This is a genomic window from Ignavibacteriales bacterium, assembly GCA_016214905.1.
Classification (GTDB): Bacteria; Bacteroidota; Ignavibacteria; order UBA10030; family SZUA-254; genus PNNN01.
This window is the reverse complement of sequence record JACRMQ010000004.1, coordinates 1-57,671: the sequence shown is the minus strand read 5'-3', so window position 1 is coordinate 57,671 and position 57,671 is coordinate 1. Positions and strand designations below refer to the sequence as shown.

Here is a 57,671-nt window from a genome sequence, read left to right as displayed (position 1 = left end):
CATTAACCAATAATATGTTACAAAGGTAACAACGGTCCCGAATGTTGAAAGATACAGAATCGAACCAACGCCCGACCCATCGAACTTTAAACTCGAGATATCTTCAAAAATAATTGCAAGCGGAATCATTATCAGCAAACCGAATAGCATCCCGCCTAAACTTAAAGCTGTCGGACTCATTGGATGATTTATCCTTTTCAATATCACCAATGAGGTTCCTTGCAAAACTGTACTTAGGAGTATTGCCGACATACCTAATACATTTGCCGAACCCAAGTGGAGATCTGTCCAAAATATGATTATGATTCCAGAGAATCCTAATACAATACCAATCGATTTCAAAACGTTTAATCTCTCCGTTGGCAGATAAAGGTGAGAGCCGAAAGCGACAACAAATGGATAAGCACCAAATAATACAGATGCTAAACCGGATGCAATATATTGTTCTCCCCAATAAACCAATGCGAAAGGAAAACTGAATGAAAGCACTGCAAGATTTATGTATTGTATAACCGAACTTCTGTCAAAATATAACTTCTCTCCTCTCATCTTCATCATGATCGCCAAGATGCCGGCGGCAATCATGAAGCGGAATGAAATCCCGTAAAGCGGTGTAATGCTTGTTAGCCCCACTTTTATTACTAACCAGGTGGAGCCCCAGATAATTGAAATCAGGATGAAACCAGCTATGATCAAAGATTTTTCTGTCTTCAACATATATGCTTAATCGCTACTCCGGCGATAGAATAATTGATCATTCATAACCCAGACGTTTTAGCCATTTATGCTGTTCGCGCCATTTCTCCCGTACTTTAACATATAATTGCAGATAAACCGGACGCTCCAAAAACAATTCAATATCTTTGCGGGCTTCCTCTCCAATTTTTTTAAGAGCCAGTCCCTTTTTCCCAATGATTATTCCTTTCTGTTGCTCTTTCTCGACATAAATTTCGGCATGAATTACATCCTTGCGTCCATCTTGTTCTTTGAATTCTACTATATCCACAGAAGTTGAGTAAGGGATTTCTTCCTCGTACTGTTCGAATATTTTTTCCCTAATTATTTCTGCAACAAAAAACTTTTCCGGCTGTTCGCTGATAACTTCTGCGGGATAAAATGCCGGATGTTCCGGCAATTTAGACGATAATGCATTAAGCATGTCGGGGATTCCGGTATTAGTCAGAGCAGAGATTAAGAATATTTCTTCAAAACCATACATTTCCTTCGCGTGTTTGATCCGCCGGTCAAGAATTGTTTGGTCTAACAAATCGATTTTGTTCAGAACCGGTATAATCGGCGTTCCGGTTTTTTTCAAGAGATTATACGCTAATGTTTGTTGCATCTTATCGCTTCTCTCATCCATAGATGCATCCAGCATGAATATGATTGCATCGGAATCTCCGATAACTGAAATCGTTTGCTTCATCATTACCTCATGCAACAGGTAAGCCGGCTTCATCACGCCCGGTGTATCGACAAATATTATCTGGAATTCATCGGTCGTCATGATTCCCAATATCTTATGTCGTGTGGTTTGCGGTTTGCGGGTTACCGCGGCAATTTTTCTGCCGACGAGCTGATTAATGAGGGTTGATTTACCGACATTCGGTGCACCGATTATTGCAACGTAACCGCAGTGAAATATTTTTTTCTGAATTTCTTCCATGTTTATTTTATTTTCGGATGTTTATGATGATAATCGGTTGCATCTTGATATTGTTTTGCCAGTGTTAAAATTGTCCCTTCATCGAATAACTTTCCGATGAATGTTATGCTTGTTGGCATACCTGATTTTGAGAAACCATTTGGAACTACAACACACGGATGACCCGTGAGATTCGTTAATAAAAGATTATCTCCTTCGAACGGCGGAGCAACGTAGCAATCCACTTCTTCAAATATTTTTTCCATCTCCTGAATCAGAACAAATCTATGACGATTTGCCTGTATATATTCAACTGCAGGAATGAAGCGCGACACTCTGAACACATTGGGCCAAGCATCCTTAATTTGACGAACAAGTAGATCATCCTGACCGTTTCGTGTTAAATCATCAAATGCGGCTCCGGCTTCCGCGTTTAAGATGAATGCAAGCTCATTCACAGGATATTTAGGCAAACTTACCGGAATCAGATTTACACCTAATGAACGAAGAGTTTCCAGTGTCTGAATATAAATATTCTTGTTCTCCTTGATACTGTCGAATTCAGTCTTCAGATATCCTATCTTCAAATCACTCAACCTGGCATTGGCGTCATATGAGAATGGATAATCGTAAACGCTCTGGTCAATTCCATCAGCACCGTAAATTGAATTGAAAACGATTGCGCAATCTTCAGCGGTGCGACAAATGGGACCAATTTTATCCATCGACCAACTCAATGCCATTGCACCGTGTCTGCTTACCCGCCCGAATGTGGGACGCAAACCGCTAACGCCACATACCGTAGATGGTGATACGATTGAACCCCATGTTTCTGTTCCAATTGAAAATGCAACCAAACCTGCTGATGTTGCGGAGGCAGAACCTGCAGATGATCCGCTGGATCCAACCATTGTGTTCCAAGGATTTCGCGTCTTACCGCCAAACCAAACATCACCCCATGCAAGTTCACCCATGGTTAACTTTGCCACAAGAACCGCGCCCGCTTCTTCTAACTTACTGATTACAGTTGCATCTTCATCAATCATTTGATTTTTATATGGCACAGATCCCCAAGTTGTTCTTATTCCTTTTGTTGCCAACAAATCTTTTGCACCATAAGGAATTCCGTGTAAATGACCTCTGTATTTTCCGATTGCAATTTCTCTATCTGCGCGGCGCGCTTGCTCAAGGGCTAAACTCTCTGTTAATGTAATGACACATTCAAGTTTTGGACTGTACTTTTTAAGTCGGCTGATATATAACTTTGTTAAATCCTCCGACGAGATTTTTTTTGATTTGATTAATTTAGCCAATTGAGCAACCGAGTAAAAAGCCAATTCATTCTCATCGTTCGGTAATTCCACGCGTCCTAACTTCCCCAACTTGAACGATTTCTTTTTCATATCAAATTGAAAACCTACCGGTACCGGATTGAAACCGATAGCTGGTGGGAGATCATTCGGTAAAGAGAGTTGGCGCAAGCTTTCATAACTTTTGAGTTGGTCGTTTAAGCCATCGAGCATCGAATCGCGCTTGGCATCTGAGAATGATAGACCGATAATCTTTTCTGCCGATGCAACAATCTCTTTTGCTATTGGATTAGAAGATTGAGATTGAAGGAATGCACCGGCAAAGAATGCAATCGCTCCGACAATGGCAACTACAATGAAATAATATTTTCTTTTCATCTTCAAACCCCCTTCCAATATTTAATTCTATACGGTTTCATTAGAAATATAAGGAGATACCAAGTTTTACAGAAGATGGACTAAAAATAAAATATTTTCTTTTAGTCTCGCGAATACCACCATAGACTGTTGATTTATTTTCTTCCCATTTATATTCAATCGATGCCCCAGTCTCAACATGACCACTTATCCAACGAGTGATAAATATTTCTGCGCCTACTGCACCACTCATGCCAAATGCAACTGAATAATATTTTGTCCAGCTAACATTACTGCTATATTCGCGTTTCGACCATTGGTAATTTATCTGGGGGCCAACACCAAGATATACTTTAACATCAGAATATTCTGTTAAATAGTGTAAATATTGTGTGCGGATATTCAAACTATACCAATGATCATCCGCTGTTTTCGTTGGGAGAGTTGTATCACTCAAATAATTATCTTCATCAGATGTTGAGATGCTGGTTCCAATCGAAAGCCCCAACCTTATCGCAGATTCATTCGTAAGATGTTTTTTAATTGAAATTCCCGTTCCTTGGAAATCGGATAGGCGAATATTATTAATCAATCCATCAATTTGAAACTGCAACGCCCACATCCCTTTATATAACGAATGTTTCCTTGCGGTTGTATCTTCCTGCGCAAATATTTGAGAAGATAAAATAATAATGGCTGTGATTACGCTTGTTAATCGCGTCATTTGAAACCTCCAAAAATATAATGAATGAAATATTTTTTAATTGTTATTTTATTTTCCATGACATTGTTTGTACTTTTTGCCACTGCCGCAAGGACAAGGATCATTTCTTCCTACTTTATCGCCAACGTGAATTGGCTGTGGCTTGCCTGCGCGCGATTCGGGAGCCCCTTTTTGTTCACCTGTTGTAGAATCTCCGCTCGGCGCCTGACTTGCCTGCAATCCCATACCCAGAGACGATTCGTGTGTCATCGTCATATTTTGTGGTCTGCTAATTTTAGGTTGACGTAATATAGGTGCTTCCTGCGTCTGTTGAGGGAATAATTTAAAAACTAAGTTCATCGTTTCGTTGCGAACTAAATCGAGCAATTCTACGAACATCCTGAACGCTTCGGTTTTGTATTCGATGATCGGATCTTTCTGTCCGTAAGCACGAAGGTGAATTCCCTCTTTCAAATCATCCATCTCGCGTAAATGATCTTTCCATCTTTCGTCGATAACCTGAAGAGCAACCATTTTTTCAAGCATCGACATATTCTCTGCCCCGATGCGCTCTTCTTTCCGTTTATAAAAATCGAGAGATGCTTTGTATGCCGCTACTTTCAAACCCTCTTTGCCGAGTTTATCCCACTGTTCCGGTGTAACAGCGAAATCTACCAAGAGATTAGTTCTCATTGTCTCACGAAATTCATCAACATCTCCCTGCTCGTAATGTTTTTCGATGGTAGTGTCAAGAAAATCATCAAGCATTTCGAAAATATCTTCTCTGAGACGTTCGCCGAATAACGCATGCCGTCTACGCGAATAAATTACCTCACGCTGCTGATTCATCACGTTATCATACTCAAGTAATCGTTTACGAATAGCGTAATTGTTTTCTTCAACCTTTTTCTGCGCTCGTTGAACAGAACGGCTAATCATCGGATGTTGTATAACATCTCCCTCTTTCAATCCCAACCGCTCCATAATACCGGCAATTCTATCGCTTCCGAATAAACGCATAAGATCATCTTCGAGTGACAGATAAAATTTTGATGAACCTGGATCGCCTTGACGACCGGCACGACCGCGCAACTGCCGATCGATACGGCGTGCTTCGTGCCTCTCGGTTCCGATGATATGCAAACCGCCTGCATCGGCAACACCGGGACCAAGTTTAATATCGGTTCCGCGTCCAGCCATATTTGTTGCGATTGTAACGCCGCCGGGTAAGCCGGCATGCGCAACAATTTCCGCTTCGCGCTGATGATGTTTTGCATTCAACACATTATGCGGAACACCTTGACGCTTGAGCATCCTGCTCAATGTTTCAGAAACTTCAACGGATGTTGTACCCACTAAAACCGGACGGTTAGCTTTACGAAGCGCTTCTATCTCTGTTATTACCGCATTAAATTTCTCACGCTTCGTTTTATAAATTACATCTTCCATGTCGTCCCGTATCATATCCTGATTTGTAGGCACGACAGTTACATCAAGTTTATAAATATCGAAAAACTCAGGCGCTTCTGTTTCTGCAGTTCCGGTCATGCCGGCAAGTTTTTTGTAGAGACGAAAATAATTTTGTAATGTGATTGTAGCGAGTGTCTGCATATCTCGTTCGATACGAACCCCTTCCTTCGCTTCAATCGCTTGATGTAAACCATCCGAAAATCTTCTGCCCGCCAACATACGACCTGTGAATTCATCGACGATCATAACTTTACCGTCATCCGTCACCACATATTCATCATCCTTTTCATACAGCGAATATGCCCGTAACAACTGTGTAACGGTATGAATTCGATCGCTCCGCTCTGCATACTGAAGGTTTAATTCGTCTTTCTTAAGTTGTTTTTCTTCGGTAGGCATGTTCAAATTATTTTCGAGTAAAGCAATCTCGGTACCGATGTCCGGTAGTATGAAGAAATCTTTATCATTTGTTGAACCGGCAAGCAGTTCCCGACCTTTCTCTGTGAGATTGATCGTATGATTCCGTTCATCGATTGCATAATAAAGTTCATCATCGATTTCGTGCATTCGTCGTGATTGATCGCGCAAGTATTCCATTTCGGTTTGCTGCATCAATTTCTTATTTGCCGGCTCTGATAGTACTTTTGCAAGTCGTTTATGTTTGGGTAATCCTCGGAATGCACGAAGTATTTGAACGCCTGCTTCTTCTGTTTTTCCATCAGTGATAAACTGCTCTGCCTCTGCAACAATTTTCGTGATAAAATTCCGCTGAGCATTTACAAGTCGCTCGACTCTCGGTTTCATTTCAGAAAATTTATGATCTTCGGTGGCTACAGGTCCGCTGATGATTAGAGGTGTTCGAGCTTCATCTATAAGAACCGAGTCAACTTCGTCGACTATAGCATAATAAAATTCACGATGAACAAGTTCATCACGTGATATCACCATGTTGTCACGGAGATAATCAAATCCAAATTCGTTATTTGTCCCGTAAGTTATATCACAACCATATTGTTTTTTTCTTTGAGACGGATCCATTTGAGCTTGAATACACCCGACAGTCAAACCGAGAAATTCAAAAACTCTTCCCATCCATAAACTGTCGCGCAACGCGAGATAATCATTAACAGTGACGAGGTGAACACCGCGACCGGGTAACGCATTCAAATAAAGTGGCATAGTGGCTACCAATGTTTTACCTTCGCCCGTTGCCATTTCCGAAATTTTACCTTCGTGCAGCACAACTCCGCCGATTAACTGGACATCGAACGGAACCATCTCCCATAAAATCTTATGCCCCATTATTTCCCACGATTGCCCTACCAACCGTCTGCACGTTTCTTTAACTACCGCGAACGCTTCTGGCAAGATTTCTGTTAATACTTGCTGAATCATACCATCGCGATCTTTTTGAAGATTTTCTATTTCTGTATAGATAGCTTCACGATTTTCGAGAGATAATTCTTGGTTTGATTTCAGAGATTCTTTCTTTGAAAGAATTTCTTCCTCGTATTCTTTTATCGCTTCAGAGATTCTGGAGCGGAAGTCAGTAGTTTTTCCGCACAATTCTTCATCGCTCAATTTTTGATATTCTTCAAAATACTCGTTAATTTGTTTAACGATTGGTAAAATTCTATTTACATCTTTTTCTGATTTACCTGGGAATATTTTTGATAGGAACTTTAACATTCTTTAGCCACTAATATTAATAATTGGTATGAAATCTAACCATTTTCCGCTATTAAAACAAACTTCAAAGTTCGTGGTTCTCGTGGTGATCTTATCAGCAAAATTTATTTTTGCAGGTCAGGGAAATATGCAGGACTCATTGCGAAGCAAAATTGATAATATCATTAACGACAAATCTTTGAATGTTTGCTCAATAGGAATTGAGGTAGTTGATCTCAACAGAGAAAAAGTTCTTTTCTCATTAAACGGAGATAAGCTGTTTCATCCCGCCTCAAACCAGAAATTGCTTACAACTGCCGCCGCAATTGAGCTTCTTCCTTCCAAATTTCAATTTAAAACAATTATTTCTACCGATGGTACTATCAATTCAGGCTTAATTGATGGGAATTTAATAATAAAAGGATTTGGCGATCCTCTCTTCAGCAATGCAGACCTTGATTCTATCGTTGTAAAAATTCAACAACTTGGTATTCACAGAATCAATGGCAGTATCATACTTGATGTAAGTTATTTTGATTCTATAAAATGGGGACGCGGTTGGATGTGGGACGATGAACCCGACCCTACTGCTCCTGTTATATCACCGATCAGTATAGATCAAAATGCAGTTCAAATAACAATCACGACAAACATGTTCCTGAACAAACAACCGACGATTGGCTTCTTCCCTCACTCAAACTATTTCTCGGTTATCAATCGTGCCTATACTTCTAACGATACATCATTACCGTATCATACAGTTAGTCGAATACGTGGAACGGATACGATTTTGATTAGCGGAAGGATATCTCCGGATGATTCTCCTCAAGAGTTTTATCTCAGTATTGCTGATCCTCAAAAATATTTCCTTCATCTTCTCAAAGAGAGATTCATAACAGCAAGGATTGAAGTGCTCAGCAATACAATCGAATTACAACCCAATAAATCACACCAATTATTTATTCTATCACATGACATCGATTCGGTTCTTCAGCAAGCGAACAAGAAGAGTGATAATCTTTGCGCCGAGAATCTTTTAAAAACTATTTCAATGGAATTGCTTCATAAACCAGGTTCAACGGCAGAGGGTATAAATCTTCTGAAAGGTATTTTATATAAATCGGATATCGATACATCACTTATATTTCTCGCTGATGGTTCAGGTGCTTCTTGGTATAATGCCATTTCACCAAAATCGATAGTTAAATTATTGAGTTCAGAGTTTAAAAAAACAAGCTTCAAAAGATTTTTTGAATCCTTAGCGATTGCAGGTGTTGATGGAACATTGAAGAATCGATTTAAAGGCACTCTTGCTTATAATAACGTTCATGCTAAAACCGGAACTCTAACAGGCAACAATTGCATCTCGGGTTATCTGCGAACCGAGGACGACGAGATGCTGGCATTCAGTATACTGATCAATCACTGTCCTGTTGAGCAACAAGTGATGCGCAATATTGAAGATAGGATAATTGAATTGCTTTGCGGGATGCGTCTAAAATAAAAAAGTCCGCTCAGCACCACCGAACGGACCTTCACCTAATCCACAGAATGATTTAATCATTCGGAGTGATTACTATATCCCCCCCAGAAGTTTCCAGACTTATTTGATTTCCTCCGCCATTAATTTTCGCTTTCATTCTACCGTCTTTAATTTTTCCCGAGAATTCAAGATCGCAGCTAACATCGCCACCTGAAGCTTCGGCAATCACATCTGCCGAAATTGTTTTTGGAATTTTGACCTTTACATTTCCACCGGATGTTGAAAGGTCGATGCCTTTATTGTCGGCTAAAGATACATCAATATTTCCACCGGATGTTGATGCATGAATTTTCCCGTCGGATTCAGAAACAACTATATTGCCGCCTGATGTTTCAAAATATATCGGCCCAGTTACTTTATCGGCATACATGTTACCACCCGATGTTTCCACGTGATACGAACCAACACAATTTGTTAATTTAACATTACCCCCTGAAGTCGACATTTTCAGATCACTGTCGATATCCATCAATTCAATATTTCCGCCAGAAGTTTCACCATCTATTTTTCCCTTAACATTTTCAATTTCTATGTTTCCGCCTGCTGTGTTCAGATTTAGATTAAAATCTTTAGGCACTTTTATATCGAACAACACATCTGTCCATCCGGAATTAAATAGGTGAAAATGAGACTGTTCAACACGTCCCAGGACTTTGATATCGGCACCTTCTTGAACTGACTCCACGCTGAATCTTTTAATAAATCTATCGGAACCACGTGCTACAACTGTAATGGATACTTTGTTATCGTTGCCACTGGTGATAGTAATATTTCCGATATCTGAATCGACTATCAGATTACCGCCCGCTTGGACATCATACGACTGGTCGTACTTTTTATCACCATCAGAATCATAACTGTAAACCGTTCCTCCCGGTTTGTTCTTTATCGATAGGGCAATCATTGTTGCTCCGAAAATGACAGCAAGGAGTAGCAAGATTGAAAGCCGTGTACTGACGCTAAGAGGTTTCATATTATTATCCTTCGTTACGATTTAAATATTTGTTGTATTATTGAACGAGAATGTTGCATAAAAGTTTCACTCCGCCATTGCGAATGGTTACAGTTTTTAGTAGATTGACGAATAAACTTATACTAGACCACAACATGAAAATATTTAGTTCAATATTCTTAATCATATTTGCTATCAGCGGTTGCGGCTCAGACCGCAATAATTCGTCAAAAAGTCCACAGCCGAAACCCATTCCAAGTGAACAGATAGCGGTACCAAAGTTCGATGGGAAAAAAGCATTTAATTTTCTGAAAGAACAAACCGACTTTGGTCCACGCGTTCCCGGGAGCGTTTCCCATTCAAAATGTTTAAACTATTTGAACATTCAGATGGCAAAATTCGCGGACAAGGTTAATCGGCAGGAATTTTCGCATAAGGGATATGACGGAAATATTTTGAAACTTACTAATATTTTTTCTTCATTTAATGTTAAAGCAAACACAAGAATTTTACTGCTTGCACACTGGGATTCGCGACCAAGATCTGATCAGGATCCGGATATACGCAAACGATCGTTACCGGTCTTGGGGGCAAATGATGGTGCCAGCGGAGTTGCAGTGCTGATGGAAATTGCGCGACAGCTAAAATTGAAACAACCCGCTATAGGTATCGATATTTTATTTACGGATGGAGAAGATTACGGTAAGGAAGCCGATACAAAAAACTACTTACTTGGCGCACAATATTTTGCTAATAATTTACCCGCAGACTATAAACCTGTTTTCGGTATTCTTCTCGATATGGTTGGTGATGCTCAACTTGAACTTTTAAAAGAACGTTATTCTATCGGTTACGCGCCGAACATTGTCGATTTAATTTGGAATACTGCGCATGACCTTGGCATAACACAGTTTCGCGACGATGTTCAGAATTGGGTGACAGATGATCATCTTCCACTCAATAACGCAGGCATCCCAACAATCGATATCATAGATTTTAACTATCCGGATGAATCAAACAGATACTGGCATACCACCCAAGATACACCCGATAAGTGCAGTGCCGAAAGCTTGGAAGCCGTAGGTCAGGTTTTATTAAATGTCATCTACACTTATCGGAAATAAAATGAAGGCATATCTTAGAATTTCAATTAGCGCAACTGAAGCTCAACAAGAAATGCTTCTTCCGACCATGATCGAACTTGGGTGTCAAGGATTTGAACAAACTGAGACCTCTTTAATTTGTTATATCAACCACGAACAAATAGATAATGAACTCGATCGCTTTAAGGAAGAACTTCAAAATTTGATCAGGCATATATCGGCAAATGCGGTCATCGATATGAAAACAATCAATGAAGTTAATTGGAACGCGGAATGGGAAAAGACGATCCAATCGATTGAAATCGGGAAACGATTCGTTGTTAAACCCTCATGGTCTGAATACAGTAATACAAAAAACCGAATTATACTGCATATCGATCCGAAAATGTCGTTCGGAACGGGATATCATGAAACAACGAGACTATCATTACAATTGCTTGAATTATTTTTAATGAAGAATGACGATGTTCTTGACGTGGGGACAGGTACCGGTATTTTGGCAATCGCCGCGATTAAATTAGGCGCGCGCTCTTCGGTTGGTATCGATAATGATGATTGGTCTATTGAGAACGCACAAGAAAATATTCAGCTAAATGATGTCACATCTCGGATTCAGATAAATAAAAAAGAGCTCCCAGAATTCGATGATGAAGCATTCGATATGATTACTGCAAATCTCACGTTGAACACAAACATCGAGATGATGAAAGATTTTTATAGGTTATTGAAACACAAAGGGATGATTGTACTCTCAGGATTACTCGTAATAGACCAACCGAAGATGGAAGAACAATTAACAAAGCATTCGTTCGAAATCAAGGAACGACTTTTCGAGAATGAATGGATTGCCATCGCAGCTCAAAAGAAGTAATGCGAATTGCCGCGGTTGATATAGGAACTAATACAATACTTCTTCTTATTGCCGATGTTGATAACGCCGGGAATATACACCTACTGAATCATCAACAGCGATTCCCAAGATTGGGAAGGAAAGTCGAAGGATCGCAGATCATTGATCCCGGGATATTCGATGATGTTGCTTCGATAATTAATGATTATAAATCCATTTCTCGCAATTTGCAGGTAGACGTGTTCATCGTATCTGCTACAAGTGCCGTTCGTGACGCAGAGAATCAAAAAATATTTTTAGATTTCATTAATTTAAAATGCGGATGCGAGATCAAAGTATTATCGGGTGATGAAGAAGCTGAATTAACATTTCTTGGCGCTATGAGCGGATTCGACTTTCCACCAGAAAATAGTATTGTGCTTGATATCGGCGGTGGAAGCACTGAAATTACTCAATATATTTCAGGAAAATTGAAAGGAGAAAGTTTTCAGATTGGAGCAGTTCGTTTAAGCCAAAATTATTTTTTGCATTCTCCGCCATTAAACTCAGAAATTGAAAACGCAAAAGAATATATTCATAAACATCTTTCGTCCATAAAATATCCACCATCGGATATGAAAATAATCATAGGAGTAGCTGGTACCGCAACAACCTTAGCTTGCCTCGATCAAGGACTAAAATATTTTCTGATTGAACGAGTAAAAGGATATCATTTATCAGCAATCGATATCAAACGATGGGCACTCAAACTTCTTTCGATGGAATCGAGTGAAATTTTTCAACTCTCGGATGCAACAATAGGAAGGGAAGATATTATTGGAGCAGGCGCGTTGATCTTAGATGAAATAATGAAAAAGTTCGGATTTCAAGAAATCGTTGTTAGTGAACGTGGTTTACGGTACGGGATGGTACTTAATGAGTGGAAAATAAAAACCGGATTTGAAGGAAATAGAATTATTTAATTTTCCTTCCAATTCTATCAACAATTTCACTCAACCTATTAAGAAATTCCTCAATATCTTCTTCCTGAGTGCTTCTTCCGATGGAAATGCGTAGAGATGCGCGGGCGGTTGATTCATCTCTACCCATCGCAAGTAAAACATGAGAAGGTTTGAAAGCACCCGATCCGCATGCCGATCCGCTGGTTAATGCTATGCCCGCAAGATCAAAATTATATAATAATGCCTCGCCATCAATTTCGATTTTTGAAGAATCAAAAGATATATTTAGAATATGTGGAACAGCATTATCCTTTCTGCTGTTAAAAATTATTTCAGGAAATCTTTCACGAAGCAAAATTTCACATTTATTACGTGACGATGAAATAACTTGTGAAGAGCGTAATTGCTCTGCATCGAATAATTTAACAGCTTCAGCAAAACCGACGGCTAATGGAACGCTCTCCGTTCCTGCGCGTCTGCCTCTCTCCTGTCCGCCACCATGTATTAAATTTGCGATGGAAATACCGCGTCGTAAATATATTGCTCCGATTCCTTTTGGTCCATATAATTTATGTGCAGAAATAGATAGCGAGTCGACACCCAACCGATTAACATCTACCGGTATTTTTCCAAACGATTGAACTGCATCGGTGTGAAGATATATTTTGTTAGCTTTTGCGATTTGGGAGATTTCCTCGATACGATTTATGATTCCGGTTTCGTTGTTGACGTGCATAATAGAAATTAAACCGGTTTTATCAGTAATTTCATTTCGCACATTTTCGGGAGCAATAAAACCATCCTTATCAACCGGTAAGTATGTTACATGAAATCCCTGATTGTTTAAATATGAACATGATTCAAGGACGGCAGAGTGTTCAACAGACGAGGTTATAATATGGTTTTTCCCCTGTTTCATCATATCGGTTGCCAAACCTTTAATTGTGGAATTGTCGGCTTCAGTTCCGCCACTTACAAAAGTTATTTCAGACGGGTGAGCATTGATTGCTGAAGCAATCACCTCTCTGCTTTCATCAAGCACCGCGCGGGCTTCCCTGCCATAAGAATGTATTGACGATGGATTTCCGAATTTCGTATTCCAATACTCGTTCATTGCGTCAACGACACGAGGATCACAAGGAGTTGTGGCGGCAAAATCTAAATATATCTTCGACATGATTGGAATATAGCGGATTCAACTGAATCGGCAAAATATGCTGTTCAGTATTAAATGGGAGGTAATATTTTTCTTATTTCTATTCTTGTTGTTCCGGGTGCTGTGGTTCCGGACGTAATCCTTTAATAGCATCTCTCACTTTGCGTCCGAAATCTCTTTCGAACATAATAAATTTAGCGAACTGGATTGGTGTTATCAACTGCCTTACTTCTTCCTGAAATCGCTGACGCTCTTCAAATATTTCCCGATCGATCGTGCGTACCTTTTCAGTACCCTTCGCAATTTCAGTGTTGCCCTCTTTCTTTTGAATCAGATCTGCCAGATCATCAATCGTTTTATTTCTGCGTTCCATAAATTCTCGAATTTTATCTTCGTGAATCTTATGTTTTGCAAAGAACCTGACCGATTCTTCCTCGTTTAAATTCAGGAATTCTATCAAGCGCATCTTTCGATATTTTTCTAACTGCTCGGGTCGACCGCCATCGCGCGGTTCACTCTTCCGGTGTCTCTGCGCATTCGATTCCGTACTAGATAACAATGCGATACCAACAATAAGAATAATTGCATATTTTTTCATCTTGAACTCCATAAACTTAAGAATATTTTTCTTTTTACTATTTTTGAAGTGCTGCTACAATTGCTGCGTCGTTATCTTTGCTAATTAAATCAAGGATATCTTTGTCACCGAAATAAGAAGAGGCGATGCTCTTACTATCCTGGACAATAATCTCCGCTAAAATTTCCGAATCAGCCGATTGCTCGTTATCGAAGCCATCAATACTCAAAGGATTAAATCCCTCCAATGCCGTTTGTATGGCATAATATTCACTTAGTTCGGATAATGGAATCGAATTCAGATTAAAGCGCCCAGTATATTGGTTTTCTGAATCTGGATTATTCATAACTGTCAAAACGATGATAAATATACTCATGGTAGCGGCAACCGGCATAATAAAGCGTAGAATCTTTTCATAAGTTGAACGATTTTGCTTTCGCTCTAAACGATTATGAATATTTGGTATTATGTTAATCCAGTAAAACGAATCGGGCTCCCACGATTTTTCTTTATTGATCGAATCAACCATCGCTTGCACCTGAATCGATTCTACTTGGCAAGAGGAACAGGTGTGAATATGTGCTGAGATATCCGCAGTCTCTTTTTCGCTCGTTTTGCCTCGAAAATATTCCGGGAGTAAAATCATAACTTCCTGGCATTTCATGAGTTTAATTCCTTTCTCATCATTCCCGATATTTTTTTTACAGCTTGGAAGTAATTTGCTTTGGTACCGCCAACAGATTTGTTCAATATTTTCGCCATCTCTTCAAACGGGGTCTCATCATGATATCGCATAGTGAAGACCGCGCGTTGTTTTGGGGGAAGATTTTCAATCGCTCGTTCAAGCGCTGTTTGGTATTCTTGCCGAATCACTTTATCGTCGGCAGAATCAGATGCCTGGTATTTATCTTCAAAATATTCTTCGTACGGTATAAACTGTAAAAATCTTTTTTTCCTCAAGAGATTCAAAGAATCGTTAACAGTTATCCTGTAAAGCCAGGTAAACAGATTCGAGTCACCTCTGAAGTTTTTTAATCCTTCGTACATTTTCAAAAATACATTTTGAACAACATCATCGGCATCCTCATGTGAAACGACGATCCGCCTTGCTGTCCAGTAAATCCTTTCCTGATATCTCTTCACCAGCTGATTAAAACTTTGGTTGTTTCCTTGTACTATCTCTTCGATCAACTGTTGATCTGATTTTTGATCCATCCGTGAATTTATAAATTCTATTATTTAGATGATTCTCTTTGCCTAAGGTTTAGTCGTACCCAATAATAATTAATATTCGAATAAAATAGCAAGATTAGAACGATTTTAGGTAGCTGGTAAGTTTAAACCACGTATCTCTCAAATCTTCTGAAACAATTTTCGTATCTGAAAGTATCGGCATGAAATTGGTGTCGCCATGCCAACGTGGGACGAGATGAAAATGGATATGCTTTTCTATACCGGCACCGGCTGACCTGCCAGAATTTAATCCGTAATTGAAGCCATCCGGTTTCATTATATATTGAAGAGCTTTTATCAATAATTTTGTGATATTCATTATTTCCAAAGTTTCTTCATCTGAAAGATCGGTTATACTTGGGATATGCCGATTAGGGACAATCATCAGGTGACCGCTATTGTATGGATATAAATTCATGATTGCAAAGCTATGAGTTCCCCGATAAACAATCAGTCGCTGTTCATCATTGTTCGCTTGTCTTGCAGAACATAAAACGCATTCAACAGTTTCATCCGACTTAGACGAAAATGATTCGATGTACTTCGAGCGCCAAGGAGAAAATAGTCGTTCCATAAATCAGCTTTCTAAATTTATCTTTCTAAATGCGAGAAGCAATCCGTTGGTTGGATTGCTTCTCTTGATGAATTCATTTTATTTTAAATTATTATGCTTCTTCTTCAACCTTATGTTTATCATGTTCCGCAATTATTTTTTCGGCTACTTCACGCGGCATCTCTTCATAATGATCGAATTTTTGTTTGTGCATGCCGCGTCCCTGCGTCATCGACCTGAGCGTCGTCGAATATCTATGTAATTCTTTTAGTGGGAGAAGTGCTTTTATGATTTGGTGCGAGCCATCTGAATCCATTCCTAATATTTTTCCCCGCCTGCTCGAGATATCGCCCATAACATCACCCATATATTCTTCCGGAACAGTTACCTCAATTTCATAAATCGGTTCTAGGAGAATCGGCTTCGCTTCTTTGAATCCTTTTTTGAAACCCATTCTTCCTGCGATTTTAAATGAATGCTCATCAGAATCCACATCGTGGTAAGAGCCGTAGAATAATGTCGCCTTAACATCAACGACTTTGCATCCCGCAATAACGCCGTTTACCATTGCTTCAATAATTCCTTTTTCAACTGCTGGTACAAATCTTCCGGGAACGACACCACCAACAATGGCATCCACGAATTCAAATCCGCCACCACGGGGCAACGGTTCAATCTTTAACAAGACATGGCCATACTGTCCCCTGCCGCCGGTTTGCTTTTTGTGTTTGTATTCGACCTCATTTGCTTTTCCACGGATGGTTTCACGGTAGGGAATTTTAGGTTCTGCTAAATCAACATCAACACCATATTTCGCTTTTAAACGATTTATCATAATTTGGAGATGAAGTTCACCTTGTCCGCTGATAACTGTTTGGTGAAGTTCAGGATCAACTGTCATAATAAATGTTGAATCTTCTTCGTGTAAACTATGCAAACCATTAGCGATTTTATCTTCGTCGCCCTTTGATTTAGGAGCGATTGCCATCGTTATTACAGGATCAGGGAAAGTAATTGGAGGCATTTCGACAGAAAAAGATTTCAAACTTAGTGTATCGTTAGTGTGAGTATCTTTTAACTTCACAACAGCTCCGATATCGCCTGCAAATATTTTACTTATTTCTTTTCTTTCTCTACCATTCATCAAGAATAATTGAGCCAACCTTTCGGGTTTGTTTGTATGATGGTTTTGAAGATCCAAACCCGGAGTTACTGTTCCGGAATAAACTCTGAAATAAGATAATTCACCGACATGCGGTTCTGAAACAGTTTTAAATACGAACATAACCGGCTGACCATTCGCATCGCATTTCAGTGAAACCTTCTTATCGTCACCGCCGGCTAATTTGCCTTCCGGTTGAGTCATCTCGGCAGGATTTGGACAATAATCTGAAATGAAATCAAGAATTGAAGCTATACCAATCGTGTGCGCTCCAGCAGCGCATAATAAGGGGAATATTTTTCGAGATTTGATTCCCAAGCGTAACCCTTTTTTAATCTCCTCTTCATTCAAAGTTCCATTGTTGAAATATGTGTCGAGCAATTTTTCATCCGCTTCGGCAACTTTTTCAATTAATTCCTCCCGCATCTTTTCTGCTTTCGGTTTGAGATCGGCAGGTATTTCGGTTTCGGTATATTTTCCCTTTCCATCGCGAGTATATTTCAACATCTTCATCAGTAGAATATCGACTATCGCTTCGAACGCCAATCCCTGTGTAACCGGGAATTGAATCGGAATCAAATCATGTGAAAACTGTTCTTTTGCCTTTGAAATAACATTTTCGTAATTCGCGTTTTCATTATCAAGCTTGTTTAAGATGAATATCGAACTGTTGTTCAACTCTTTTGTATATTTCCATACTACTTCGGTACCAACTTCCCCGCCTTCAACCGCTTTTAAAAATACTATTGCCGTATCCGATACGCGCAGCGCGCTTCTCACCTCACCTGTAAAATCTGTATACCCCGGTGTATCAATTAAATTAATTTTACATCCTTTCCATTCACAGAATAGAAGGGATGAATTGATTGAAATCTGACGTTCTATTTCATCGGCACGGTAATCGGATATAGAGTTTCCTTCTTCAACTTTACCGAGGCGATTTGTATGACCTGCAGTGTACAAACAAGCTTCGGCAAAGGACGTTTTTCCGGAACCACCGTGCCCGACTAAGGCGATGTTGCGAATTGACTCTGACGTATATTCTTTCATAATAAAAAATTACTCCTTGACGAAAACGACAATACTCCCAGCCCATCGGAACAATCTCTCGCTGCTATGGGCAGAGGATACCGTCTTTCGATGTTATATGAACTATGACTTATTATCTTTTTAATGCGGCTGCGCAGTTATGCCCGTAAGCGGGTTATGAATGCGCGAATACCGGTAACGACTGCGGCAAGCGTTCCAACCGTCTCCATGACAGGTTCTTCGATACGCTCTTGCACTCTTCTTTCGAGATTTACAATATTATCTGCAATTTCTTTGATTGAATTAATTGAACTCTTAACGAGCACAACCTGTTCATCAATATTTTCTGTAACATTTTTTATTTTCTCTGTGATAATCTCGATGTTATTTAAAACGGGAATTGCTTTTGCAGCTACCGTTTTAGTTTCACTCTCTATTATCTGGAGGATACTTTTTACGCGTATAAATACCGTGATGAGATAAACGCACAATACTGTAAGAGCTCCGAGTGCAATAATCTCCATTAAAACGAGCAATGTATCCATTATCGGTTTCCCTACTAATTATTCAATTTCTGTTAAATATCTTTTTCTTTTTCATTTCTATATGCGTCAACACCCGCTTTAAACGCCGCTTTGATCTTGCCGCTTTCGCCACCCGCTCTCTCACGTATTTCTGATAACATCTTGTCGGCATCTCCCATAAGATGTTCCGCTTTTTCACGAACATCGGAAACTACTTGTTCTGACCGACTCTTCCCAACATTCATAAAGTCTTGAGATTTTGATTTTGCGGATTTAAGATATTCCGACGCATCTTCCGCGATGTCGGTAGCTTTCTTTTTGATTTCAGATCGTAATTCTTTGCCACTTTTCGGAGCATATAGTAAAGCAGTTATAGCTCCTACAACGCCACCAATCAAGAATCCTAACAATAATCCTTTTGCCATACCGCTTTTTTCATTTGTCATCTCTCATCCTTTCAAAAATGTTCTGATTCAACGATTTTGTCTCGTAAAGATTAAATTACCAATAATGCACATCAAAATCAAGTATTTGGAGGTTAACTATCTCTATACTTTCCGCATTTTACAAGCGATTTGCATTTGTAATACAGATGTTTTATTATGTTATTCATTTTAAAAATATATCATCTAAAACTGAATGTTCAAATCATCAGAAGGAAGCACCGCACGGTTATTACAGCTATGTGTTGCTTATTTTATTTTTTATGTAATCACAGGTATCACCGTTAAATATTTTACCGGTGATGGTTTCGGTGGTATGGAGGAAACCGAATTTTTAGTTTTCAGCACTATTGGCGGCAACGCTATTTGTCTGATTGTTGTACTGACATTAAGATGGTATAAAATAAAAACGAACAGATCGGTGAAATTGGGTTCATTCAATTTGCCGTACGAATTACTCTATATTATACCGTCTGGCGTTTGCACTGCCATCATTATTCCGACAACAACATTGATGTATACACTGCCAATTTCTGTTATGGTGGCAATGGTCATAATGCGTTCAAGTGTAATTGTTATCAGTCGAGTGGTAGACGCAATCCAGATCAAACAGAATATCTTGAAGAAAAAAGTTTACGCTGAAGAGAATATTGCTGTTGTCTTTGCACTTATAGCGGCAGGGGTAAATTTATTCTGGGTTGGTGAAGGTGATTTCGATTTTGTCAACTCATTGCCAGCAGTGATTATATTGGTAAGCTACATCGTTGCATATTCGTTTAGAATTTACATTATGAACTACTATAAAAATACACGCGCCCCCGGTGTCGCACTTGACAATAAAGGATTTTTTGCAATCGAGCAGATTACAGCGACGATACTCATTGTATTAGTTGCCTTATTCGTTTTTAATTTACCTGACTGGTTTCACACGGAGACAGAGCAGATCACAATTTTCAGGAGCGCATTTATTTCGCCGCATATTTTATGGTTTCCTGCCACACTCGCAGGTGTCGCATACGGTATGGTTGCTTTTTTCTCAGTTTTTATCTTCATGTTCAAAGGACGCACTGCTACGTTTGCGGGATTGGTGAACAGACTGACTTCATTAGTGGCGGGAACTATCGCCACTTTATTTTTTGCGATTTGGTTTGGAGGTAAATACCCAAAACAACAGGATTGGATTTCTTTAATCTTTATTTTTGTATCGGTCGGATTTCTATCACTCGCTGAACGAAAAAGAACTATCGAACTTACAACGACCGAAAACAAAAATCATCAATAGACAATTCATAATGAAAAAGGTGAGATATGATCTCACCTTTTTCATTAAAGACTATTTTCCTAGCCGGGATCGAATGATACTATTTTTTCCAGACACTCCACAATTTGGTCGTCACCCGCTCCAACTCTTTACCTAATTTTACAGGATCGTCGGTTTTCTCAGGCATATTATCGAATGCCGCATAAGGAACATTTATTCCTTTGATCTTAATATATTCTTTATCAGCGGCAGTCAATTTTTCCCAATCATTTGTTTTATAGTAAAATTCCATTTTTTCGTCAGGGAGTGAATGGTATAAAATGGAATCCTCCATTCCGGGACGCGCACGACGTCGATTTTTTCGGACCGATTCTTCATACGGCACTTTGATATAAATTATACACGCCCGTTTCAATAAATCTTCATGCAGATAAGAAAAAGCTTCCGCAAAACCGTTTTCACCACCACGGGCAAATTCTACTATCGATGTCATCTTTTGATGGTAATTTTGATCGGCAGCTAATTTTTTACGATATGTTAAAGAAACTCTTTCGATATAAAGATTCCAAATAAACGGATCTTTAAACCAATATTTTTCATCCGACCATATTCGCGGTTTTCCGTTCTTTGAAAGTATATCATCGATTTCGAATGTTTCCCAGACATAAACAAAATCATCTATTTCTTCAAAATCATTAATATGAAAACGATTCAATCTTTCGGTTGTAGGAGTTTTTTTCAGAAAATCAATGACTTCAGATTTTCCTGCCGCAGGTCTACCAATTAATATTATCACATCAAAATTATTGTTCATATTCACCTTTCTATTGAATTTCCTTAAATCGATTTTCAGTTGTACTTTTTATTGTCTTTTCTTGGATAACCTTTTTTACTAATATGTTGTATAAAAGCTTTTCAGAATTTTTAACATTAATGGGTGTGAACTCTAAATACCGCTCAGCTTGATTAACGACGTAATCAATCGTGCCGCATTGATATTCTGCAGAATCCACTAATTCTACTCCGTTAATCTTGATCGATTTGACGACGACTGATCCATTTTCCTTCTGCCATGAGCATTCAATACCAGAAATGTCGATTGATGTCCTCCCATTACTTATTCCTTTTACGTATTTTTCTACCAGCATCTTAACCGCTGATCCTTTCATCGGAAAAGTGCAAAGATAATTTCTGAACGGAGCTACTTCAAATAAATCGACTTTCCTAATATCTCCTGCCAGAATATCTTTCCTAATACCGCTGCTGTTTGTGATTGCGATATCAGCCAACGTTTCAGTACGAATCGCATCAGCAATAAAATGACCTATTGTGCTTTCGCCATTTCTGGATCGTTTTATATCACCCTCCGCTTTTCCAACAACCATGTTATAATCTTTCTCAACTTTATCTTTCCACTCTTTAACGAAGGTGGTTAATTCATTTTGAGGATATTCCGACCTTTGCCACAAAGTGTGTAATTTTCCATTCGAGGCAACGACTTTATCATTTTCAACACTAAGTTCGATCTCGCCAAGGTTTTCAGAGTACGCGCCGGTTTGTGCGATTACAATTCCATTAACCTGTTTCAGAGTTTTTAATCGCGTATGACTATGAGATCCGATGATGACGTCAAGATTATGGATCTGAGCAGCCATAATTGAATCTTCATCAACTCCTTGATGGGTTATAGCAACAATCAGGTCGGTCTCCGGATCAATTTTATCGATTACTTTTTGCAATGTTTCTGTTGGAGGAAGAACTTTGATCCCGCGAAGATTATTCGTATTTGTCAATTCAAATAAACTTTTAGACATGATGCCAATTATACCGATTCGAATACCATTTTTATTGACAATGATATATTCTTTATTGTTGAACGAAAATTTACCCGCTGAATCTACGAGGTTAGCACTTAATGTTGGAAACTTCGCAATTTCTGTAAGTCGTTTTAGATTACTCTGGGATATATCTAAATCATGATTGCCTATAGTCCATGCTTCGTATCCGATCATATTCATCATCGCAAACAATGCACCACCCAGAGCACCATTATAATCCATATCGGCAATGGGATTTCCGGTCATTACATCACCCCCATCAACCACAAGAGTATTATTTTTTATACTTCGTATGCTATCGATTAAATAATTCAATTCCGTAAAACCTCCAACCATCGGTTTAGGATCGGAGCGTACCCATCCCGCTTCATGCGATAGAAAAGAAGCATGCATATCGTTCGTGTGAAGGATTGTAATAGTCTTTGGCTGACAATAAAGAGAAGTAAAACCTGCTAAAATTAATATTGCGATTAACAAACAGGTAGATTGTTTCTGTTGATACATTATCGGAAATCTTTCTATAAAAAATGGAAGGAATATCTCCCCGTATCAAATTGATACGGGGAGAATGGTCAACTATCGATTTTTCTTCTTGTGTCTCATTTTTCTTAAGCGCTTTTTGCGCTTATGTGTCGACATCTTCCTTCGCAAGCGTTTCTTACCACTTGGCATATGGCTCCTTTTTATTTTAAGTTAAGTGTTTGTTGTTCTTTTAAAAAATGTATATCAACCGGAAATTGGAAATTGCTTTTTCTTTAAATTGTCGTTTACAATACCTTTCAGTTCTTTTGATACCTTAAAGAATGGTACAAAATGTTCGTCAACTTGAACCTGAGCGCCGGTACGCGGGTTGCGCGCAATTCGACCTTTTCTTTTTTTTGTTTTAAAACTTCCAAAACCACGGATCTCAATATTTTTTCCATCCTTAAGCGCTTCGATAACTGTTTGAATGAACCCATCAACCACAGCCTCTGTTTCAACTTTCGTTAAACCGGTTCCGGAAGCGATATGATCTACTATGTCTGCTTTGGTCAATGTATATCTCCTTTTATTATGATTGTTTCTCATCGGTGAACGATGAGTATAAATTAAAATCGATCTATCATTCTGTATTGCAATATTGGTTGATCCAATAATTTTTCTTTTAATCCGAACAGTTCTTCAAGTTTATTCCCGACTAGATAATCGATTAACGTAAGACCGCGTTTGCGTTCTTTCACAATCGATGGTTCACCCTGTATACCTGCTAATTTCGCGACTATCCTTATCGCATCTTCATACGTCCCAAGCGTATCCACTAAACCCATTCTCAATGCTTGCTGACCCGTAAACACTCTGCCATCTGCGTATGCGATGAGAGAATCGTATGATATTTTTCGTTCATCTTCAACCGCGCTGATGAATTGCATGTGAACATCATCCATCAGATTTTGAAAATATTTTTTATCATCCTCGGTCATTTTCCGAAATGGATTTCCCGCGTCTTTGAATTTACCACTTTTGATCGTATTGACACCGACACCTATTTTACCCAATAGAGAATCATATTCCATGAATTGCGATATTACACCGATGCTACCGGTTAAAGTTCCTGGATTTGCAACAATTTTATTTGCCGGGCAAGAAACATAATATCCACCGCTTGCCGCAAGTGAACCCATCGAGACAACAACAGGTTTACCTTTATCACGTGTTGCCTTCACTTCTTGATACATTTCCTGACTCGCTACCACACCTCCACCGGGTGAGTCAACACGAAATAAAATTCCTTTTATTGAACGATCACCACTAAATTTTTTAAACTGCCTGACAATATCTTCTGAGGTTAAAATAATTCCATTTAATTCGATAACTGCAATTTTATCTCCCCTTCCTACAACAATTTCGTCATCGTAATTCGAAATTCCCTTCAGCGAAAAATATATTAGCAACATTACCCCAATGCCAAATGCAAAAAGGACACTGATAATAATTAAAAACCACTTTGTTGATGTCGACATAATTCTTCTAACTCATTGAAAATCAAGGATATTATACGAAATGCCGGAATGAAAGTCAAACATTGAAAATCTTTATGCTATTTCCCAGTATAAAATACGTAATCTACAGATACAAATATTTTAAAAAAGGGAGAGAATATATTGGTTTTTTAGATGTTATTTTGTATATTTTACCTACCTTTTCCGGAATATGTTAAAAATAATATTTCGAATTGCTGAAGTGGCGGAACTGGCAGACGCGCTGGACTCAAAATCCAGTCCGGCTTACCCCGGGTGTGGGTTCAACTCCCACCTTCAGCACCACGGTTTTAAGATACTGATAACCTTCCACATCTAATTCGTTTCTTCAAATTGCGTTAAAACTTTAAACAAAAAAAAAGCCAGGAAGTTTATTCCTGGCTTAAGTGTATCATTTAAAATTTATTTTTTACTGCGTTGGCTAACCCATCCGGGCAACGGTTTTTCCGCAAGATAAAATGAATTAGACGAGTTAATCTCAGTTTCTATTTTGCCGTAATCATCAGCATACCGACTGAGAGAATAACCTTCCGGTATTGCGGGTGCTGATATATTCCATGCCATTGTATTCGTACCAGGATAAGGGACCGAAACATATATACTATTTTGAGGCCATACCTGATAAAGCTCATTGGCATACGAAACGGAATCTTTTATTTGGAAATTACCCCAACGAACTACATCAATTACTTTTTTATCGAATCGTGTGAATCTATCATCACTCGTCCCAGGAGGATCGTAATATTCAACATCATATTTCACTAACCTTATTTCTCCCTCACTCAAGAGATCCCAAAGGACTCTTCTAATCGTATCAGGAGATGTAGGATCGAAGAAAACATTTACACTCGCATTAATTTTCGTATAGGGTCCGGGGCCAAGTTTCGTGTGATTGGCAAACCGAACAGAATCGTTGTTGATTATACAAAAACCTCCGGCACTAATTGGTCTTATTTCCACTCCCCTTGTTGCAAGCTGAGCCGGATTAAAATATAAATAACCGGTATCAACTTTCACAAAAACGTTGTAATTTGTAGTATTCGTCACAGGGTCGTAATAATATTCTTTACGCTTACCTTTTATTTCAAGACCATAAACGCTCTGGAGTGTGAAAAGAGCGGGACTGAAATGCCCTGCATATAAGTTTGCATTTCCTATTTTCAGTGGGAACCATTCAAATCCGCCATCGAATGTTATAAGAAGAGTCCCTTTAGCACCAACAATCCATCCCCTCAAGCTATCGACAAAATGCATAAAATGTAAATTTTCAGTTGTCCGACTATCAATTCTTTCCCAGAGTTCTCCGTAATTTTTGGTTCGTAAAATAACGCCACTATCACCGATTATGAATCCTTCTTGAATGTTATAAGTATATCTGTTTGGTGCGTCACCTAGCCCGGCACCAAAAAATACATAATTAAAATTAGCATGTTCTAAACCGGCGGGAGGAAATTGTTCAGAAAAGATATTGCCAGCGGTTTTAGTATATGCTATAGCGCCATTCTCTCCAACAACCCAACCTGTATCTCTTATAAAAGTACAAGATTTAAAATTCGCTTTTAGGAATAAATCGGGTGGAGTCTTCGGAACCCAGACTTTCTGCGCGGTTGATTTTAAGATTGTCCCGGAATCTCCAACTGCCCATGTTAAACTGAAACCTTTTATTGTTACTGAGCGTAAATTATACGGTACAGTAGTGGTTTGATACTTTGCCCAGGTGTTTCCTCTGTCATTCGTCCGTAAAATCAAACCGTTATCACCAACGATATAACCAGTAGTATTATTCCAATACATTTCCACATCGTTCAGATTTTTTCCTCCAGTTACTACACTGTGGGCTTCAGATATATCCTGTACTTGCGACGAAGTGTCAGTCACTAATAATTTCAAAATCTTACCCTGGTCACCCACTACAATACCAACATCTATCCCGGGAAAACTGATAGAATTTAGATTATTTATTGTTGAGGTAGGAAGTTGTAGCCAGGAGTTTCCATTGTTTGTTGTTTTCCAGATAGTCCCGTTATCACCCACCATAAATGCGGTTGCAGGCTGGCTAGTTTCTATCCAATTAATTGCGCGTCTTGTTGGATTCATAATCTCTATCCAAGAATACGCATAATAACGATCGGGTGGTACTGTGCAAACTTCGGATATGATCAGGTCTTGTCCATAGACAGGTTTACGGTCAGTAGATCCATTCGGTCTGGTAAATAATTCACAACCGTTAAATAAGAGAACTATAGATGAGATTAATAGTATGATGATTAAAATATTAGCTAAAAATGATTTCATTACTTTCTCCATTGATAAAAGCAGCCAACTTGTAATTTTTAAAATTGCAATTCAAATGTAAATGAATGTGTACCGGGCAAATATTGAAAATAATTATATCCGTAATCTAAGGTACCGTTAAGACCAATCGGATCCATTTTTACACCAAATCCGCCGGTAAAACTCTCATGATCGTAGGCAAACTTCCAACCGGTTCTGAGAGCCAGTAAATTATTGAAGACGTATTCAGCACCAAAATTATATTGCTCATCAGAGTCATTGAGACGGGCAATCTGCATCGTGGTAATCAATTGATTGTTATCTTCTTTTAGAATATCCACTAATACACCAAAACGTAATGCTGTTGGTAAGGAATATTGTTCTTGAATAAATTTTACATCTTTTCCAATATTTGTGAGAGAAACCCCAATATGACTTTTTAGCATTGGTATATGATAAAGAGTTCCAATATCAAATGCGAACGAAGAAGCCGATATTTCGTCGTTGTAGAGATATGATCGGATATATTTACCATTTACACCAACGCGGAATTGATCTGTTACCTGCCTTGCGTATGCAATGCTGAAAGCATAATCGCTAGCACGGAAGTTTCTTCCAGTTCCTTCTGGAAAAGAGTTTGTTGTTTCTATCATATCGTCGGTAACAAGCATAATAACACTAACTCCAACAGCGCCAATACCAGGAAGGTTTTTGACAACACCAATAAAACTATGCTGGATATCAGCAAACCATGCCGTATATGTCATTCCAACACTCATATCATTTACCGACATTATACCCGCCGGATTAAATGCTATTGAGGAGACTCCATCAGCTACGGCAACTTGAGCTCCTCCTATACCAATAGCTCTTGCGCTTGTAGAGATTTTTAAGAATTGTTCAGAAACAGTTCCCGAACGGTTACCAGCATTTAAATTAACACTGGCAATAGATAAAAATAATATTAAGCCGGTTAATATTTGAATTCGAAATTTTGTTTTCATTGTAATATTCTCCTAGAATTCTTCATTAACGTATCAAAACAAATTTACCGATTTGTGTGCCGAATGAAGATTCAACACTGAACACATAGACACCACTTGCTAAAGCCCTATAGCTCTCGCTAAGCAAATCCCAGTTAATTTCACCACGATCGGGACGGTACTCTTCAATATACTGATCACCTCTTGTGTAGCCAGATGCTTGAGTATTTTTTATTGTTGTTATTAAATCACCGACGAGTGAAAATATTCTAACTGTCCATTCACCTGTTGGAAGATGGATTAATTTTATTTTTCTCTTAGATTCGTCCCAAAATTTTGCAACACCCTCCCATCCGCCGTTTTCATATGTGTACTCTTCATTAACACGATACGGGTTAGGCACCACCAAGACTTTCCCGTTTTCGGTCGATGGGGCAAAAGGTAAATCTATTGAAACACGGTTTTGCGAAAAATCAGACTCACTATTCGATGAATACAAAGTATCGTAGCGTACACTGTTATCGGGCTGTTGAACGGGGATTATGGTGATATCTGGCAACCCGAATGCGGTTACCGAGTACCAATATTTTTTCCCTCTTACCAGCGGTGAATCAACAAATGTGGAGTCGAGATATTTCGCAACAAGTTCTTCTATACTCCATAATCTTGCAGAATCAGGTATTGAATATTCTTTTATTAAAGTGAAACTGCTTTGCTGTGGATTTACACCGATGTCTTCACTACGATATAATCTGAAACCTGAAAATATTCTTCCACCCGGTAACGAATCACCTTCACATTTGTGCCCACTGCAGGCAGAACTTCCCTCGCCGCACGGTGGTGCTACCCTTCGCCAATGATCTGGTGGAAATCCTTGAGCAATTTTATTAGAATCATCCCAAACCGTAAATGGTCCTGTTGGGTTTCCCCTATAATCAAGATGTGGGAACCAAGTTAAACGAATGCCCCTTGCCGGATCCGGTAAAGTATCTAACTTTAGCATCGGAGAAATAGGAACAATCGGAGTTACATATCCGCGAGTATATAATTTCATTGCATCTTCGGCATTTTCTTTTAGATTATTCGGACCGGCAGAAACTGCATCACCGGCAACAAGGGCCATCGAAATCCTAAGCGTATCTCCAGGTTCAAGTGTCTCAAAAGGACCGAATGAAAAATAAAATCGGGTGTCTGATAACTGATCAGGAGATTGATTTGGACCAATCTTATTTGGGAACGCACTTCCATCCATCCATGTGTAAATCAATGAATCGTTAGTTCGTGGATCGATATGTCCGGGGGTTGCCCAGTCTGCCCAATTCCACACAAAATCAATTTCATCCAATGGTTTAGGTGTGGCAAGCACTGTGAATCCAATTGGTGTAGATCCACGATTTACTGGATTGTGTGTGTATGCCGTCCTTAATGATTCCATATATGCCGTGTAATTATTTTCATAATAACGGTCAATATTTATAGGTCCTAAATCACAATCTGCAAAAAAACCAACGTATACCCTCTTAATAGAGTATTTTCCGAGATTGATAAAATAATAATCAAATGGTAGAATGCCTTCTGCAGATTTATTATCCCAAGCATAAGATTTTTGAATAACCTTTATGTACATTGGGAAATGGCCAGCGACTGTTGGGGTTCTAAATGTGTCTGTTGCAGAACAATAGTAATCGTTTTCTGAAATGGCAGCGTAATCTTCATCTACATTTGGTTCGCCATGATCAGGCATCCCGTTTTTTTCAGTCCAGATATCTTTATTTCGTTTCCACGGAAATTCACCAGATTCGGTTGGATGACACCGATCTCGAACTCCGGGGTCATAATTATCTCCGAACGGGTCTGGGTTTGCCTCTGGATCATATGGTTTACCATTGCAAGATAATTCAAAAGGATCTGCTAATCCGTCATAACCAACGTCATCTGTTAGGGGATTCCAATCACCGTCATTATCAATACCATCAAGATCATCTTCATCGATCGCACCATCATTATCATCGTCGCAACCACGCTTGTTGGGTATTGTTTCATATCGGTCAGTGTATGGATTCTTCCAATTCGTATCTCTAATCGACGTTTGCCAAAATCTTTCACGTGGAAGATGTGCTCGTTCCGGAAGAAATTCTTTCTTAGGTAATGATCCTTCATATCCTTCAGATACGTGAATTGTGCCGTCAATTATACCGCCTATTCTTGGACCTGCACCATATAAATGCTCAACTCCTGAACCCGCAGGATATTCTAAGCCAAATCCGTCCGGTGTTGATTCAGAACCGCCATCCCAGGCTTGCGTACCCATCGTCATCTGATTGCTGAGCCATACTTTCATATTGAAACCTTGTTTTACCTTTACGGCAAAATTGACGGTTGGTTTTTGGAGATTGTTGCTTCTCTTATCTTTTTTCTCAGAATATGTTATTCCAATAGAAAAAAGAACGATGAATATTAAAGTGAATATTTTTTTCATAATGAATTCCTCATGCTATCAGATAATTAATCCCAATTTAACTTTAATCCAAGAATAACCTGCCGCGGAGCTTCAAAATTCGATCGGTCTAGCAATCTATTCTCTGCTTTAAACCAAGGAAGCATAACACCACCAGTGGGTGTATCGGGATCGATATCACCATAACGATAAACTTGCTTCGTCAGGCTGTAGATTGCCGGTTTGACCGGATTTCTTCTATCAAGGAGATTTGTAACATCAAATGTTAACAATAAATTAATTTTATTGAACAATTGTATTCCCTTGTACATCGACAAGTTTAAGGTCGTTGTATATGGAGTAGTTTCGCTATTTATTAAATAAACATTCCGGGCTGTAGTACGTCCACCATTGAATCCATTATACGGAAATCCTGTGCCAAAATTCCAGGTGAGGGAAACACCGTAATTGTTTAGATATGGGATACCGAATGTTCCTTCTTCTTGCGGACCAACCCGATATGTTGTGAATATATTTGCAGTGTGATTTTGGTCCCAATCAAGTCTTGTTTCACGAGGTAATTGAAATTCTCTCTGGAAAATCGCGGCAAGAGGATTCGATGAACGACCTTTTGCAATTTGATATGAATAGCTAACAGCGGTTGAAAAATTACCTGCAAACGCTTGATTTAAGGTCAATTCAAATCCTCGTGTACTTGCATAGTCTAGATTTTTAAAGATTGAATAGTCACCTCTGCTCACGGGTGTGGCATAATCGAAAATATCTTTGTAAAATGCATGTATTGAAAATGCCATATCATCTGTAAATTGATCTTCAAATCCAGCCTCATAAGCAACAGTGCGTTGTGGTTTTAAAGATGGATTTCCTATCCAAGCATCTTTATCCGGTAAAAATGGATCGCGATAATATTGATCTCTATCGGGAAATTGTAAAAAATGACCATAATTAAAGTAAAACACAATTCTGTCAGTCACCGGATATCCGATTGAAAGTCGCGGGCTAAAATATCCATGTGTTAAGTAATACCAAAAGCGGGCGCCATCGTCCAAACCTCTACCCTCATGAATACGTCCGACAATAGTTTTGCCATTTTGCTCATTTACCTGATTACCATACTCTAAATCATAAACCCAGTCAGGATTGGGTCTACCTTCAATTGAATCTCTCCAATCATATTGCATCCTCCACATATCTATGAATTTTTGATCATAAACTTGACGACCGATATCGAGATAATCGTAACGAATTCCGACGTGAAGGTTAAGTCCGGAAAGTTCGATATTATCCTGAAGATACCAACCGCCCCTGCTTGGATACTGATTCATATACCAACGGTAGGAACCATATCCCGGATAAAGCCCACGCTGATACCTTCCTTCCGGATCATCCTGAGGAGTAACAGGCGGAATAATATAGCGATCACCTATGCTGTGCGGAACTGTTGGATAAACGATCTCAGTGGATTGTATTTCTTCATAATTGACTTCAAAACCTGTTTTCAACATATGAAGTGGATGGATTTGAGTATTAAGATCAAATCGGAATGACCATATAGTAGTCAACGATTTGTACCATCGTTGCGATGTTCCCAAGTCGTTAAAGTAATCGTTGTTAATATCCAAATTTTCCCATGCTGATGAGTACATTGCAGGAGTAATTCCGGCTATATCATTTCCATCATGATTTTCAAGTTTTGCAAAATATACTTTCATGAACGATCTTTCGTTGAAGAAATGTTGCCATGAAAGATTATTCTGGATCGATAGACTTGCGCCGATTGATGAAGAATCGGCTCTATACTTCCAAGCCCGAATATAATCATGTCTTGATCCGATACTTGCACGGTAACCGAAACTCACTTGATCATTGCCGCTTATATCATACTTTAGCTTGGAATTGAAGGTGAATGAATTCCTTTGATTATCTCGAAATCTAAATCCTAAGCCGTTTAGAACACCTCCGAGAAAACCATTGAGCTCCACTCTGCGTTCAACCGGATTGTAAAATTCGTTATGCACATATTGATAAGGACCATCATTGCGATTAACATCTGCACTGATGAAAAAGGTTAATGCGCCCGGGATCTGGAAACCGAATCCGGGTAAGAGATACTTTGTTATAGGTTCCGGTCCACCGAACGAAAAAGCACTGTATGATTCATTTTGATTATTTTCTTTTATCTTATCAGTTCTAAATTGAATCGATCCAGTATATTTTTCAGACCCTGACTTTGTAGTTATATTAATAATACCAGACTGAGCATTTCCATAATCGGCATCAAAACCGCTCGTTTGAACGCTTACAGATTGTATAGCATTGGCAGATACTGCTAGTCCGCTGGCGCCGCCTCCAATAACACCAGAATTTACGCCCGCATAGAGCTGAGCCAGCTGGACGTTGGCTTTAGTTGCCACTAGTTCACCTGAGTTGCTTACGATATTATTCGTAGGAATACCATCTACAAGGTATTGAACTTCGTTTGCGCGACCTCCGCGAAGGAACAAATTGTTTCCTTGTTTTACAAATCCTGCTTTTAATTTTAGTACGTCCTCAACACTTTTGACGTTTGGGATACTGGCGATAGATTTTTCACCCACAGTTTGAGTTGAACTGGTTGTGAGATTATTTACCAATTGCTGATCTGCAGTTATTGTTATACCTCCTAATTGGTACTCGGTTGAGGTCATCTTAAAATTAAGTGGTGTGGTCTCATCAGCGCCGACCTTTACATCTTTGACTTCAACGCTGGCATAATTGACATGACTTGCTTTTACGCTATAATTTCCGATCGGCACGCCAATGATGGTATATTTTCCATCAAAATCTGTTACAGCTCCACGTGGGGTGCCCATCACAGAAACGTTTGCTCCGATAACCGGCTCTCCCGACATGGCATCAGTTATTTTACCGGTTATCTTGCCTGTATTTCCAGCGTAGCTTGCCGAAATAGCTGTTATGATTAAAAAAAGAATTGCGATGTATGGATTATATTTTTTCATTTCGAACGCTCCTCTTTTGATCTTTTAAAATCATATAATATTCGAGAAATCGTAGAATCTGCCGCAGGTCGCTCCATGTAGTACAATGGAATTCCTAAATAACATGAGTTAAAAGTTACCCCTCTATAAATCACTGATAGCGATGCATTTTCCATTTTTATACTGTCGTATTTCGCATCATATTTATGTAAAATTTCGCCAAATCCGTCGGCGAGATTGATTGGAACGTGGCTCATCCCGTCCCGCCATGAAGGATCGGCTTTAGCGGTATCAATATATAAATCAGGATAGTTATTTTGCCCTATTGCTCTAACGAATAGATCCGGTGAGTATTGGGGTGAGGTAAAATCGACATGTATTACCCTTCTAAAAAATTCTTCATCCCTAATCATATTCAGTTGACTAGATAAGTTCCAACCCCCCATTATAAAATCTCCACCGATATAACAATAATCCCTTATCATCATCTCATATTTTTTTGAAAAGGTGACCGGAATGCTAAACAATGCGTCAGGGACATCAGCCACGTATATCACCAGAGAATATTTACCAATCTCTCCGAGATCTGGGAATACACCCATACTCATTCTAAAATTATCAATAATTGAATCGTGTTTCCCTAAACCGTGAAGTATGCTATGGTAAAAACTATCAACATCCCAATAGTATGGGTATGCCGGAGTGCCCATTAATCGATCGTAACAATTGTTGAGAATTAATATTCTCTCTGTGCTATCACGTAAGAACTTCGGATAAATAGTCTTAAAAGTTCTCCACGCTGAATCAATAACATTACCATTATCGTCGTATATGAGTCCAGTTGTATCAATCGCACCAAACTCATTGCGTGCTTGAACGGTGAATGTATGTACTGTATCATAAGGATCAGCAAAATCTTTTGCAGTTACATAAGCATATTCATTCGTTGTAAATGCAGACCATGGAATATAACCGGAATCTGTAAGCCATTTATCCTTGTCAACAACCCACCTGTAATCCATACTCCTTGTATTAGGATCAACGCCTTTATACTCAAAGCGGATGCCTTGAAAAGTAGGTGTTTTATCTTTTCTGACAATAACTTTTTGTTCGAAATCAGAGCCACCTGACCAGCCAGTGACTTTGCCGTGCGGGGCTTGAACTTGCGGAGTAATAAAAGATACTTTTGCAAATGTTTCAGATGTTATACCCAAGTTATCGATAGCTGATACCTCGAACGTATGCAAATTTTCTCTATCGGGTGATTCAAAAATAAATGTACCGCTATTAGGATTTGTATGAACCGGGAAACTATAACGAACCCGACTTCCGGTTTGTAATAAAATTGAATCTGGATTAGAAGCATACACTCTTATTCCCTGTACCGCAATTGTATCTCCACGTCTAAGAGTAGCTAAATCTTCTGTAGACAATCCTTCATTACCAACAAGATTGGCAAAATGTTTATATATTGCAGGTATTAGCAATGGATTTTCTGTCTCAACCATCAGAGCAAATTTATCTACGATGATATTCAGTATGATATTATATTTTCTATATTGTTGTTGATTATCAAGCACATAATTCCACCTATACATAAAAGCAACGATGTAACCGTCCGCATCATCACCTATCCAATTCAATGTTAGTCTAGGGTTCTTTGTGATGGTAGTATCTTCAGGTGGTGGCACGTTTGATAATCGTGTTCTCGGGCGAAGATTCCCATGAACGCTACCCGGATCGCTAGGATTTGGACAACCCCAATTTAGAAAAAGGAAAATGACTAAAAATAAAATATGATAATTCGATTTCATTCCGTAGTTCCAATCGATAAGTATTCAATAATTTTTAATTGATGAAATGTGAAAACTGGGTATAAAATTATAATCAAACGCATCCTTAACTAAAGATTTGTCCAAATTAAGTTCGATCGTAACTACTGTCAGATTATATTCATTTACTTTATAAGAATTCGAAAGATATATTCTAACATTAGATTCAAATCCGACCGGATTAACATTTACTGTTTGATAACCTCGGAGGGTTAAATTCTCTTTAGGCGTTATGGTGAATTGAACTCCACTATAATCACCTGGAGGAACAAAAGTTTCACCGATAATTAAAACCGAATCTCTGGCACGAAAATCAAGGACGTTAATTCCCAGAGGTTTTGTGTCAATGGCATTCAAATCTTCAAAGATATCAGCACGTGATCCATCGTTCTTAACAGCTTGGATCACTGAATATGTTATTATAAAATTATTCAATTCGGTGAATTGAATATTATTCGATATTGTTTTTAAACGAATTTGTAATTTCCCCGGTTGAGGGCTACTGTAATCGTACTGACAACTTGAGGATAGCAGCATTAAAGATATGGCCATAATCCCAATAATGCCCGTTTTATAAAAGCAGATAAAATGTTTCATAGTTGTATATGATATGTCGTTTAGGGGGAATCGTTAACGAAAATATTTATGATTGAATTATAACAAAAAAAAAATCAACAGTCAAGTTTAATACCTTCATTTTTTTCACAAAAAAAGAGAGTATTTTCTCTTGTTGAAAAATATTCGTTAGAATTATTATATTTATGTATCTTTTTAATTTGATTTCGTATATTATGAACGGAATATCAATCATTCATCTCAATCAATATCGTATATGCGCCAAATATCAGTTTTTACAGGAATAATACTAATTCTTTGTACCATATTTATAGGATGCAAAAAGAATACAACAACCCCGAAGGTTCGAGGTCCTGTTTGGCTTACATTTTCAAAAATAACAAATAAAGATATTATCGACGATAATATACACACCATTCACGCAGGTGCAGGCGGCTTCGTATGGTTCGGTACAGATAGCGGGGCAATCTCTTATTACGGCGGCATATGGAGTTCAATTAGAGATTCATTGACTTATTATACCTACGGCCAAGGCTCGATTACTAAAGCCCAGAAGGTTTTAGCTATTTGCGAAGGAAGACAAAGCACAGTATGGTTCGGTTTGGACGGTGGTGGCCTGAGAAGATATAATCGCTACAATCCTCAACGAGCTTGGCAAAGGTATTCGCCAAACGAACCCGATCCGATCAATAGAATTCCAAGTGATTATATTACAGGAATTGTTGCTGATAGATATCGAAATGGTGACGTTTGGGTTTCAACTCTCTCAGGAGTTGCACATTATTTACCCAGTAGTTCGATAGATGGCAGGTGGTATCCTTATTCAGATTATTCAACATACTTCACCTCTTCACTTGTTCGCGCTTGCATAATCAATCCTGCTAATGGTTGGACTTTTTTTGGAACACACGATGGTGTGCCATATGTGTTTGATGAGAACGGTTTTCAATGGGGCAAATATAATTTATCTGGACCTGATAATTCTCCGATTCATTCCATCGCCGTCGATTATTCAAATACTTTATGGATGGGAAAAACTTTTGGTGTTACAAAATGGAATACCAACACAACTCAATCAACTCATTATTATGCGAGTAATACAAATTATCAACTACCAAACCAAAAAATTAATGCCATCGCTGTTGATTTTTTTCGACCAATCAGATGGTTCGGAACTGATATTGGATTAACCAGATTTCAGGATACCACTTGGACTTTTTTTGATCAGAGTACCATTCCCGAATTACCAAGTAATCAGATTCAGGCATTAGCGTATGACAATAAAGGAAATCTCTGGATCGGAACAAATATGGGAATCGTTGCTTACAATCCGGAAGGATTTGAATATTAACTATTTTGTTGGTTGTAATTGGTAACCGGCTTTGTTCAAACGGTCTTGATAATATTTTGCTCGATCAAGGTTTCCTTCTTTTAAATATAACTCGATCAACCTCATTTCAGCATAAATAAAATTTGAGTTTATATTAAGTGCGTTTTTCCAGCATCGTTCAGCTTTTCGTAAATCATTATTCATGAAATACAGATTGCCTAAATTATATTGGGCGATTATATTCGTTGGATTAATTTCTATTGTTCGTTCGAATTCTTTTAGAGCGATATCTTTTTGATTCTGCTTTAGATAGATAAGTCCGAGGTTGTAATGATATTTGGGATTCTTATCATTTAATTCTACTGCTCGAACATAATTCTCCTTCGCTTGGTCTGAATTATTTGCAATTTCCGTGTTGACGATACCCATATTGAAATATACCTCGGCAGACATCGGAGACATCTTAATGGCATGTTCCCAATGTGAAATCGGATCGCGATAATTTCCTGAGTATTTAAATGTTAAGAAACCATACGAACATAAAACAATCAGCAGTAGAATTTTCCACATCCGCCCAAATCTATGCAAATTATCCTGAAAAATGCTTCCTAAGAAGATGGCAAAACCTACTATAGGGAGATAAAACCTGTACTCTAAATAATTGAACCGATTCTCGGCGTCAAATATTTGTACAAAAAGAGATGGGAGTATGAATAAAATAATCGATGATATCGCGAATGGGATTAATCTGTTGATACTTTTAAACTTCACTAAAATGTAGATGAATAAAAATAAGACGATCACAGATCCAATCATCGTTGGAACAGCACTGAATGTCGCATACGATGATAGATTAACCGGAATGAATAACTTACCAAATGCTTCCAGGATCACTCGAAGATTTAAGAAGAAAGCAGACATTGTAAATATTTCTGATCTGGTACTGGAGCCACTGAAGGCAATTTCTCTCATGACATACCATGCGACTATAACAAATATCCATCCGCCCACAATCTTGAGCGGCTTTTTTGGAATAAACCACTTTCGCTCAACAATGAGAGTGTATGAAATTATCAGCAGAGGAACGATTAGCGCTGTTTCTTTTATCAGAAGTGCCAGCAATATAAAAAGAAGGTGTAAATATATATATTTGTTTTGCCCCGATGACCTGTAATTTAAATAAGATATTATGGATACAAGAACAAATAGACCATGTATTGATTCATTTCGCCCGGGAATCCACGCAACAGATTGTGTTACGAGAGGATGAATTGTAAAAATTAGGCTCATAGATAATGCTATGAGTTCAGTGAATTTAAGTTTTAAAAGCAAACGATAAACAAAGCAACTCATAACGAGATGAAACAGAACATTTGAGGCATGGTACATCCACGGTGCCTTCCCGCTTATCAAAGAATCTATAACAAATGAGACTGTGAGTAAAGGACGGTAATACGAACTGTAATACAAATTATGAAATGCAGATATGATCGTTGAAGGTTTGGATATCGAATCGAAGCTTTTAAGTATAAAATTATCATCGTCAAAATATGTATACCCAAAAAAGACTGTTCTCCCAAATACCAATAATCCAACAACTGCAATAATGACATACGGTCTCCACGATGTTATCCAGTAATCAAATTGTTTAGGCAACACGGAATTAGATTTTTTAAATATTTGACTCATCCCGATGTGTAATTCAATTATAAAGTATGAAGATCATTTCATCAATACCATTTTTTTTGTCTCTCTATGATCGCCGATCGTTAACCGGTAATAATAGATCCCATTTGAAAACTTATCGCCGTTGAATATTACTTCCTTCATTCCAGGTTCCTCAACTCGATCGATTAATGTTGATACCCGTTCACCAAGCATATCATAAATAGCAAGCGATACTTTTGCTCGTTCAGGCATCCAGTATTTGATCATCGTTGTCGGATTGAACGGATTGGGATAATTCTGAGATAAAGATATCTCGGTAGGAATACTCTTTTCTGCAAAAACCGGTGGTGGGGGCGGAAGTTCGCTTGTGGGTTGGATAGATATTGCATACCCTGCTGTTGCAACCGTTGAATCGCTTAAAATTATATTACCTCCTTGTTGAACTTTAACCCAATATCCAATTCCCGGTTTGATTGTATCGACAACATCGTAACCTGTGCCGTTGAACATATAAAAATTTCCCGTAACGATTCCTGGCGGATCACTCCCTATCGATTGCACAGTTACAGGATTAATAACTGATCCTATCATGTTCCATCCGATCTTAACTGCAATCGTATCGGTATGACGCTCAAAACCACTGCATGATACCTCGGCATCAGTTGAATATTTCAACCAATACCCCTTGCCATGCTGCAACGAGTCATCAATCAAATATCCATTATCGAACATGAACGCTTCAGATTCGGCGTCGGGGAATATAATTCGTTTCCTCGGGTCAACAGGTTTAAACGGTAGTGATATCATATTCCAACCCGTTTTGAGAGTGAGGTTAATATTTTTCGGTTCTTCAATGATCGTCGTCCAAACGCTTAATGCCGAACCGTCCAACCGCATCCAGATCGGATATATTTTTCCATTCGAAGCGGCAATATTTATATAATCTCCGAAAAATATATTTGATGTTGGATTGAAAGATATCTCGCTTACTTTAAAATTTGTAAACGTTTCCCCTCCATCTGTTGACTTTGCGACATAGACGTCTGTATAATTTCCGATTCGCGCTCTTCTGTCATAGAATACAACATACAGATATCCTGTTGTTTGGTCAATGGTCATCCATGAGAAAAATTGTTCCCTGATCGTAGAGTCATCATTGACGCGTTTGACTGCACTCCACGTGGCTCCTTGATCTGTTGATTTAATAATAAAGATATCGGTATTGCCAATTCCGTTCCGCTGATCGGACCATTGAATATATATTGTTCCGCGGTGCGGTGAATTACTGATATCACAGGTGGTAACAGGCATACCGTTACACCGATAAATTCCTTCAACATTAAAATCCCAGCCACCAGGTTGAGTTGTAACAAAGATATCGTTTCCCCAACTTACACCGCCATTGGTCGATTTATCAAACATAATCCCTTTAGGTCCTGACCAACTTAAATATACTTCTCCATTCGGACCGACTGCCGGTACCGCTCCTTCAACAGTGCTATCGCTGTCAATACAATTCCCTCCATCGTCACTGATTCTCACTGCGGGAAACCATGTCGATCCCGCATCTGTGCTGAATGAAAAAAGAATTCGTGTACTGTCGGTAGGTGCACTTGTTCCGTAAGTATCGAATTCAGTCCATGCCGCATATAGACGATTACGATAAGGAGATTGTGTCATATCAACCACAAGCCATTCCTTATCTTGGTTCTTTGGAGGTACGAACCAAATACCTGTGCCGCTGTTCCATGATTGTCCGCCATTAGTTGATTTCTGAAGGACTATTCTATCTATCCAGTATCCCGGCGTGGGCGGATTTGAAAGGTGACCAAAAAATAGATTACCATCGGCATCGTACGTAACACATGGATCACCCCAAACACCAAGTGGAGAGTTTAACTGCCCTTCTGTCCAGGTGTATCCTCCGTCCATCGAATAATAATAGTATCTGATATTAGCACCTGCAGCTAAGTTTAGTGGATTTGTTGGGTTGATTGCAATTGTTACTTCTTCAGGAGTAACCGAGGTAGGATTGTTTACTCTGATGTTTTTATATTGGCACACCACAACCGAATACAACAGCAAATAACACAATATGTACGTTTTCATAGATTTTCCTTCGATCATGAATAATCGTTAGCAATTGATGTTGTTCAAATTTACATTTTGGGTATTATAACCGTGAATGTACTTCCTTTTCCCAACTCACTTTTTACGTTAACTGTGCCGTTATGCATTTCCACTAATTGCCTCACAATCGAAAGTCCAAGTCCTGTAGATGGTTCACCTGCTGTAGGTTGGGTGCTCAAGCGTTGATATTTCTGAAATAATTTTTTCAGGTCGTCATCAGATAAACCTGGCCCTTCATCCTTCACGCTAATTTCAATATTATTATCCCGCTTGCTTACTGTTACCCAGATTCCGCCACCCAGATGTGAATACTTGATGGCATTCGTTATTAAATTATCTATCACCATACGTAATCTTGATTCGTCGCCCTCGACAATGCAACCATCTTCTTTATTAAAAATAATTTTTTGGTTCTTTTGCATAGCCGCTATCGTGTTATCGAGAACCACTAATTCCGTAAGTTTGCCTATATCTACCTCTTTTTTATCGAGCAGTAACACACCAGATTCAATTATGGAGGAATCCAATATTTCATCAACCAAATTATGGACGCGCTGGACTGTACTGAAAATATCTGCCGCGTAATCTGCAACCGGTGATTTTTTATCGGCTTCTTCTATTATCATCTTCGACAACATTTTGATAGAAATCAACGGACTTTTTAAGTCATGCGTAAGAATATTCAATAAATCTGTTTTTGATTGATTGACACTGATAAGGTTTTTATGTTCCAAAAGCCCATCGGTGTGTGATGCCTCTGCCTTTTCCTTTGCCTCCACGAGCGCCCTGGTTTGTTCTGAAAATTTATTTACAAGATTCTTTCTCACCCGACGCCTGTAAAAATGAAAAAAAATCAGAGCAAGAAGTATGGTAATTATCTCTAATGATATATTGAAAAAGCTCATCTGATTGATTCTATTCTAATCGGTTTTCCAGATATCGACATAGAAATAATTTCTTCACATAATTCTGCATCTTGAATATTTTAATGCCAATTCGATTTATTTATCACGGGCTATTTCCATTTTTTCCAAACACAATCCCATTCCAGTTCATTTCCTTTGATATAAATTATTTCACCATTCCTGACTGATTTCGCACCATTTGTTTTGAATAAATGATAACTCCCTCCCAAAACAGCAGGCATAGTAATATATTCCAAGGGTGGGCAGAATTGTTGATTAAAATCTTCTCTTCTGAATTTCATATTCCAACTTAAACCATCGATTCTTTTAAACTCAACCGTGACTCTTCCCCACCTCGTTGGTGAGTACGATAGACCCAACGGTTTATCTGATTCCATATCAGCGAGTCCAATGCCATTGAGTAATACCAAATTTCTCTCATCTTCTAAGATCAATCTATGTCGCAAAAATCTTATGCACTCTGCACTTGCCCAATTATGCGGCATATCTCCGATGAAATTAAAGATCGGCTCAGATTGCAACGATTGTTCTTCGCGCCAGGTATACAAAGGTGATGCGTGATTGAGGAATCCGAAAAACACTTTCCGCGCGAGATCCGTTCTACCGAGTTGCAGACATGTTTGTGCAAATATAGCGGCATTATATGGCCAGAGTGCATTGTTTGTCAACCAACCGGTTTCAATCGGGATATCTTCTTTCATTACAGATTCCATCAACTTTACATGACCATCAGTAATATGGATACTTTTATTAAATAATAATCCTGGGAAAATCGCGTGAGATAAATAAATTTGGGCGGCTTGAGGGCGCGGTTGCTTTCTCTCATCAACTTCCTGCCATTTCGGATCACTCGCCATCAGCATGGGTAGATATTTAAAACCTTTTGGATGTTGCTTCATCTCTATTTTTGTCGATTCCATGAATGGGAACCACAACTCTCCATAGTAAGATTTAAGCTCAACAGTCTTGATCAATCTTAAACGCTCAGCTGTTTCGGCAAGGGCTTTCGTTGCTATAATCGCCCAAAGCGTATTGGTATACTCGTCTCTGATCCCGCCAATACCACTATCACCGAAACCGCGCGGTAGAATTCCATACTTACCGTTTGTCGTACCGTCTCCTTTTGCTTTTATCATCAATTCGTGTAATGCATCGATTGCTTTATATGCATCCGGATACATTTCGTTGAAGTAGTCCCAATTCTGAGATAACTCTGCTTGCCGTATCAAAGCATAGACAGCGACCGCCGTATCTTTCCAGTGTGCTTCCCCCGCACCTGCCGTGAATAAACCTTTCGCATCCTGACGATTCCAGATTGTTACCAATCCTTCTTGCGCCTCTTTATCGTATCCAAGATAACGTGCCGCTTCCAGAAGAAAGTGGCCATCGACTATCCAAAGTCCGCGGTAACATGTAGGACCAACTTGAAATATTCTTTTCCCATCTTTAATTTCGCGAGATTCAAGTATGTTTCTGGTGCAGGCAATTCGGAAATCCTCATACGGTTCACCAAGATTCCATACAACTTTTCCTTCAGTGGGTTTCCACGATTTCCAAAACTCCCGGGTGTTTTTCATCAGATCGTCTAGTTCATCAAATCCATCTTCGAGTTTATCAAAATCCTGATCTTCCTGTGGTAAACGGACAATTATCTTATATGGTTTTTCTATTGTCGCTTTAGCTTTGCCGTATTGGATACGATAAATCCCCTGCTCTTCTTTCAATACTCCTTCATGATCCGTAATTAAAAATATTTTCCCTGAATCAGAATGTTTAACGACTGAGTGTTCTTCTTCTTTATTAAATAAGAATTTAGATTCGGAAGCAATAACGATCTCTGGTTCTACATCTACACCATTCTCTGATTTGGGATAGATATGTACAATTACATTATCCACCCTCCCCTCAGATTCATTTTTTGACGCGAATGTTATCGTTTCAACAATTACCTCGCCACCATCTAATTTGGTTGTTATTATCGGAATAGCCGGTGATTCAAGTTTTTGATCGAGATATTGAAGGGGTTCTTTACCTTTCAATCCGAAAGATATTCGATGCGGAAATATTTTCTCATCACTTCCGGTTCCGGGATGCCCGCATCTGAGATCACCTAACTTTCCAACTAGATTTTTTGAAGGATCATCGGGGAAACAAAATGTAGATTGCCAGTCTTTTGGTGCATAACGAAAATCTACTGTCTCATCTAATTTTGGTACAGCTTGAGGACGGATTATTCCTTCTTTCTGATATTCATCGGATGGTAACGGGAGCGCTTCCATGATATTTTTACCAAATGTAACGGCGCCAACAGTGACACCTAATTTTGTGAGAAATTCACGTCGTGTGTTTTTCATTTCTTACCTTATTCTATAATCTATTCAATGTTTCTGGATTCAAATTGCTCAATTTGTTTTAAGCAATAAATTTTTTCTATCAATCAATTATTTGCCGCCGTCGGATGTATCTTCTTTCTCTTCCTGCATCTCTTGCAATTGTTTCATCATCTTTTCCAAGTCAGGATTAACTCCCGGATCGTCTTTATCGGGTTCGCGCATCATCTCCTGCATATTCAATCCCATCGGTATTTTTTTAAACCCGGCAGGTATATCGAATATTTTTACCGGAACCATTTTCGATTCAATTTTAATCACTTCTTGGGTTTGTGTTACTTTACCATTTTCTTTCGATATTATTTTCAATGGAAACAACTTCAACGCTTCTAATTCCGATTCCCAACCCCCGTTTTGTTTTGGATCGGTATTGCCGGCTATACTGCCGAACGATTTCATCAGATCTTGATAAATATTACCGAGCTTTGATGTACCCCAAATGTGTGTTACTTCTTTTCCATCCTCGATTATCACTTCATCGCAGACGTAACCGAGCAGTTTTTCAGTCTTCCCGGTTTTGGTTACCTTCGGTTTATTTTTACTCTCGAGATCGTTCGTTTTCTTATTATCCGCGTCGTTCAACGATATTTCTAAATAGTTTTTCTCGGCATCGTTCACAATCCAGAGCAGTTTTTTATCACCCCTAAATATGAATTTCCCTCCTCCTTCACCGCCACCAACAGATTTAATCTGTGAAGCGACGAGATCTTTTTTCATCATCATTGAATATTCCATCACCTGCGGTTTCCCATCTTCCATCACCGTTACCTTCATATCTATCGCTCCTTCAAATTGAGCAAAAGATATTTTAGTTATCCCGATCATCAAACAAGATGTGATAATAATAGATTTAATAATTCGTTGATACATAATATCACCCCGGTTATTTTGCATTAATTTCTGAATTAAAATTCGCAGCTTTATGACTGCCGTCGCAAAAAGGATTATTCTTACTATGTCCGCACCGACAAAGATAAATCGCTTTTTTCCCCGTCAAATCGAATTTCTTCCCCTTCAAGTCGTACACTTCGAATTCCCCTTCTACCTGAATGCTTCCGTGATCTTTCACTGTTATTTTTGTTGACATAATTTACTCCGTAAATAATAATAGATATCTGAAATAATAACTGAAAAGTCATGGTGAGTTAGATTATCCCGAGTTTAGTGAGGGATCGAACCATGCACTTTCATAAATTATCACGCTTCGACAAGCTCAGCGTGACTGTTGTTTACTGAATATTCGATTATACAAAACTCTTACTGGAAAATCAACCTAATCTTAATTAGGATAAAAGAACTGCTCGATTGTCTGTTTCTCAAGCGCTAAATTCATAAGTGCTTGCATATCTAAGTTCGCTTCTGCCGCTTCTATTTCATGGATATTGGACCAGATCTCAGGTTTCCTCGGTGCCAAGAACGAACAACAATCATCATACGGCTCCTTCGAAATATCATAGGTGCCGATTTTTCTTGCGATAACCATCGTCTCCTCTTTGTCATTCCCGGAGATCGGACGAAGAATAGGTAATGCAGCGGCATTATCAATATTTCGGATATTCCTTAATGTCTGTGATGCAACCTGACCAACCGCTTCACCCGTAACTAATGCTTCTGCTTTCTCTTTCGTCGCGATTGCTTCTGCAATTCGTATCATCAATCTACGATACAGTATAACACGCAACGGCATTGGGGTTTTAAGAACGATCTCGTTTTGAACTTCGGCGAATGGTACCAGATAGAGTTTCGATTTGAACTGATATTTCGTCAGAGTTTCAACAATCTGTTTTACCTGATCGATTGAGTTCTGACTTGTATAAGGCATACTGTGAAAGTGGACGAAGACTATTGTCGCACCGCGCTTCATCATCATCCAAGATGCCACGGGTGAATCGAAACCTGCCGAGATGAGTGAGACAACTTTTCCGCTTATGCTTGAGGGCAACCCGCCTGCACCCTGGACTTTTGCACGATAAACGTACGCGACCTTGTTTGCAATTTCAATGAATATAGTCTCATCCGGCTCGGTTAGGTTAGCACGGACATTGAATTTTTCACAAATCGCCGCCCCCACCCTCGCATTCATTTCCATAGAACCGATTGGGAAATTCTTATCTGCCCGCCGCGTGGTAACTCTGATGGTTTTAAATTTCTCATCCGCCAGTAATCCAATCGAGGCATTCATGATAGCATCACTATCCTGTTCCACTTTTACACCGATGCAAATATTAGAAAGACCGAAAACATATTTCAACCGTTCAATAATCAGTTGGTTGTTCGATACTTCTTGAAGTTTAATCACGAATCTGCCGTAACCACCCGTTATAGCGCTGTGCGGTACCAACTCACCAAGAACGGTACGGACATTCTTCAGTAATTGCTGTTCAAACCACTTGCGGTTGTTGCCTTTGAGAGTGATCTCATGATGATGAATTATTATTACTGGTTGCATGAAATAAAGATAGCTAATTTTTTGGAATGAAAAAAGACAAGAGTTGTTTTATTAAATTGTTTGGTGAGTTGCTTTGAGGTGCCGGAGGTTTGAGCACTCCGAATCTGTAAGAGACCGAATGCTATTATTTTAACCGCTCAATGCACTCAGGCGAATCATCCCGGCTATTATTCACTACATTTGAAACAACATACGCATCCATCTCATCTTTCGGATAAGGTTCGAGCTGTTTGGAAAGTTCATTGAATGATCTTACTTCAGGATTGAGCCATGATATTAATTTTTCCTCTTCCAAAATCACAGGCATCCTGTCATGAATCGGCTTCATTAACTCGTTCGGATTCGTAGTTATGATCCCAGCGGTTACAATTTTCTTTTCATCAATATCGATGGAACGCCACAAACCGGCAAGAGCGAATATCTCTTTATTTTTCAAAATTATTCTGTAAGGAATTTTTCGTACACCCTTCGGTAATTTTTTACCTCTAACCAAATTCTCGTATCCTTCAGGTTTTTTCCATTCATAAAATCCATCAGCCACAAATACACAGCGGTTGGTAAGTATTCTTTCTTTGAAAAATTTATTCCGCTCTATTGTGTCGTCCCGAATATTCGCTTGAGACACTGTAGAGCCATCGCTCTTTTCTCCCCACGGCGGTACAAATCCCCAGAACATATTTGTTAAAAATCTTTTTCCATCTTTCGTGACGATAACAGGAACAGATTGTCCCGGAGCCGCATTGTAACGTGGTTTGTATCCGCCAAAACCGGGCGCCAATTCGGCTTTGAATTTGTCGAGTATGATCTCAACCCGATCCGTTGTTATTGTGAATCTGCCGCACATTCTTTATGGAGGAATGGATTAATGGAGTATTATCCGCCTTCGGCGGAGGTTATTGCGTTTATTCATATTAGCAGAACGCTAACCTGTCCCGGGTTCATCTTGCCGATCAGCACACTTTTTTCGATAGTAAATGTTTTACCAGACAGTAAATCGTCGAGTGCCTTTTTTGTTGTATCAACACTCAAGTCTATATCAATTTTATCCTTCATATTCGAATTCGCTATGATCAAGAGTTGATGCTTTATCTCTATCGATTTCCTGATAAAAGCGATCAGATATTTCGATTTAGTTTCCATCCAGATAAATGACCGGGGTGAGTGGTCTGCAATCATTGCGTGATATTTTTTCCTGACCAGAGATATTTTTTGAATCCAATCGACCATTTGATTTTCATTAGCCCAGTTATAGCAATACTCGCTGAATAAAGGTAGTTGCTCGGATGGATACTTTTTTAATTCTTCTTTCTTGAAGTCGAGACCCGTATTGATGGGAACAGTCTCACCGAGTTCAAAACCGGAATGAATGAACGGAATTGCAGGTATAAAATTACTGATCGCCCACGCGTATCTGGAATATGCAACTTCTCCTTCACGCGAGGCGGCTCGGGGAGTGTTATGACTTTCAGGTGTGGCAAAAAAAGGCAATGCAAATCCTTCAGATGAAAATCTTCGAAGCATATTTTTAAATTTATCGCGGTGATGTTGATCGCTCCATTGATATCCTATTACGGCATTGTATCCTTCCTTCACACTTTGTTCTTCGACGGAAAAATTCTCATCCCAGAACGCAAAATCGGGATCGATCTCCCGCGCGCGTCTGATCATATCATGCTTCAAATCCATCGGTAAGGCATGCCCCATATCGATCATAACTCCATCGATGCCGAATGTATGTTGATAGTAAGGAATAACCGCCGCTATCTTTTCCCACAATTCTTTATTAATATTTTCTGCCGACGCCAATTTGGTATCGTACATTCGAATCGTGTTATAAGCGATGTAGTTAAAATCAGGATGATCGTACATTTTCAAATAGGTAACATCTCCCCAGGGCGGCTGTGTATCGTGGGGGGGCCAATCTGCGAAAGCGCCCGGAACTCTAACGCGTGTGCCATCATTAAGCTTGCCAATTAATCGTCCCTCTTCCATCGCAATTTTTTCCTGCCTCGGCGGATTTGTAAACATATCCCGGTAAATCTGATGCGGGGGAATTGATTCACTGTACTTTCCGCTTTCAACCGCGGAAATTATTTTTTTTAACTCTTCTTCCGTAAAGATAGGATTCCCGAATTTTGTTTCATCGTGATGATGCGGTTTTCTGTCTTTAACCTTATCTTTTATCCAATAATACCATTCCGGATGATCTCTGATCCAATCACTGTCTTTCGATGACGTACGGAAAACAAATTCCACCACCACTCTTATTCCAAAATGATGGGCGGCGTTGACGAACAGCTTGAATTCTTCTTCAACATTAAGTCCGGCATTCGGTTCGTGCAACAGTTCGTCCAATTTATAAGGATTCTTGATAGCGTAAGGCGATCCGAGATTTCCCTTATTCCCGTCAGACCCGATTGAAGTGATAGGTAGCAGATGAATTGTATTGGCTCCCAACGATTTTATATACGGAATCATCATAGTGGCTTTAAGTAAAGTGCCTGTTTCCCGCCAGCCGTCTTGATTTATGGGAAGATCTAATTTACCATTTTGGTTGTGATCGAATGCGCAGGTGGTTCTCACGAATATATTGTAAATAACAGAATCGATACTCCATTTACCGCCATGATTTTTTACCGTTGGAATATACTTTTGTGAAAGAATATAATCCAATGTGTTAAGATAAAATGTCGGCGGATTCATCTTTATCGGTTGAGGTTTTGTGAGATTCTGTTTATCCGGGATCCACAAATTAGGCACGGCATATCGGCTTCCCTTACCCTTATGCTTTAAAAAATTTTGATATAATTTCTCCCTGATATTTTTTAAATACTTCGTTTGTTCCATACGTTTATCCTTTAACACTCCCTAAAGTTAATCCCGATACCAACCATTTGCTCAGAATTATAAAAAGGAGAACTACAGGCACCATAACAATTAAAGATGCTGCGCCATACATTCCCCACTCGGTAGACATGTTCGCCTCGAACGATTTCAAACCCAACGGTAACGTCCACAATTGAGTATCCTGAAGTATCTGAGCTGCTACTATGTATTCAGACCAAGCGGACATAAATGAAAATAATCCGGTGATGACCAGAGCTGGTGAAGCCAACGGTAATATTACTTTATAAAATGCCTGAAATTGATTACACCCATCGATTCGCGCCGCTTCTTCCAAGCTGATGGGTATCGTGTCGTAGTATCCTTTCATAGTCCAGATGCAAAAAGGTAATGCCGTTGCCGAGTAAGTGATAATAATTCCTAAATAAGAATTTATCAATCCTAAATATATCAGCATTAAATACAATGGCAATAACAACATAGTAGCCGGAAACATTTGAGTTACAAGTAAACTCAACAATCCGATTTTCTTTCCGATGAAGTTGAAACGGGAGAATACATAACCCGACATCGATGCCAATGCGACACCCGTCAGTGTAACCGTTAAAGAAATAAGCGCACTGTTTCGAACCCACAACAAAAAAGGTTGATCTGTGAATAATGCAACGTAAGATTTCAATGTCGCATTTTGCGGAATTATCTCAAGCGAAGTCGATAGCAGCTTGTCTGCAGGTCGAAGCGAGATCGTAACCACCTGAAGAACCGGATAGATAGCGATCAAAGTAAAAATAACTAACACTAAGTGTGTTAGAATCCGAATAATCTTGCTCTTATATTTTGATGACTTCATATATCAGTGGTCATTTGTTCCTGTTATCTAATTTTATGCTCTCTGCCAACATCTCATAACTCATAACTTATAACTTATAATTCATATCTAAGATCGAATTAATACGCTGCTTCCGTAGCTTTTGTTTTCTTCATGAAAGATAGACTGAATATCAGTAAAATAAAGAAAATAATAATCGACAACGCCGCTGCATATCCATACCGATATAAATTAAAAGCCGCTTTATAAACGAATGAAACAAGTATATGGGTGCTATCCGATGGTTCGCCGCCGTTACTTACAAGCCAAACAATATTAAGACTGTTGAACGTCCAAACTATTCCAAGCGTAATTGCGGGAATCATGACCGGTTTAATTAATGGCAAAGTGATATTCTTTAATTTATGATACCATGTTGCACCGTCAATATCTGCCGCTTCGTATAATTCATGCGGAATACTTTGTAGCGCACCAAGAGCAACCACCATCATAAACGGAAACCCAAGCCAGATATTTGTGAGAATGCAAGCCAGAAATGCCTCGGTCGGATTTTTCAACCACTCTACTGCCGGAAGATGAAGATACTTCGTCAGAACGATATTGATTGAACCATACTCGTAATTAAACATCCCTCTCCAAGTCAGGGCGACAATGTATTGCGGTATTGCCCATGGAAGAATAAGGAGTGTGCGATATATTCCTTTACCTTTTATTTTTTGATTCAAGAGTAAGGCAAGAAATACACCAAGCACCACATGGAAGATAACATTTACAGATGTCCAGATGATTGTCTTCAGAAATACCGCATAGAAATTCGGTTCTGTTGGTTCAGTAAAAACTTTGGCATATTGCTTCATACCGATAATCTGCCAGTCTTGAATATGCCGGAGGTTCATGTTAGAGAATGAAATCACCAAATTATAAATGAACGGATAGAATACAACTCCAATCAAAACTAAAAAGGCAGGAGCAACAAAAACAAAGATAAAAATATTTTTATAAAAGCGATTCATAGTTCTTAAGAAGAGTTCTCAGTGAGCTATTCATTCATCTCAGCAATCTTTCTGAGTGCTAAACTTTGCATATCTTTTGCCGCTTGTTCCGGTGTCTTAACACCACCGAGTACAGCTTGATAACTCGGACGCATTGCATCCCATATAGCTCGGAGTTCCGGTACCACCGGCATTGGTCTGCCGCGGTCGATCTGAATCTGGGAATTTTTCAATATCTCATTATTTTTTATAAACGGATCTTCGTACAACGCTGATAAGGCCGGCATTGTATTTAAAAGTTTCGCTGTTTGCAATTGGTTTTCAGAATTTAACAAATATTTCAGAATATCTAAAATAAGGTCGATTTTTTCTTTAGGTACATTTTTATTTATCGAAAATCCTTTCGGCGATACCATTGGCGCACACCATAAACCAGTTTTCACAATCCGGGGTAACGGTGCAATCCCGATATCAATACCCGCCTTCTTGTAACCTGCCCACGACCAATCGCCGTTGATTATCATTGCGGCTTTCCCATCCTTGAACAAAGCATCCGCAATATTGTAGTCGGCTTCTTTTGGAATAATTTTGTATTTATCGCGCAATTCTTTTATGAAAATTAATCCGCCAATCACTCCGCGATTATCGAGTGTTGGCATTCCATCCTCATCCATTATCCATCCTCCGAATCCTGTCATAAACGGAATGAAGAAAAACGGTTCAGTATAATTCCAAACTAATCCATACTGATCTGTCTTGCCGTCGTCATCTTTATCAACTGTTAACTTCCTGCCGATCTCGATCATTTCCTGATCTGTTTGGGGAGGATTGGTAAGCAGTTTTTTATTATACACTAATGTCAGATGGTTGCCAAGCTTATCGGCTATTTGATACAAGTTTCCCTTATAATATGTAAGTGCTTTTGGATTGAACGAATCGAGATATGATTTCGAAAAAATATCATCCATCGGTTTTATGATGTCCATAACCTGAAATGGTCCCACTTGATCTGAAGGTCCGTGAATTAAATCGGGACCTTGTCCGGCAATTGCAGCAATAATAAATCCCGAACGCAATTCTTCCGTTTCTTTATATATTGCTTCGATCTTCACACCGGGATGAGACTGCATATATTTCTTCATCTGCTCTTCGAGTATAACTCTTTCATCAACGCGCATCTGATGCCATATGACTATCCGGTTCGGTTCATTTTTCATTGTGCATGAATTGAAAAACAAAACAATAATCAAAATGGAGTAATGGAATATCTGCAGTAAATATTTTTTCATAATATTCAGATTACCTGACAAGCAGAAGTTTCTTAGTGTCTGTAAAATTCCCGGTTTTCAGTCTATAGAAATAGACTCCGCTTGGCTGATTTGATGCATTCCATTGTACCGTATAAGTTCCCTGTTGCATTACATCGCTGACGAGCGTTTCCACTTCGCGCCCAAGGACGTCGTATACTTTTAGAATTACCAATTGAGAGTTAGCGATTGAGAATCGAAAATTAGTAACGGGATTAAATGGATTCGGATAATTTTGATATAAAGCGGATTCTTCAGGTATAACAAGCGGTTCATTTACACTCACAATCGGATTTTCGATTATTACCGAATCCGGCGTTAAGGAAACAGTGTATATCGCTGTCCCGTAAGGCGGCAATGTAACAGCAACCGAATCAAGTGCTGATCCGAGAATTGCTTCACGTGTATTAGAGTAAAGATCGTTTAAATAATACGCTTCTCCCGGCTGGATACCTGCGGAGAATTTCAAAGTATATTGAGTTGTAAGATCTATAATCGTTGTTTGAGTTGATGATTTAATATTTACAACAGTTAAACCATTTTGGTTTTGATACGGGCGTGAAAAAGCATAGACGCTGTCGTTCGTTGAAGAAACCCGTATAAAATCGGACGAATCGGATGCATTCACTGAAAAATCATGGTTGGTATCCCGTTTATGCTGTGTAAACGCAGGGAACTGCCCTCTTATATTTGCTAACTTTTGGTAATGTGGTGTTAATAATGTTTTCCCTTGAAAATCCCAATTTATAACCGATCTATTTCGGGCGAGTTTGGATCCTGTTATTCCATATCCCCATCCGACCTCCTGCCCATTCCACAACATCGGAAAACCGGGTGAGGTGAAAATTACACTCGCCACCGGCATGGTTCTCTTAAATGCAGTTGATGGATGAGCGTTATAATAAGTCGACGGGTTTGGATCGGTGTAAAATATTCTATCTTCGTCTTGAGATTCCATGAATCGCATATATAACGCATTTTCGCCGGGGTAAAATCCAGAGTTATAAATTTCGTTGTGCAGATTTGTTATTGCAGTTGGACTAAACCCAAAATTCACAATTGCATTCCTGTATAATTTAAAATCATAAGAAGCATCAACCCCACCTCGCACATCAATAAATGCATAATCGGCATAAATGGTTTCGGTACCGGATCCTGTTCCATCATCTTCCGCGAGTAATAAGATATCAGGTTTGATATGCTTCAACGCCTTGCGCACAGGTTGTCCCATGTAGCGTTCGGTGTACCTTCGATGCGGTCCCCAATAAACATCGAAGCGGTAACCATCGAGACCGAATTCCTTGATCCAATATTTATAAACGTTAATCATCTCGGCTCGTGCGTCATCATCCAACCAGTTATAATTAAGAAGCTGATCGCTGAAGCCGCAATAATAATTGAAATTGTCCGCATCTAAACAATCACCCAAACCATTTGGATTGGCGGTAATTTTATTGTGCTCGTACCAATTCCAGTAAATAGAATTTTGTTTGTATGTATGAGCATCGAGCGACCATGGATGAAACCGGCTTGTATGATTCGGAGTAACGTCAAGTATGACTTTGATGCCAAGATCATGGGCATTGTTTACAAAATCTTTCATGTCCTGGTTTGTACCATATTCAGGAGCGACATTATAAAAGTCTATGATATTGTATCCCGGACCGACACCGTTATCTATCGGATAAGCATTTTTCATTACGGGCATCAGCCAGATGACATTGAATCCCAAGTCTTTTATATATTGAAGCCGCAATCTCGCGGCGTTCAAAGTCCCCGTTGATGTGAATGATTTTGGAAAAAGAAAATAGACTCTTGCTTCTTGCGCCCATCGCGGATTACTCGTGTATCCGGGGAAAGTGAATGTTCCGTTTTTCTCCAGAATAAAATAATTTCTTGTCGTGTCTTTATTCCCCTGAGGGTCTGATGACACGAGTTGAAAATGATACTCGCCCGGAATTATTGGTTTTGGACCGATGATTAATTCTTGGTTTGAATTGTTTACTCCCGATATCGATTGTGGATTTGTAATATCTTCTATCCAATGAAAATTTAAAAGATCAGTCTGGCCGGTATCCGGGTCTGTGCTCGCTGAAGCAGATAAATTAATATTACTTCCGGAAAGATAAAGAGTAATTACCGCATTGGGTGCATGGTTCATTTTTCGTGTAAACGAAACCGGAGATGAAGTTTTTATATAACCTGACGAATCAGCATAAGCTATGAAAGAATTCAGACCCTCAATGAGGGGTGCGGAATAACTGAATGATTTATTCGATGCCGATACGATGAACGAATCTGTGTGGTTCCGGACAATCCACAGAGATGATACGGAACTATCATCAATAACACCGTTTAACTGCCAGTTTGATTTCCACGTTTCGAATGGAAATTGATTTAACAACTGGACAAATCCACCGCGTGAAGAGAATTGAACAGTATCGGCATTCATACCTGCATTTAATATCACCGTATGATTACCATTCAAAAGAGGTTCCGGCGGGGTGAATACGAACTGGTTTGTGATAAAATTATAACTGCTTCCGATTCCGGAAAAAAGAGTGCCGTCGATTTGTAAACTTATAGTTGAAGTATCAAGAACAGTTCCAACCTTTGGTAATATGTAAGCTGAAATTGTTGGAAGGGATGTATTTACTATTGGATTCCGTTGGTTAGGAAGAAAATGATAAATTGTTGGATCTTTAACATATAAAATCGAATTTTGATCTGCAGTGGGATAAATATGATGATTCAAAGGATCGTTGGGCCAAATAGTGGTCTTGGTATAGAATTTATATTGATATGTTCCAATTGCGAGCCGGGCTGTACGAATCCAGAGATCGCCTCCTGATTTTGTCATGGGCCACGCGCTATTATTCCAGCTATTAAAAGTTCCAGGAACAGTGGGGATAGTATCTTTTGCAAAATTATATCGAAATACTACATCAACACTATCAGCCGCTTGAGAGTATATGGTGCAAAAGAGGACAAGTATCAAAATCTTCATCTTCATTGTTTTTATTTAATCCTTTTTTCCCAATAATATAAGACTCGATTTAGCCTGGATATCAAAAAGTTTATCATTTCCGTTATCAATCCTTAAGGTAGTATCATCATATAGATTCAACCACTCGTTAATCCCTTCGGGTAATATTGAATAGTTAATCTCATTTTTATCCTTACTCATATTCAATATAACGACCGCGACAGAATTTTCATATTCACGCACGAATGCCGCGATATTTTTTAAAGTATCTGCCATAATAAAACGGACTGTTCCGCGACTGAAGATTTTATGTTCCGTTCTTATTTTTATATGGGTTTGATACCAATTAAGCAGATTGAAATTCCAGGTAGAATTGTCCCATCTCATCGTCTTTCTGCAATCGGGATCTTTGCCACCGGATGTTCCGATCTCATCACCGTAATATATCATCGGCGCACCTAAATACATCAATTGCGCGACTATCGCGAGTTTTAATTTCGCCGTATCATTCTCGCATAACATAAGAAAACGTTCGGTATCATGGCTGCCGATAAGATTCTGAAGGGCGTAACTGACTTCTCTGGGATATTCTTGATTGACAGTTGTAAGTATCGAATCAAATTGAAACGCGTTTCGATTTTCAAGAGCGATAAAACCTACACAAGCACCGCGAAACCTATAATTCATGACCGCGTCAAATTGATCTCCTTTTAACCATGGAGATGCATCATCCCAAATCTCGCCGATTATGAGCGCGTCGGGATTTTCTTCTTTAACAATTTTTCTCCATTCAATCCAAAAGTCGTGCGACATTTCATTTGGTACATCCAACCTCCATCCATCAAGTCCCAATTTCATCCAATAACGCGTTGCTTCAAAAAGATATTTTCTAACATCGGGATTATCTGCCATTAATTTCGGCAATTCCCCCATTCCCCACCATGCTTCGTAATTCGGTTTTTCAGGTGGAAGTTTGATAGGAAAGTCGTGGACATTGTACCATTTTAGATATTCAGAATTCTTTTCATTCTTTATAATATCTTTAAATGCAAAAAATTCTGTGCCGGTATGATTGAACACCCCATCGATAATCACTCGGATCCCCCGCTTATGCGATTCATCGATTAGCGTTTTAAATGTTTTCTCGTCTCCGAAGTGCGGATCTATTTTGAAATAATCTATTGTATGATATTTATGATTGGTATTCGATTCAAATATTGGATTCAGGTAAAGTGCATTAATACCTAAATCTTTTAAATAATCAAGGTGATCGATAATTCCCTGAATATCTCCGCCGAAATAATTATTCCCTTTGGGTATCCCATCCCATTTCTCAATGTTTGGTGGATCGTTTGTCGAATCACCGTTGGCAAACCGTTCGGGAAAGATTTGATAATAGATTGCTTCTTTTGCCCAATCGGGGACGAAATCACTCCTGGTCTCTCGTTGAGCAGAACACGAAGTGAATAGAAGCAAAATAAAAAGACAAAGGGATATTATTTTCATAATTAATTTGAAAAATAAAAAAGGCGCCGCCATGCAATTCGATGCCGGCGGACGCCTTCATAACATATCTTTTTATTACTTAACTAATATCATCTTTTTTGTGCTTACGAAATCACCGGCGGTAATTTTGTAGAAATACATACCGCTTGAGAAACCGTTTGCATCAAATGTAGCTGTGAATGTACCGGCATTTTGCTTCTCACTTACAAGAGTCGCAACTTCAACACCGAGTACATTATAAACCTTCAACGTAACGAACGATTCTTTTAGAATTGCATAAGTGATCGTTGTTATCGGGTTAAATGGATTCGGATAATTTTGTTGAAGTTCATACTTTGTTGGCATAATAGCGATTTCTTTCACACCAACCGGATCCGTTATTGTTGATACTTTCATAGTACCGAATGTATCTACAACAGTGGCAGATGATAGATATTTAGTCATCTGTAGAGTATGGTTAACGGCAAATCCTGCTTCGTTATCATTTATACCATCGTTGTTTGCAAGATCGCCCCAGTTGATACCGTATTTATATAATACATTCAATGGAGTATATGGTGCGAATGTTATTACTCCTGAGAATATCTTATCCCCAGAGGTCGCATCGCCATTTGTTCCATCGTCATATAACTTTATCACACGGTTGCTGTCTGCATCGGGCCAGCTGCCACCTGGCCATTGCAACGGCAACGCACTTCCGGCTACATGAACTGTGTTTACAACCGGGAATAGAGTTCCATTTACCGATCGGGCTCCGTTTGTGTTCACCGTTAATGTGATTGCACATGATTGATTTATTACGTTATCCAATGTTCCATCATTGAACGCGGCGCTGAATGATGCCGCTAACGCATCTATATCACCCTGTGTGAATGTA

At 39.0% G+C, this 57,671-nt stretch carries 45 protein-coding genes and 1 tRNA gene (1 of these 46 running past the window's edge); 7 read left to right on the top strand and 39 right to left on the bottom strand.

Annotated elements, in window-relative coordinates; translation table 11 throughout:
- The 5 genes in view from HZB59_01970 to secA are tightly spaced (at most 48 nt apart) and all read right to left on the bottom strand, a layout consistent with a single transcriptional unit that may run on beyond the window.
- Positions 1–717 carry the 5' portion of an EamA family transporter gene (locus HZB59_01970; protein MBI5020181.1) on the bottom strand. Its footprint begins 213 nt before the window's first position, so 717 of the gene's 930 nt are visible here — the first part of the coding sequence; the start codon lies at positions 715–717; its stop codon lies off the left edge, out of view.
- A 37-nt stretch (positions 718–754) separates the two neighbouring features.
- A complete protein-coding gene (era, locus tag HZB59_01965; GenBank protein MBI5020180.1) occupies positions 755–1,666 on the bottom strand; it encodes a GTPase Era in 912 nt (303 codons plus the stop codon).
- 2 nt (positions 1,667–1,668) lie between these two features.
- The gene (locus HZB59_01960) at positions 1,669–3,333 is read right to left on the bottom strand and encodes an amidase (GenBank protein MBI5020179.1); all 1,665 of its coding nucleotides are present in this window, start codon (positions 3,331–3,333) and stop codon (positions 1,669–1,671) included.
- A 40-nt stretch (positions 3,334–3,373) separates the two neighbouring features.
- On the bottom strand, positions 3,374–4,036 hold the full coding sequence (locus HZB59_01955) for a hypothetical protein (protein ID MBI5020178.1): 663 nt from the start codon (positions 4,034–4,036) through the stop codon (positions 3,374–3,376).
- A gap of 48 nt (positions 4,037–4,084) precedes the next feature.
- Positions 4,085–7,174 (bottom strand): preprotein translocase subunit SecA, encoded by a 3,090-nt coding sequence (secA, locus tag HZB59_01950; GenBank protein ID MBI5020177.1) that lies wholly within the window; start codon positions 7,172–7,174, stop codon positions 4,085–4,087.
- Positions 7,175–7,202: 28 nt separating this feature from the next.
- Here secA and dacB point away from each other — a divergent pair, with 28 nt between their 5' ends.
- The gene (gene dacB / locus HZB59_01945) at positions 7,203–8,657 is read left to right on the top strand and encodes a D-alanyl-D-alanine carboxypeptidase/D-alanyl-D-alanine-endopeptidase (GenBank protein MBI5020176.1); all 1,455 of its coding nucleotides are present in this window, start codon (positions 7,203–7,205) and stop codon (positions 8,655–8,657) included.
- 52 nt (positions 8,658–8,709) lie between these two features.
- Here the strand turns inward: dacB and HZB59_01940 are convergent, their stop codons facing one another.
- A complete protein-coding gene (locus HZB59_01940) occupies positions 8,710–9,669 on the bottom strand; it encodes a hypothetical protein (GenBank protein MBI5020175.1) in 960 nt (319 codons plus the stop codon).
- A 50-nt stretch (positions 9,670–9,719) separates the two neighbouring features.
- On the opposite strand from HZB59_01940, the gene HZB59_01935 reads away from it, so the two are divergent.
- From HZB59_01935 to HZB59_01925, 3 genes are read left to right on the top strand one after another with little or no spacing between them, the layout of a single operon-like run.
- Positions 9,720–10,772, top strand: coding sequence for a M28 family peptidase (locus tag HZB59_01935; GenBank protein ID MBI5020174.1), 1,053 nt, complete (start codon positions 9,720–9,722; stop codon positions 10,770–10,772).
- Positions 10,747–11,622 carry a 50S ribosomal protein L11 methyltransferase gene (gene prmA / locus HZB59_01930; GenBank protein MBI5020173.1) on the top strand — a complete coding sequence of 292 codons (876 nt, stop codon included), beginning with the start codon at positions 10,747–10,749 and terminating at the stop codon, positions 11,620–11,622. Before HZB59_01935 ends, prmA begins: the two co-directional genes overlap by 26 nt.
- Entirely contained in the window at positions 11,592–12,563 is a 972-nt protein-coding gene (locus tag HZB59_01925; protein ID MBI5020172.1) for a Ppx/GppA family phosphatase, read from the top strand. The genes prmA and HZB59_01925 overlap by 31 nt, the downstream gene beginning before the upstream one ends.
- Here the strand turns inward: HZB59_01925 and HZB59_01920 are convergent.
- The 8 genes from HZB59_01920 to HZB59_01885 all read right to left on the bottom strand — a co-directional run bounded on the left by HZB59_01920 (position 12,556) and on the right by HZB59_01885 (position 19,222).
- The gene (locus HZB59_01920) at positions 12,556–13,719 is read right to left on the bottom strand and encodes a cysteine desulfurase (protein ID MBI5020171.1); all 1,164 of its coding nucleotides are present in this window, start codon (positions 13,717–13,719) and stop codon (positions 12,556–12,558) included. The two genes, HZB59_01925 and HZB59_01920, sit on opposite strands and share 8 nt — an antisense overlap.
- Before the next feature lie 79 nt (positions 13,720–13,798).
- A complete protein-coding gene (locus HZB59_01915; protein MBI5020170.1) occupies positions 13,799–14,296 on the bottom strand; it encodes a hypothetical protein in 498 nt (165 codons plus the stop codon).
- 37 nt (positions 14,297–14,333) lie between these two features.
- Positions 14,334–14,939 (bottom strand): zf-HC2 domain-containing protein, encoded by a 606-nt coding sequence (locus HZB59_01910; protein MBI5020169.1) that lies wholly within the window; start codon positions 14,937–14,939, stop codon positions 14,334–14,336.
- Positions 14,936–15,490, bottom strand: coding sequence for an RNA polymerase sigma factor (locus HZB59_01905; GenBank protein ID MBI5020168.1), 555 nt, complete (start codon positions 15,488–15,490; stop codon positions 14,936–14,938). Before HZB59_01905 ends, HZB59_01910 begins: the two co-directional genes overlap by 4 nt.
- A 94-nt stretch (positions 15,491–15,584) precedes the next feature.
- On the bottom strand, positions 15,585–16,082 hold the full coding sequence (locus tag HZB59_01900; protein ID MBI5020167.1) for an HIT domain-containing protein: 498 nt from the start codon (positions 16,080–16,082) through the stop codon (positions 15,585–15,587).
- A gap of 91 nt (positions 16,083–16,173) precedes the next feature.
- Positions 16,174–18,273: an elongation factor G gene (gene fusA / locus HZB59_01895; GenBank protein MBI5020166.1), complete on the bottom strand. Its 2,100-nt coding sequence runs from the start codon at positions 18,271–18,273 to the stop codon at positions 16,174–16,176.
- A 137-nt stretch (positions 18,274–18,410) separates the two neighbouring features.
- Positions 18,411–18,797 carry a hypothetical protein gene (locus HZB59_01890; GenBank protein ID MBI5020165.1) on the bottom strand — a complete coding sequence of 129 codons (387 nt, stop codon included), beginning with the start codon at positions 18,795–18,797 and terminating at the stop codon, positions 18,411–18,413.
- A 32-nt stretch (positions 18,798–18,829) separates the two neighbouring features.
- Positions 18,830–19,222, bottom strand: a complete 393-nt coding sequence (locus HZB59_01885; GenBank protein MBI5020164.1) for a YtxH domain-containing protein — start codon at positions 19,220–19,222, stop codon at positions 18,830–18,832.
- A gap of 193 nt (positions 19,223–19,415) precedes the next feature.
- On the opposite strand from HZB59_01885, the gene HZB59_01880 reads away from it, so the two are divergent.
- Positions 19,416–20,501, top strand: coding sequence for a hypothetical protein (locus HZB59_01880; protein ID MBI5020163.1), 1,086 nt, complete (start codon positions 19,416–19,418; stop codon positions 20,499–20,501).
- A 79-nt stretch (positions 20,502–20,580) separates the two neighbouring features.
- Here the strand turns inward: HZB59_01880 and HZB59_01875 are convergent, their stop codons facing one another.
- From HZB59_01875 to sppA, 4 genes are all read right to left on the bottom strand, one after another.
- Positions 20,581–21,294 carry a hypothetical protein gene (locus tag HZB59_01875; GenBank protein ID MBI5020162.1) on the bottom strand — a complete coding sequence of 238 codons (714 nt, stop codon included), beginning with the start codon at positions 21,292–21,294 and terminating at the stop codon, positions 20,581–20,583.
- A gap of 10 nt (positions 21,295–21,304) precedes the next feature.
- On the bottom strand, positions 21,305–22,822 hold the full coding sequence (locus HZB59_01870; protein MBI5020161.1) for a bifunctional metallophosphatase/5'-nucleotidase: 1,518 nt from the start codon (positions 22,820–22,822) through the stop codon (positions 21,305–21,307).
- A gap of 222 nt (positions 22,823–23,044) precedes the next feature.
- Entirely contained in the window at positions 23,045–23,386 is a 342-nt protein-coding gene (locus tag HZB59_01865) for an integration host factor subunit beta (GenBank protein ID MBI5020160.1), read from the bottom strand.
- 20 nt (positions 23,387–23,406) lie between these two features.
- Positions 23,407–24,318: a signal peptide peptidase SppA gene (gene sppA, locus HZB59_01860; GenBank protein MBI5020159.1), complete on the bottom strand. Its 912-nt coding sequence runs from the start codon at positions 24,316–24,318 to the stop codon at positions 23,407–23,409.
- A 214-nt stretch (positions 24,319–24,532) separates the two neighbouring features.
- Between sppA and HZB59_01855 the strand changes: the two genes are divergently transcribed.
- A tRNA-Leu gene (locus HZB59_01855) sits at positions 24,533–24,621 on the top strand.
- A 117-nt stretch (positions 24,622–24,738) separates the two neighbouring features.
- On the opposite strand, the gene HZB59_01850 is transcribed toward HZB59_01855, so the two are convergent.
- Genes HZB59_01850 through HZB59_01825 form a run of 6 tightly spaced genes read right to left on the bottom strand, consistent with a single transcriptional unit; the run spans position 24,739 to position 35,458 of the window.
- Positions 24,739–26,631 (bottom strand): hypothetical protein, encoded by a 1,893-nt coding sequence (locus HZB59_01850; protein ID MBI5020158.1) that lies wholly within the window; start codon positions 26,629–26,631, stop codon positions 24,739–24,741.
- Between the two features lie 38 nt (positions 26,632–26,669).
- Positions 26,670–27,614: a PorV/PorQ family protein gene (locus HZB59_01845; GenBank protein ID MBI5020157.1), complete on the bottom strand. Its 945-nt coding sequence runs from the start codon at positions 27,612–27,614 to the stop codon at positions 26,670–26,672.
- Positions 27,615–27,639: 25 nt separating this feature from the next.
- Positions 27,640–30,072 carry a hypothetical protein gene (locus HZB59_01840; protein ID MBI5020156.1) on the bottom strand — a complete coding sequence of 811 codons (2,433 nt, stop codon included), beginning with the start codon at positions 30,070–30,072 and terminating at the stop codon, positions 27,640–27,642.
- Positions 30,073–30,098: 26 nt separating this feature from the next.
- Positions 30,099–33,050 (bottom strand): TonB-dependent receptor, encoded by a 2,952-nt coding sequence (locus HZB59_01835; protein MBI5020155.1) that lies wholly within the window; start codon positions 33,048–33,050, stop codon positions 30,099–30,101.
- Complete coding sequence (locus HZB59_01830) at positions 33,047–34,843, bottom strand: hypothetical protein (GenBank protein MBI5020154.1); 1,797 nt, start codon at positions 34,841–34,843, stop codon at positions 33,047–33,049. The genes HZB59_01835 and HZB59_01830 overlap by 4 nt, the downstream gene beginning before the upstream one ends.
- Before the next feature lie 24 nt (positions 34,844–34,867).
- Entirely contained in the window at positions 34,868–35,458 is a 591-nt protein-coding gene (locus HZB59_01825; GenBank protein ID MBI5020153.1) for a DUF4382 domain-containing protein, read from the bottom strand.
- Positions 35,459–35,693: 235 nt separating this feature from the next.
- Between HZB59_01825 and HZB59_01820 the strand changes: the two genes are divergently transcribed.
- A complete protein-coding gene (locus HZB59_01820) occupies positions 35,694–36,788 on the top strand; it encodes a hypothetical protein (GenBank protein ID MBI5020152.1) in 1,095 nt (364 codons plus the stop codon).
- Here the strand turns inward: HZB59_01820 and HZB59_01815 are convergent, their stop codons facing one another.
- The 15 genes from HZB59_01815 to HZB59_01745 all read right to left on the bottom strand — a co-directional run.
- Entirely contained in the window at positions 36,789–38,456 is a 1,668-nt protein-coding gene (locus HZB59_01815) for a tetratricopeptide repeat protein (protein MBI5020151.1), read from the bottom strand.
- A gap of 33 nt (positions 38,457–38,489) precedes the next feature.
- Complete coding sequence (locus HZB59_01810) at positions 38,490–40,544, bottom strand: exo-alpha-sialidase (protein MBI5020150.1); 2,055 nt, start codon at positions 40,542–40,544, stop codon at positions 38,490–38,492.
- 50 nt (positions 40,545–40,594) lie between these two features.
- The gene (locus HZB59_01805; GenBank protein MBI5020149.1) at positions 40,595–41,392 is read right to left on the bottom strand and encodes a HAMP domain-containing histidine kinase; all 798 of its coding nucleotides are present in this window, start codon (positions 41,390–41,392) and stop codon (positions 40,595–40,597) included.
- A 188-nt stretch (positions 41,393–41,580) separates the two neighbouring features.
- The gene (locus tag HZB59_01800; protein MBI5020148.1) at positions 41,581–43,845 is read right to left on the bottom strand and encodes a hypothetical protein; all 2,265 of its coding nucleotides are present in this window, start codon (positions 43,843–43,845) and stop codon (positions 41,581–41,583) included.
- 87 nt (positions 43,846–43,932) lie between these two features.
- Entirely contained in the window at positions 43,933–44,751 is an 819-nt protein-coding gene (locus HZB59_01795) for a DUF4412 domain-containing protein (protein MBI5020147.1), read from the bottom strand.
- Between the two features lie 13 nt (positions 44,752–44,764).
- A complete protein-coding gene (locus tag HZB59_01790; GenBank protein MBI5020146.1) occupies positions 44,765–44,971 on the bottom strand; it encodes a CDGSH iron-sulfur domain-containing protein in 207 nt (68 codons plus the stop codon).
- A 189-nt stretch (positions 44,972–45,160) separates the two neighbouring features.
- Positions 45,161–46,330, bottom strand: coding sequence for a tRNA 4-thiouridine(8) synthase ThiI (gene thiI / locus HZB59_01785; protein ID MBI5020145.1), 1,170 nt, complete (start codon positions 46,328–46,330; stop codon positions 45,161–45,163).
- A gap of 124 nt (positions 46,331–46,454) precedes the next feature.
- Complete coding sequence (locus tag HZB59_01780; GenBank protein MBI5020144.1) at positions 46,455–47,174, bottom strand: SOS response-associated peptidase; 720 nt, start codon at positions 47,172–47,174, stop codon at positions 46,455–46,457.
- Between the two features lie 62 nt (positions 47,175–47,236).
- Entirely contained in the window at positions 47,237–49,177 is a 1,941-nt protein-coding gene (locus tag HZB59_01775; protein ID MBI5020143.1) for an alpha-amylase, read from the bottom strand.
- 4 nt (positions 49,178–49,181) lie between these two features.
- Positions 49,182–50,024: a sugar ABC transporter permease gene (locus HZB59_01770; protein MBI5020142.1), complete on the bottom strand. Its 843-nt coding sequence runs from the start codon at positions 50,022–50,024 to the stop codon at positions 49,182–49,184.
- 98 nt (positions 50,025–50,122) lie between these two features.
- A complete protein-coding gene (locus HZB59_01765; GenBank protein ID MBI5020141.1) occupies positions 50,123–51,016 on the bottom strand; it encodes a sugar ABC transporter permease in 894 nt (297 codons plus the stop codon).
- Between the two features lie 26 nt (positions 51,017–51,042).
- Positions 51,043–52,284 (bottom strand): extracellular solute-binding protein, encoded by a 1,242-nt coding sequence (locus tag HZB59_01760; GenBank protein ID MBI5020140.1) that lies wholly within the window; start codon positions 52,282–52,284, stop codon positions 51,043–51,045.
- Positions 52,285–52,294: 10 nt separating this feature from the next.
- Positions 52,295–55,315 carry a T9SS type A sorting domain-containing protein gene (locus tag HZB59_01755; protein MBI5020139.1) on the bottom strand — a complete coding sequence of 1,007 codons (3,021 nt, stop codon included), beginning with the start codon at positions 55,313–55,315 and terminating at the stop codon, positions 52,295–52,297.
- 9 nt (positions 55,316–55,324) lie between these two features.
- Positions 55,325–56,794, bottom strand: a complete 1,470-nt coding sequence (locus HZB59_01750) for a glycoside hydrolase family 13 protein (protein MBI5020138.1) — start codon at positions 56,792–56,794, stop codon at positions 55,325–55,327.
- A 75-nt stretch (positions 56,795–56,869) separates the two neighbouring features.
- The coding region (locus HZB59_01745) for a T9SS type A sorting domain-containing protein (GenBank protein ID MBI5020137.1) at positions 56,870–57,671 on the bottom strand (802 nt) is incomplete at its 5' end.

What these genes read in the sequence shown, in the direction of transcription:
- HZB59_01775 (MBI5020143.1), bottom strand. Translation starts at nt 49,177, where the DNA reads ATGGAACAAACGAAGTATTTAAAAAATATCAGGGAGAAATTATATCAA.
- HZB59_01890 (MBI5020165.1), bottom strand. Translation starts at nt 18,797, where the DNA reads ATGGATACATTGCTCGTTTTAATGGAGATTATTGCACTCGGAGCTCTT.
- HZB59_01840 (MBI5020156.1), bottom strand. Translation starts at nt 30,072, where the DNA reads ATGAAAAAAATATTCACTTTAATATTCATCGTTCTTTTTTCTATTGGA.
- HZB59_01815 (MBI5020151.1), bottom strand. Translation starts at nt 38,456, where the DNA reads ATGAGTCAAATATTTAAAAAATCTAATTCCGTGTTGCCTAAACAATTT.
- HZB59_01955 (MBI5020178.1), bottom strand. Translation starts at nt 4,036, where the DNA reads ATGACGCGATTAACAAGCGTAATCACAGCCATTATTATTTTATCTTCT.
- era (MBI5020180.1), bottom strand. Translation starts at nt 1,666, where the DNA reads ATGGAAGAAATTCAGAAAAAAATATTTCACTGCGGTTACGTTGCAATA.
- HZB59_01925 (MBI5020172.1), top strand. Translation starts at nt 11,592, where the DNA reads ATGGATTGCCATCGCAGCTCAAAAGAAGTAATGCGAATTGCCGCGGTT.
- HZB59_01900 (MBI5020167.1), bottom strand. Translation starts at nt 16,082, where the DNA reads ATGGAACGACTATTTTCTCCTTGGCGCTCGAAGTACATCGAATCATTT.
- HZB59_01960 (MBI5020179.1), bottom strand. Translation starts at nt 3,333, where the DNA reads ATGAAAAGAAAATATTATTTCATTGTAGTTGCCATTGTCGGAGCGATT.
- HZB59_01910 (MBI5020169.1), bottom strand. Translation starts at nt 14,939, where the DNA reads ATGAAATGCCAGGAAGTTATGATTTTACTCCCGGAATATTTTCGAGGC.
- HZB59_01880 (MBI5020163.1), top strand. Translation starts at nt 19,416, where the DNA reads ATGTTCAAATCATCAGAAGGAAGCACCGCACGGTTATTACAGCTATGT.
- thiI (MBI5020145.1), bottom strand. Translation starts at nt 46,330, where the DNA reads ATGCAACCAGTAATAATAATTCATCATCATGAGATCACTCTCAAAGGC.
- HZB59_01810 (MBI5020150.1), bottom strand. Translation starts at nt 40,544, where the DNA reads ATGAAAACGTACATATTGTGTTATTTGCTGTTGTATTCGGTTGTGGTG.
- HZB59_01755 (MBI5020139.1), bottom strand. Translation starts at nt 55,315, where the DNA reads ATGAAGATGAAGATTTTGATACTTGTCCTCTTTTGCACCATATACTCT.
- HZB59_01850 (MBI5020158.1), bottom strand. Translation starts at nt 26,631, where the DNA reads ATGAAATCATTTTTAGCTAATATTTTAATCATCATACTATTAATCTCA.
- HZB59_01870 (MBI5020161.1), bottom strand. Translation starts at nt 22,822, where the DNA reads ATGTATCAACAGAAACAATCTACCTGTTTGTTAATCGCAATATTAATT.
- HZB59_01935 (MBI5020174.1), top strand. Translation starts at nt 9,720, where the DNA reads ATGTTGCATAAAAGTTTCACTCCGCCATTGCGAATGGTTACAGTTTTT.
- HZB59_01750 (MBI5020138.1), bottom strand. Translation starts at nt 56,794, where the DNA reads ATGAAAATAATATCCCTTTGTCTTTTTATTTTGCTTCTATTCACTTCG.
- HZB59_01875 (MBI5020162.1), bottom strand. Translation starts at nt 21,294, where the DNA reads ATGAACAATAATTTTGATGTGATAATATTAATTGGTAGACCTGCGGCA.
- HZB59_01885 (MBI5020164.1), bottom strand. Translation starts at nt 19,222, where the DNA reads ATGACAAATGAAAAAAGCGGTATGGCAAAAGGATTATTGTTAGGATTC.
- HZB59_01780 (MBI5020144.1), bottom strand. Translation starts at nt 47,174, where the DNA reads ATGTGCGGCAGATTCACAATAACAACGGATCGGGTTGAGATCATACTC.
- HZB59_01835 (MBI5020155.1), bottom strand. Translation starts at nt 33,050, where the DNA reads ATGAAAAAATATAATCCATACATCGCAATTCTTTTTTTAATCATAACA.
- prmA (MBI5020173.1), top strand. Translation starts at nt 10,747, where the DNA reads ATGTCATCTACACTTATCGGAAATAAAATGAAGGCATATCTTAGAATT.
- sppA (MBI5020159.1), bottom strand. Translation starts at nt 24,318, where the DNA reads ATGTCGACATCAACAAAGTGGTTTTTAATTATTATCAGTGTCCTTTTT.
- fusA (MBI5020166.1), bottom strand. Translation starts at nt 18,273, where the DNA reads ATGAAAGAATATACGTCAGAGTCAATTCGCAACATCGCCTTAGTCGGG.
- HZB59_01920 (MBI5020171.1), bottom strand. Translation starts at nt 13,719, where the DNA reads ATGTCGAAGATATATTTAGATTTTGCCGCCACAACTCCTTGTGATCCT.
- HZB59_01905 (MBI5020168.1), bottom strand. Translation starts at nt 15,490, where the DNA reads ATGGATCAAAAATCAGATCAACAGTTGATCGAAGAGATAGTACAAGGA.
- HZB59_01830 (MBI5020154.1), bottom strand. Translation starts at nt 34,843, where the DNA reads ATGAAATCGAATTATCATATTTTATTTTTAGTCATTTTCCTTTTTCTA.
- HZB59_01865 (MBI5020160.1), bottom strand. Translation starts at nt 23,386, where the DNA reads ATGAGAAACAATCATAATAAAAGGAGATATACATTGACCAAAGCAGAC.
- HZB59_01915 (MBI5020170.1), bottom strand. Translation starts at nt 14,296, where the DNA reads ATGAAAAAATATGCAATTATTCTTATTGTTGGTATCGCATTGTTATCT.
- HZB59_01795 (MBI5020147.1), bottom strand. Translation starts at nt 44,751, where the DNA reads ATGTATCAACGAATTATTAAATCTATTATTATCACATCTTGTTTGATG.
- HZB59_01770 (MBI5020142.1), bottom strand. Translation starts at nt 50,024, where the DNA reads ATGAAGTCATCAAAATATAAGAGCAAGATTATTCGGATTCTAACACAC.
- HZB59_01845 (MBI5020157.1), bottom strand. Translation starts at nt 27,614, where the DNA reads ATGAAAACAAAATTTCGAATTCAAATATTAACCGGCTTAATATTATTT.
- HZB59_01820 (MBI5020152.1), top strand. Translation starts at nt 35,694, where the DNA reads ATGCGCCAAATATCAGTTTTTACAGGAATAATACTAATTCTTTGTACC.
- HZB59_01825 (MBI5020153.1), bottom strand. Translation starts at nt 35,458, where the DNA reads ATGAAACATTTTATCTGCTTTTATAAAACGGGCATTATTGGGATTATG.
- HZB59_01760 (MBI5020140.1), bottom strand. Translation starts at nt 52,284, where the DNA reads ATGAAAAAATATTTACTGCAGATATTCCATTACTCCATTTTGATTATT.
- HZB59_01800 (MBI5020148.1), bottom strand. Translation starts at nt 43,845, where the DNA reads ATGAAAAACACACGACGTGAATTTCTCACAAAATTAGGTGTCACTGTT.
- HZB59_01765 (MBI5020141.1), bottom strand. Translation starts at nt 51,016, where the DNA reads ATGAATCGCTTTTATAAAAATATTTTTATCTTTGTTTTTGTTGCTCCT.
- secA (MBI5020177.1), bottom strand. Translation starts at nt 7,174, where the DNA reads ATGTTAAAGTTCCTATCAAAAATATTCCCAGGTAAATCAGAAAAAGAT.
- dacB (MBI5020176.1), top strand. Translation starts at nt 7,203, where the DNA reads ATGAAATCTAACCATTTTCCGCTATTAAAACAAACTTCAAAGTTCGTG.
- HZB59_01940 (MBI5020175.1), bottom strand. Translation starts at nt 9,669, where the DNA reads ATGAAACCTCTTAGCGTCAGTACACGGCTTTCAATCTTGCTACTCCTT.